The sequence below is a fragment of the Marinobacter sp. L-13 genome (assembly GCF_056857715.1).
Genome location: NZ_JBSXNQ010000062.1, coordinates 1 through 57,671, shown reverse-complemented (window position 1 = coordinate 57,671; position 57,671 = coordinate 1). Strand labels below are relative to the sequence as shown.

Annotated in this window: 50 protein-coding genes, 2 tRNA genes and 1 pseudogene (1 of these 53 running past the window's edge); 33 read left to right on the top strand and 20 right to left on the bottom strand. The window is 55.4% G+C overall.

Annotated elements, in window-relative coordinates; translation table 11 throughout:
• The 5 genes from rodA to lipB form a co-directional block, all read left to right on the top strand.
• Positions 1 to 1,096: the 3' portion of a rod shape-determining protein RodA gene (gene rodA / locus AC13DD_RS15455; RefSeq protein ID WP_008176427.1), read on the top strand. It extends 47 nt beyond the left edge of the window; 1,096 of the gene's 1,143 nt are visible here — the last part of the coding sequence; its start codon lies beyond the left edge, outside the window; the stop codon is at positions 1,094 to 1,096.
• Positions 1,097 to 1,219: 123 nt separating this feature from the next.
• The gene (locus AC13DD_RS15450; protein WP_008176425.1) at positions 1,220 to 2,113 is read left to right on the top strand and encodes a septal ring lytic transglycosylase RlpA family protein; all 894 of its coding nucleotides are present in this window, start codon (positions 1,220 to 1,222) and stop codon (positions 2,111 to 2,113) included.
• Between the two features lie 56 nt (positions 2,114 to 2,169).
• Entirely contained in the window at positions 2,170 to 3,336 is a 1,167-nt protein-coding gene (locus AC13DD_RS15445; RefSeq protein WP_482931413.1) for a D-alanyl-D-alanine carboxypeptidase family protein, read from the top strand.
• A gap of 30 nt (positions 3,337 to 3,366) precedes the next feature.
• The gene (locus tag AC13DD_RS15440) at positions 3,367 to 3,636 is read left to right on the top strand and encodes an HP0495 family protein (RefSeq protein ID WP_008176421.1); all 270 of its coding nucleotides are present in this window, start codon (positions 3,367 to 3,369) and stop codon (positions 3,634 to 3,636) included.
• Positions 3,637 to 3,641: 5 nt separating this feature from the next.
• A complete protein-coding gene (lipB, locus tag AC13DD_RS15435) occupies positions 3,642 to 4,280 on the top strand; it encodes a lipoyl(octanoyl) transferase LipB (RefSeq protein ID WP_092030334.1) in 639 nt (212 codons plus the stop codon).
• Position 4,281: 1 nt separating this feature from the next.
• Here the strand turns inward: lipB and AC13DD_RS15430 are convergent, their stop codons facing one another.
• The gene (locus tag AC13DD_RS15430; protein ID WP_482931412.1) at positions 4,282 to 5,373 is read right to left on the bottom strand and encodes a GGDEF domain-containing protein; all 1,092 of its coding nucleotides are present in this window, start codon (positions 5,371 to 5,373) and stop codon (positions 4,282 to 4,284) included.
• Between the two features lie 252 nt (positions 5,374 to 5,625).
• Here AC13DD_RS15430 and AC13DD_RS15425 point away from each other — a divergent pair, with 252 nt between their 5' ends.
• A complete protein-coding gene (locus AC13DD_RS15425) occupies positions 5,626 to 7,071 on the top strand; it encodes an ABC1 kinase family protein (protein WP_482931411.1) in 1,446 nt (481 codons plus the stop codon).
• On the opposite strand, the gene AC13DD_RS15420 is transcribed toward AC13DD_RS15425, so the two are convergent.
• Positions 7,011 to 7,454: a YqaA family protein gene (locus AC13DD_RS15420; RefSeq protein ID WP_482931410.1), complete on the bottom strand. Its 444-nt coding sequence runs from the start codon at positions 7,452 to 7,454 to the stop codon at positions 7,011 to 7,013. The two genes, AC13DD_RS15425 and AC13DD_RS15420, sit on opposite strands and share 61 nt — an antisense overlap.
• Before the next feature lie 60 nt (positions 7,455 to 7,514).
• Here AC13DD_RS15420 and AC13DD_RS15415 point away from each other — a divergent pair, with 60 nt between their 5' ends.
• Positions 7,515 to 9,641, top strand: coding sequence for a methyl-accepting chemotaxis protein (locus tag AC13DD_RS15415; RefSeq protein WP_482931409.1), 2,127 nt, complete (start codon positions 7,515 to 7,517; stop codon positions 9,639 to 9,641).
• A 120-nt stretch (positions 9,642 to 9,761) separates the two neighbouring features.
• On the top strand, positions 9,762 to 10,016 hold the full coding sequence (locus tag AC13DD_RS15410) for a GrxA family glutaredoxin (RefSeq protein WP_008176407.1): 255 nt from the start codon (positions 9,762 to 9,764) through the stop codon (positions 10,014 to 10,016).
• A gap of 87 nt (positions 10,017 to 10,103) precedes the next feature.
• Here AC13DD_RS15410 and AC13DD_RS15405 read toward each other — a convergent pair whose 3' ends face one another.
• The gene (locus AC13DD_RS15405) at positions 10,104 to 11,366 is read right to left on the bottom strand and encodes a 6-phosphofructokinase (RefSeq protein ID WP_482931408.1); all 1,263 of its coding nucleotides are present in this window, start codon (positions 11,364 to 11,366) and stop codon (positions 10,104 to 10,106) included.
• A 155-nt stretch (positions 11,367 to 11,521) separates the two neighbouring features.
• Here AC13DD_RS15405 and mpl point away from each other — a divergent pair, with 155 nt between their 5' ends.
• From mpl to AC13DD_RS15380, 5 genes are all read left to right on the top strand, one after another.
• Positions 11,522 to 12,916, top strand: coding sequence for a UDP-N-acetylmuramate:L-alanyl-gamma-D-glutamyl-meso-diaminopimelate ligase (gene mpl / locus AC13DD_RS15400; RefSeq protein WP_069183952.1), 1,395 nt, complete (start codon positions 11,522 to 11,524; stop codon positions 12,914 to 12,916).
• Positions 12,917 to 12,962: 46 nt separating this feature from the next.
• Entirely contained in the window at positions 12,963 to 13,610 is a 648-nt protein-coding gene (locus AC13DD_RS15395) for a flavin prenyltransferase UbiX (protein WP_136629767.1), read from the top strand.
• A gap of 122 nt (positions 13,611 to 13,732) precedes the next feature.
• Entirely contained in the window at positions 13,733 to 14,872 is a 1,140-nt protein-coding gene (locus AC13DD_RS15390; RefSeq protein WP_069183950.1) for an acyl-CoA dehydrogenase family protein, read from the top strand.
• Positions 14,873 to 14,954: 82 nt separating this feature from the next.
• A complete protein-coding gene (locus AC13DD_RS15385) occupies positions 14,955 to 16,697 on the top strand; it encodes a protein adenylyltransferase SelO (RefSeq protein WP_482931407.1) in 1,743 nt (580 codons plus the stop codon).
• 137 nt (positions 16,698 to 16,834) lie between these two features.
• The gene (locus tag AC13DD_RS15380; RefSeq protein ID WP_482931406.1) at positions 16,835 to 18,721 is read left to right on the top strand and encodes a hypothetical protein; all 1,887 of its coding nucleotides are present in this window, start codon (positions 16,835 to 16,837) and stop codon (positions 18,719 to 18,721) included.
• A 113-nt stretch (positions 18,722 to 18,834) separates the two neighbouring features.
• Here AC13DD_RS15380 and AC13DD_RS15375 read toward each other — a convergent pair.
• Positions 18,835 to 18,921: transfer RNA gene (locus tag AC13DD_RS15375), tRNA-Leu, on the bottom strand.
• Between the two features lie 252 nt (positions 18,922 to 19,173).
• Here AC13DD_RS15375 and rnr point away from each other — a divergent pair.
• From rnr to alr, 8 genes are all read left to right on the top strand, one after another.
• A complete protein-coding gene (gene rnr, locus AC13DD_RS15370) occupies positions 19,174 to 21,750 on the top strand; it encodes a ribonuclease R (RefSeq protein WP_482931405.1) in 2,577 nt (858 codons plus the stop codon).
• Positions 21,751 to 21,765: 15 nt separating this feature from the next.
• Positions 21,766 to 22,503, top strand: a complete 738-nt coding sequence (gene rlmB, locus AC13DD_RS15365) for a 23S rRNA (guanosine(2251)-2'-O)-methyltransferase RlmB (protein ID WP_069184036.1) — start codon at positions 21,766 to 21,768, stop codon at positions 22,501 to 22,503.
• Positions 22,504 to 22,748: 245 nt separating this feature from the next.
• Complete coding sequence (gene rpsF, locus AC13DD_RS15360) at positions 22,749 to 23,165, top strand: 30S ribosomal protein S6 (RefSeq protein WP_008176389.1); 417 nt, start codon at positions 22,749 to 22,751, stop codon at positions 23,163 to 23,165.
• A 25-nt stretch (positions 23,166 to 23,190) separates the two neighbouring features.
• Positions 23,191 to 23,421 carry a 30S ribosomal protein S18 gene (rpsR, locus tag AC13DD_RS15355; protein WP_007154918.1) on the top strand — a complete coding sequence of 77 codons (231 nt, stop codon included), beginning with the start codon at positions 23,191 to 23,193 and terminating at the stop codon, positions 23,419 to 23,421.
• A gap of 26 nt (positions 23,422 to 23,447) precedes the next feature.
• Positions 23,448 to 24,314 (top strand): hypothetical protein, encoded by an 867-nt coding sequence (locus AC13DD_RS15350; RefSeq protein ID WP_008176381.1) that lies wholly within the window; start codon positions 23,448 to 23,450, stop codon positions 24,312 to 24,314.
• Positions 24,315 to 24,334: 20 nt separating this feature from the next.
• Positions 24,335 to 24,781, top strand: a complete 447-nt coding sequence (gene rplI / locus AC13DD_RS15345; RefSeq protein ID WP_008176379.1) for a 50S ribosomal protein L9 — start codon at positions 24,335 to 24,337, stop codon at positions 24,779 to 24,781.
• Positions 24,782 to 25,012: 231 nt separating this feature from the next.
• The gene (gene dnaB, locus AC13DD_RS15340) at positions 25,013 to 26,419 is read left to right on the top strand and encodes a replicative DNA helicase (RefSeq protein ID WP_041644976.1); all 1,407 of its coding nucleotides are present in this window, start codon (positions 25,013 to 25,015) and stop codon (positions 26,417 to 26,419) included.
• Positions 26,419 to 27,495 (top strand): alanine racemase, encoded by a 1,077-nt coding sequence (alr, locus tag AC13DD_RS15335; protein WP_476157835.1) that lies wholly within the window; start codon positions 26,419 to 26,421, stop codon positions 27,493 to 27,495. Before dnaB ends, alr begins: the two co-directional genes overlap by 1 nt.
• A 17-nt stretch (positions 27,496 to 27,512) precedes the next feature.
• On the opposite strand, the gene AC13DD_RS15330 is transcribed toward alr, so the two are convergent.
• On the bottom strand, positions 27,513 to 27,869 hold the full coding sequence (locus tag AC13DD_RS15330; RefSeq protein ID WP_482931404.1) for a hypothetical protein: 357 nt from the start codon (positions 27,867 to 27,869) through the stop codon (positions 27,513 to 27,515).
• A gap of 149 nt (positions 27,870 to 28,018) precedes the next feature.
• On the opposite strand from AC13DD_RS15330, the gene AC13DD_RS15325 reads away from it, so the two are divergent.
• The gene (locus AC13DD_RS15325) at positions 28,019 to 28,897 is read left to right on the top strand and encodes a sugar nucleotide-binding protein (protein ID WP_273045500.1); all 879 of its coding nucleotides are present in this window, start codon (positions 28,019 to 28,021) and stop codon (positions 28,895 to 28,897) included.
• 27 nt (positions 28,898 to 28,924) lie between these two features.
• Here AC13DD_RS15325 and fnr read toward each other — a convergent pair whose 3' ends face one another.
• The 3 genes from fnr to ylqF form a co-directional block, all read right to left on the bottom strand.
• On the bottom strand, positions 28,925 to 29,674 hold the full coding sequence (gene fnr / locus AC13DD_RS15320) for a fumarate/nitrate reduction transcriptional regulator Fnr (RefSeq protein ID WP_273017260.1): 750 nt from the start codon (positions 29,672 to 29,674) through the stop codon (positions 28,925 to 28,927).
• 139 nt (positions 29,675 to 29,813) lie between these two features.
• Positions 29,814 to 31,022, bottom strand: a complete 1,209-nt coding sequence (fabB, locus tag AC13DD_RS15315; protein WP_482931403.1) for a beta-ketoacyl-ACP synthase I — start codon at positions 31,020 to 31,022, stop codon at positions 29,814 to 29,816.
• A 110-nt stretch (positions 31,023 to 31,132) separates the two neighbouring features.
• Complete coding sequence (gene ylqF, locus AC13DD_RS15310; protein ID WP_273070735.1) at positions 31,133 to 32,002, bottom strand: ribosome biogenesis GTPase YlqF; 870 nt, start codon at positions 32,000 to 32,002, stop codon at positions 31,133 to 31,135.
• Between the two features lie 242 nt (positions 32,003 to 32,244).
• Here ylqF and AC13DD_RS15305 point away from each other — a divergent pair, with 242 nt between their 5' ends.
• Positions 32,245 to 32,709: a Spy/CpxP family protein refolding chaperone gene (locus AC13DD_RS15305; RefSeq protein ID WP_227497878.1), complete on the top strand. Its 465-nt coding sequence runs from the start codon at positions 32,245 to 32,247 to the stop codon at positions 32,707 to 32,709.
• Between the two features lie 416 nt (positions 32,710 to 33,125).
• Here the strand turns inward: AC13DD_RS15305 and AC13DD_RS15300 are convergent, their stop codons facing one another.
• The 6 genes from AC13DD_RS15300 to AC13DD_RS15275 form a co-directional block, all read right to left on the bottom strand.
• Positions 33,126 to 35,630, bottom strand: a complete 2,505-nt coding sequence (locus AC13DD_RS15300) for an efflux RND transporter permease subunit (RefSeq protein WP_482931402.1) — start codon at positions 35,628 to 35,630, stop codon at positions 33,126 to 33,128.
• A gap of 48 nt (positions 35,631 to 35,678) precedes the next feature.
• Complete coding sequence (locus AC13DD_RS15295) at positions 35,679 to 36,899, bottom strand: methyl-accepting chemotaxis protein (protein ID WP_482931401.1); 1,221 nt, start codon at positions 36,897 to 36,899, stop codon at positions 35,679 to 35,681.
• A gap of 9 nt (positions 36,900 to 36,908) precedes the next feature.
• Positions 36,909 to 37,961, bottom strand: coding sequence for a lipoyl synthase (lipA, locus tag AC13DD_RS15290; RefSeq protein ID WP_482931400.1), 1,053 nt, complete (start codon positions 37,959 to 37,961; stop codon positions 36,909 to 36,911).
• A gap of 129 nt (positions 37,962 to 38,090) precedes the next feature.
• Positions 38,091 to 39,368 (bottom strand): O-acetylhomoserine aminocarboxypropyltransferase/cysteine synthase family protein, encoded by a 1,278-nt coding sequence (locus AC13DD_RS15285; RefSeq protein WP_136629779.1) that lies wholly within the window; start codon positions 39,366 to 39,368, stop codon positions 38,091 to 38,093.
• Positions 39,369 to 39,498: 130 nt separating this feature from the next.
• Positions 39,499 to 39,687, bottom strand: coding sequence for a hypothetical protein (locus tag AC13DD_RS15280; protein WP_227514550.1), 189 nt, complete (start codon positions 39,685 to 39,687; stop codon positions 39,499 to 39,501).
• Between the two features lie 80 nt (positions 39,688 to 39,767).
• A complete protein-coding gene (locus AC13DD_RS15275) occupies positions 39,768 to 39,896 on the bottom strand; it encodes a chlorhexidine efflux transporter (RefSeq protein WP_482931399.1) in 129 nt (42 codons plus the stop codon).
• A 189-nt stretch (positions 39,897 to 40,085) separates the two neighbouring features.
• Here AC13DD_RS15275 and AC13DD_RS15270 point away from each other — a divergent pair, with 189 nt between their 5' ends.
• On the top strand, positions 40,086 to 40,829 hold the full coding sequence (locus AC13DD_RS15270) for a substrate-binding periplasmic protein (RefSeq protein WP_069184049.1): 744 nt from the start codon (positions 40,086 to 40,088) through the stop codon (positions 40,827 to 40,829).
• 148 nt (positions 40,830 to 40,977) lie between these two features.
• Positions 40,978 to 41,721, top strand: a complete 744-nt coding sequence (locus tag AC13DD_RS15265; RefSeq protein ID WP_482931398.1) for a substrate-binding periplasmic protein — start codon at positions 40,978 to 40,980, stop codon at positions 41,719 to 41,721.
• A 78-nt stretch (positions 41,722 to 41,799) separates the two neighbouring features.
• Here the strand turns inward: AC13DD_RS15265 and AC13DD_RS15260 are convergent.
• Positions 41,800 to 41,876 (bottom strand) — tRNA-Met (locus AC13DD_RS15260).
• A gap of 360 nt (positions 41,877 to 42,236) precedes the next feature.
• Between AC13DD_RS15260 and AC13DD_RS15255 the strand changes: the two genes are divergently transcribed.
• From AC13DD_RS15255 to AC13DD_RS15240, 4 genes are all read left to right on the top strand, one after another.
• Positions 42,237 to 43,490, top strand: a complete 1,254-nt coding sequence (locus tag AC13DD_RS15255) for a phage integrase (protein WP_482931397.1) — start codon at positions 42,237 to 42,239, stop codon at positions 43,488 to 43,490.
• Between the two features lie 180 nt (positions 43,491 to 43,670).
• Positions 43,671 to 44,207 (top strand): hypothetical protein, encoded by a 537-nt coding sequence (locus tag AC13DD_RS15250; RefSeq protein WP_482931396.1) that lies wholly within the window; start codon positions 43,671 to 43,673, stop codon positions 44,205 to 44,207.
• 322 nt (positions 44,208 to 44,529) lie between these two features.
• The gene (locus AC13DD_RS15245; RefSeq protein ID WP_482931395.1) at positions 44,530 to 45,315 is read left to right on the top strand and encodes a hypothetical protein; all 786 of its coding nucleotides are present in this window, start codon (positions 44,530 to 44,532) and stop codon (positions 45,313 to 45,315) included.
• Positions 45,315 to 45,701 carry a hypothetical protein gene (locus tag AC13DD_RS15240; RefSeq protein WP_482931394.1) on the top strand — a complete coding sequence of 129 codons (387 nt, stop codon included), beginning with the start codon at positions 45,315 to 45,317 and terminating at the stop codon, positions 45,699 to 45,701. The genes AC13DD_RS15245 and AC13DD_RS15240 overlap by 1 nt, the downstream gene beginning before the upstream one ends.
• 427 nt (positions 45,702 to 46,128) lie before the next feature.
• On the opposite strand, the gene AC13DD_RS15235 is transcribed toward AC13DD_RS15240, so the two are convergent.
• Together AC13DD_RS15235 and AC13DD_RS15230 are read right to left on the bottom strand one after the other, a co-directional pair.
• Positions 46,129 to 46,680: a hypothetical protein gene (locus AC13DD_RS15235; protein ID WP_482931393.1), complete on the bottom strand. Its 552-nt coding sequence runs from the start codon at positions 46,678 to 46,680 to the stop codon at positions 46,129 to 46,131.
• Positions 46,681 to 46,877: 197 nt separating this feature from the next.
• Positions 46,878 to 48,701: a MobA/MobL family protein gene (locus tag AC13DD_RS15230; protein WP_482931392.1), complete on the bottom strand. Its 1,824-nt coding sequence runs from the start codon at positions 48,699 to 48,701 to the stop codon at positions 46,878 to 46,880.
• A gap of 200 nt (positions 48,702 to 48,901) precedes the next feature.
• Here AC13DD_RS15230 and AC13DD_RS15225 point away from each other — a divergent pair, with 200 nt between their 5' ends.
• The 3 genes from AC13DD_RS15225 to AC13DD_RS15215 all read left to right on the top strand — a co-directional run bounded on the left by AC13DD_RS15225 (position 48,902) and on the right by AC13DD_RS15215 (position 53,380).
• The gene (locus AC13DD_RS15225; protein ID WP_482931391.1) at positions 48,902 to 49,246 is read left to right on the top strand and encodes a hypothetical protein; all 345 of its coding nucleotides are present in this window, start codon (positions 48,902 to 48,904) and stop codon (positions 49,244 to 49,246) included.
• Positions 49,247 to 49,533: 287 nt separating this feature from the next.
• Positions 49,534 to 51,156, top strand: a complete 1,623-nt coding sequence (locus AC13DD_RS15220; RefSeq protein ID WP_482931390.1) for a KAP family P-loop NTPase fold protein — start codon at positions 49,534 to 49,536, stop codon at positions 51,154 to 51,156.
• A 448-nt stretch (positions 51,157 to 51,604) separates the two neighbouring features.
• Positions 51,605 to 53,380, top strand: a complete 1,776-nt coding sequence (locus AC13DD_RS15215; protein WP_482931389.1) for a hypothetical protein — start codon at positions 51,605 to 51,607, stop codon at positions 53,378 to 53,380.
• A gap of 460 nt (positions 53,381 to 53,840) precedes the next feature.
• Here AC13DD_RS15215 and AC13DD_RS15210 read toward each other — a convergent pair whose 3' ends face one another.
• Complete coding sequence (locus tag AC13DD_RS15210) at positions 53,841 to 54,287, bottom strand: NIF family HAD-type phosphatase (protein WP_482931388.1); 447 nt, start codon at positions 54,285 to 54,287, stop codon at positions 53,841 to 53,843.
• Between the two features lie 310 nt (positions 54,288 to 54,597).
• Here AC13DD_RS15210 and AC13DD_RS15205 point away from each other — a divergent pair, with 310 nt between their 5' ends.
• Positions 54,598 to 55,035: a hypothetical protein gene (locus AC13DD_RS15205; RefSeq protein ID WP_482931387.1), complete on the top strand. Its 438-nt coding sequence runs from the start codon at positions 54,598 to 54,600 to the stop codon at positions 55,033 to 55,035.
• A gap of 883 nt (positions 55,036 to 55,918) precedes the next feature.
• Here the strand turns inward: AC13DD_RS15205 and istB are convergent.
• Positions 55,919 to 56,674 carry an IS21-like element ISSpu5 family helper ATPase IstB gene (gene istB / locus AC13DD_RS15200; protein WP_008170042.1) on the bottom strand — a complete coding sequence of 252 codons (756 nt, stop codon included), beginning with the start codon at positions 56,672 to 56,674 and terminating at the stop codon, positions 55,919 to 55,921.
• 11 nt (positions 56,675 to 56,685) lie between these two features.
• Positions 56,686 to 57,552, bottom strand: a pseudogene (locus AC13DD_RS15195) (Mu transposase domain-containing protein); the annotation flags it as partial.
• Positions 57,553 to 57,671: the final 119 nt, after the last annotated feature.

Here is a 57,671-nt window from a genome sequence, read left to right as displayed (position 1 = left end):
CCGGCACCGGAGCATCTGGACAGCGCTGCATCTGGATCCAATCCTGTTGCTGCTGTTACTCCTGCTGGTTTCCGGCGGGCTGTTCGTACTCTACAGCGGTGCCGACCGGAACCTTGAGGTCGTCAAGGCCCAGGGCATCCGGCTGGGCGTGGCGTTTGTCGTGATGCTGGTATTTGCCCAGCTGGATCCCTCGGTGTTTCGCCGTTGGGCGCCGTGGCTCTACGGCGCCGGTATTGTGGCCCTGATTGCGGTTCTGCTGGTGGGCGTTGGTGCCAAGGGTGCGCAACGATGGCTGGCTATTCCGGGACTTCCGCGTTTCCAGCCATCGGAATTGATGAAGCTGGTGGTTCCCATGATGGCGGCCTGGTATCTGTCCAGGCATTTCCTGCCGCCCAGATTCCGGCATGTAACCGTCGGGCTGGCGATCGTTCTGGTGCCCATGGTCATGATCATGCAGCAGCCGGACCTGGGGACCTCGCTGCTGGTCGGCATGGCCGGTATCTTCGTGGTGTTTTTTGCGGGCATCAGCTGGAAACTGATCACGGCGTTCGTGGCCATGGTGTCCGTTTCGGCCCCGCTGATGTGGTTCTTCGTCATGAGGGAATACCAGAAACAGCGTGTGTTGACGCTTCTGGACCCTCAGAGTGACCCCCTTGGCGCCGGCTGGAACATCATCCAGTCCAAGACCGCCATCGGTTCCGGTGGCGTGGATGGCAAGGGCTGGCTTCAGGGAACCCAGTCGCACCTGGAGTTTCTGCCAGAGAGTCATACCGACTTCATCGTCGCAGTGCTGGCTGAAGAGTTCGGGTTCGTGGGCATGCTGATCCTGATGACGGTGTATTTCCTGATCATACTGCGGTGCCTGTATATTGCCGCGACAGCCCAGGATTCATTCAGCCGCCTTCTCGCGGGTGCGCTCACCATGACGTTCTTCATCTACATCTTCGTAAATGTCGGGATGGTAAGTGGACTTTTGCCAATCGTTGGTGTGCCATTGCCCCTGATCAGCTACGGTGGTACGTCGGGGGTCACCCTGATGGCAGCCTTTGGTGTTTTGATGTCGATTCATACCCATCGGCGAATGATTGGCGCCTGATTCGGTCAATCAAACCATGGCCACAGGGTAATGGTGATTCCTTCGGAGAACCCGTTACAATGAAGGCTGGACCACCGGGAACCTGATACCGGTGGCCAGTGTAGTCAAGAGGAATTCCGGACAGTGAACTGCAAGCCCTCATTCTCCCTCCTGCTGTCGGTGGTTGTGTCGCTGATACTCGGCGGCTGCGCGTCGGCCCCGGAAACGGACCATTCGTCCCGCTATACCCTGGCAACCGACAGGGCCCCTTCGGGTAACTTCGATGTGTCCGGTCTTGACGATGCGGTACCGGTTTACGAGGCTCCCAGGAGGGCGGGCAATAAATCGCCCTACCAGGTCTGGGGCAAGCAGTACCACGTGCTCGACAGCAACGATGGCTATGTGGAGCGGGGTACGGCGAGCTGGTACGGCGAGAAATTTCATGGCCACAAGACCTCCAACGGCGAAACCTTTAACATGTACACCATGTCCGCCGCGCACAAATCCCTGCGGATCCCCGGCTATGCACGTGTAACGAACCTTGATAACGGTCGCTCGGTGATTGTCCGTGTCAACGACCGCGGTCCCTTTCACAGCGACAGGATCATCGACCTGTCATACGCCGCTGCCAAGAAGCTGGGGTACCAGGCCAGGGGCACGGCCCGTGTGGAGGTGGCTGCCATCACCGTCAGGCCGGATGGCGCCATGTTCATTGCCGGCGAGCCTTATTCCCCGGGAGATCCGGCCGGATACGCTGAAAGCCGGGTGGAGGCAAGCGGCGACATGGCCATGACCAACCGGTCATTGTTTGTGCAGCTGGGGTCCTTCAGCAGCCGGGATCCGGCTGAAAAACTGCTCAGCCAGGTGAGGGCGGTGCTGGAGAATCCGATGCGCGTTCGGGCAGTGGATACCTCCGCGGGGCGCTTCCATCGGGTCCAGGTGGGCCCCTTCAATGACGAAGACAGCGCCAGGCGTACCCAAAGCCTGCTGGAAGCCCGTGGTTTCGATCAGTCCATCCTACTGACCGATACGCACTGAATAAGCCGAACACGACATATTTAAAAAAATACACTTAACGACGAATGAATGGACCCATGGCCTTAAACTCTGCTTTTCGAACTCTCTCCGTTGTCCTTGTGCTGATGCTTGCCCTGACAGGCAAGGCAATGTCCCAGTCGGTGCTGATTCCGTCGCCGCCGCAGATTGCCGGCAGCTCCTACGTGTTGATGGATCCCAAGAGCGGACGGATCATCATGGAGGAGAATAGCCACGAGCGTTTGCCTCCGGCCAGTCTGACCAAAATGATGACGGCCTATATTGTCGAGCGTGAGCTTGATGAGGGCCGCATTGCCATGTCCGACATGGTTCCCATCAGCGTTAATGCCTGGAAGACCGAAGGTTCGCGCACCTTCGTTCGGGAAGGCACCCAGGTTTCGGTCGAAGATCTGCTCAGGGGGGTCATCATTCAGTCGGGCAACGACGCGTCTGTTGCCCTGGCGGAATTCGTTGCAGGCAGTGAAGGAGCCTTCGTTGACATCATGAACCAGCAGGCCCAACTGCTGGGAATGAAAGGCACCAATTTCGTGAACGCGACCGGCCTGCCCTCGCCGGAGCATTTCTCAACAGCCTATGACCTGGCGATGCTGGCCCGCGCGATCATCAACGATTACCCGGAGAACTATCCGCTCTACGCTGAAAAACATTTCACCTACAACAACATTCGCCAGCCGAACCGGAACAGTCTGCTCTGGCGCGATGATAGCGTCGACGGCCTGAAAACAGGCCATACCGAGGAGGCGGGTTATTGCCTTGTTGCCTCTGCCAAACGCAACGACACCCGTTTTATTGCCGTGGTTATGGGCACCAACAGTTCAGAAGCACGGGCCCAGGAAATCCAGAAAATGCTGAACTACGGCTTCCGCTACTATGAGAGCGAACGCCTGTTCCGGTCAGGCCAGGAGCTCATCGAAGCCCGTGTCTGGGGCGGTCAGGCTGATCAGCTCTCCGTTGGCATGACTGAGGATGTCTACGTGACCATTCCACGGGGTTCACGAAACGATCTGGAATCGACGGTCGACCTTGATTCTGTGATTAAGGCACCCATTAAAGTTGGGGACGAGCTGGGACGGGTGAAGGTCTCCTATAACGGCGAGGTACTGGTTGATCAGCCGGTGTTGGCCCTGACCGAGGTTCCCGAAGGTGGCTTTTTCAAACGCATCTGGGACGCCATCAAGCTCTTTTTCATTCAGTTATTTCAGTAAGGTGATGTTGATCCCGGGGAGTAAAACGGCATGAGTGAGCCGAAAGCACCAAAAATTGAGTTTCCTTGCGACTATGTGATCAAGGTGATTGGCAATGCGGCCCCGGATTTCACCGAGTTCGTGGTCGAGGTTGTGGAGCAGCATGCCCCCGGAATCAGCGAGACCGATATCACCGTTAACGACAGCAGCAAAGGCCGTTTTTCCTCGGTTCAACTGAAGATTGTGGCCACGGGTGAAGCGCAACTGAAGGCCCTGTTCGAGGATCTCAAGGCCAGTGGCCGCGTACACATGGTGCTCTGAGCCCGATGCCTGACCTGATTGTCCGATCCCTGGGTGAGCAGCCCTATCTGGAAACCTGGGAGGCCATGAAAGCCTTCACCGCTGACCGCGATGACAGTGTGGCGGATGAACTCTGGTGTTTGCAGCATCCGCGGGTTTATACCCAGGGCCAGGCGGGGAAGGCCGAACATATTCTTGCCCCGGGCGACATCCCGGTGATCCCGGTGGATCGGGGCGGGCAGGTGACCTACCACGGTCCCGGCCAGCTCGTGATTTACCTGATGATCAATCTGACTCGCAAAAAACTTGGTGTACGTTCTCTGGTGGACGAGATCGAACAGGCCATCGTCCGCACGCTTGGAGAATTGGGCGTTGAGGCCGCTCCGAGACCGGACGCCCCGGGCGTTTACGTGGGCGACGCCAAGATTGCCTCGCTCGGACTGAGGGTTCGCCGGGGTTGTTCCTTTCATGGCCTGGCGCTGAATGTGGATATGGACATGGAGCCTTTTCAGCGCATAAACCCCTGCGGCTACGCCGGAATGGCCATGTGTCAGGTTCGCGACTTTGTTCCCGGTGTGACACTGGCTGACGTGCAGCGGAGGTTGTCGCAGCAGCTGGTCAGTGGCCTGGCTCACCACGATGTCGATTTCCGCGAGGGCTGGTAGCTCAGGCCGCGGCTTCATTCTCGTAACCGCATGCGCGGTTACGTCCCTCGGATTTCGCCCGATACAGGGCTTCGTCTGACCGCTGCAGCAGGCGATCGATGGATTCCGAGCCACGGATCGACGCCACCCCCACACTGATGGTTGCCTGAATCGGGCCCTTCTCCGTGCTTACGGATCTGGCGGCAAAAGCTTCACGGATCCGGTTTGCGGATGCCAGCGCCTCCCCGGTATTGGTTTCGGGCAGCAGAACCAGGTACTCCTCACCGCCCCATCGGGCCAGCGTATCAACTTTGCGGCATTGTTCCCGAAGGGTCCTGGCCACCAGAATGATCAATTCGTCACCCACATGGTGCCCATAGTTGTCGTTAACGCTCTTGAACAGGTCAATGTCCATCAGCAGCACCGAAAAGGGCCGGGCGTTGCGAAGATAGCGCTGATACTCGATGTCCAGTTGCTCAAGCGCTTCGCGGCGATTGGCCAGGCCGGTCAGGGCATCGTGCTTGGCGGCATACTCGAATTCCGCGGCCAGCTTCAGCAACCCCAGCTTGCTGCGTCGACGGCTCTGGTCAAGGATGTAACAGGTGACCATTTCAAAACCCAGCACCGCTATCATGGTGATTCTGAAACTGGTGCTGTGCGGCGGATCGAACAGGAAATCCCCCAGTGGGCTGAAAAGGAAGATGACGGCGGCGAAGCCGCCACTGCAGGCGAGCACTCCAACCCGGGATTCGCTGATGTAGAAAATAATGGGGGGGTAGGCGAACAGCCAGATAATGGCGGACCCGTCCTCAACCGCATGGATCGCCAGGTAGGTGAACAGCACCGTGATAAGGGTAATAAAAGCCCGGCGTTGCAACGTTCTGTTGCCGGACAGTAAATAGGTGACAGAGTTGGCCGTCAGAAGCACGGCAAAGCCAATCAGCAATGGCGGTGTAATCGGGTCATTCTGCAGGCTTGAGCGCCAGGCGAAGAAGAACAGCAGGGGAACGGCAACGGCAGTCAGCCAGTTGATCAGAATCGGGACAGGAATCTCGCCCTTGACCCGGAACTGGGACAGTTCCGTATCCGGCGTTTTTCTGGCGGATTGCGGCATGTTCGGATCTTGTTCTTGTGATAATCGTTGCTGGACCTTACGTATGTAGAAATAGTAGACCGGTTTCCTGCCAGAAACTGTGTCGAAACGTAAACGATCCGGTTGCCCAGATGTAAACCGGGGGCGGTGTTGGCACATTGGCCCCGTGGCCGCAGATAGCCGGTCGACTCGGTTAGGTCAGCTCCCCTGACTATCCGTATAATGGTGTTAGACGCCAAACGTGGTGAAATTCTCTGATCCGAACAGGTCATTATGTCTTCCAGACGTTCAGGAAATTCGGTTTCCCGCATCAAGACAGGCAGTTTCGAGCGCAGGTTGAGCCTGACCCGCGCCGGGTTGTTTGCGGGTACCCGTATGGCTTCTCATATGGCAACCAACTGGTTCAGCAGCCGGGAAAACCGGGAGAAGCGCCACCGCGCCATGCTCTCTAACCAGGCGCGGTTCCTGGTGGATGAGCTGGGGCAACTGAAGGGTAGCGTGGTCAAGATCGGCCAGGTCATGGCCCTGTATGGCGAGCATTTCCTGCCCGAGGAAGTCACTGAAGCCCTGCATACCCTGGAGGACCAGACCACGTCACTGGAATGGCCGGCCATTGAGCGCGTTCTGAAAGACGAGCTGGGAGCCGATCGCCTGGCCCAACTGGATGTGGAACCCGAACCCATTGGGGCGGCCTCGCTGGGGCAGGTACACCGGGCCTGGCGCAAAAGTGACGGCCTGGAATTGGTGCTGAAGGTTCAGTACCCCGGCGTTGCCGATGCGGTTGATAGCGATTTGAATGCGGTTGCCCAGTTGTTGCGGGTGGCAAGGCTGGTCAGTTTTGGCCCGGAGTTTAATGACTGGCTGGAAGAAGTCCGGCAGATGATGCACCGGGAAGTGGACTATCGTCTGGAGGCGAAAACCACCGAGAAATTCCGCACCATGCTGGCGTCTGATCCCAGGTTCATCGTACCCGGGGTCCTGCCGGAATTCTCAACGGCGCACGTGATTTGTTCGACCTACGAACATGGCCATTCTGTCAGTTCCCAGGCGGTAAAAGACCTTCCTCTGGAGCGTCGGAGCGCCCTGGGCAAGGCTGCCCTGGAGCTGTTCTTCCGCGAGCTGTTCGTCTGGGGCGAAATACAGACCGATCCCAACTTCGGCAACTACCGCATCCGGATTGCTGGCGAAGAAGGTGATGACCCTGGTTACGACCGCATTGTCCTGCTTGATTTCGGGGCTGTTCAGGCTTACTCAGATGACTTCCTAAAGCCGGTTATCCAGATGATCAGGGCGTCCTATGAGAACGATCTGCAGGCGGTGATTGATGGTGGCGTCAAGTTGCGCTTCATGAGCACCGAGTGGCCCGACGAAGTGCTGGAGAAATTCGGCCAGGTGTGTATGTCGGTGCTCGAGCCGCTATCCAGTGACAAGGACGCCTGGCCGGATTATGCGGTGAACAGTCACGGCGAATACCGCTGGAAGCAGAGTGAGTTGCCGTCCCGAGTGGCAAGACAGGCCGCTCGATCGGCTATCAGTCGCTATTTCCGTGTTCCTCCGAAGGAATTTGTTTTCCTTAACCGGAAACTGATCGGGGTCTACACCTTCGTTGCGGTGCTGAATTCCGAGTTCAACGGCGAGCCACTGCTCAGGAAATACCTCTACGGTGAGGGTGATGACGCGCCGGATGCCTCGGCCACAAGCCAGAGCACGAAGGCGTAGCGGGCGCCCTTGCCAATCCCCACCAGAATGACAAAGTTGAGCCAGGGCACGCGCATGATCCCGCCGACGAGGGTCAGCGCGTCACCCCCCAGGGGCAGCCAGCCCATCAACAGTGACCACTGACCATAACGGTTAAATCGGTTCCGCGCCTTGTGCAGCTGTATTTCGCTGACCGGAAACCAGCGCTTATGCTTAAAGCGATCCACCTGCCGGCCGATAACTCCATTAACGACCGAGCCCAGCGTGTTGCCCAGCGTTGCCCAGAACCAGAGCCACCACCAGGAGTAGCCCTGGGTTATCAGGGTGCCAAGCAGGACTTCCGAGTAGGCAGGCAGCAGCGTGGCGGCAGCGAACGCGGTCAGAAATAGCGTCAGGTAGGCCACCGTGCCCTCCGTGCTTTAAGATGAAACGAACCTCCAACATTCCGCAGGTCCGGCCTTACCATGAAACAGTTATCGCTGCGCTTCAAGCTCTATGCCCTCGTCGTGTCACTGCTCCTGATTATGGGCATTAGCATTGTAGTCACGGCCCAGTTATCCCTCGGCGACATGGAAGAAAGACTGACGGCAGAAACCCGGGATACGGTGCAGGGTATTGTGATGGATCAGCTAGGCGCAACCGCCGGCAAATATGGTGAGCTGGTCAGTGGCCAGTTTGCGACCGCTTTTCGCACGCCGGAAGTCGTTCGCAACGTCATCATCCGTAATATTCAGGCCGACAGCTCCGGGCGTATCAGCCGGTCAGCCCTTCAGGAGACCGTTGGCGCGGTTCTGGAGGAGCAGAAAAGCCTGAGCTCGATCTACGCCCAGTTCGAACCGGATGGCTACGATGGCCAGGATCGCTATTTCACCGGTGGTGTTGAAGAGCACAGCAGCGACGAGGGCACCCTGGAGATATACTACTACCGGGAGCCGGACGGGCAGGTCCAGTTCAGCCGCACAGAGGACCCCTCCACCAAGTATCTGGATAACCTCAACGAATTCGGGATCAGGGAAGCCGAGTGGTATCTCTGTTCGCGGGACACCAAAGCGCCCTGCATTATGGAGCCCTACGAATATGAAATCAGTGAGGGCTATTCCGAGCTGATGACCAGTCTGGTGGTTCCGATTCTGGATGACGGAACATTCGCCGGTGTGGTGGGTGTCGATATCAATCTTTCGACCCTGCAGAAAACCATTGCCGGTGTCAGCCAGGAGCTGTTTGGAGGCCAGTCCAGGGTCACGCTGATCAGTGAGCAGGGTCTTATCGCGGCCTCCAGCCATTATGAGTCGCACCTTGGCCGGCCTCTGCAGGAAGCCGTGCCCGATCACGGCAGCACCTTCGCAGGGCTGCACCAGGGTGAGGGCACCTTTGATGACGGTCAGACCCTGGCCGTGGCCTATCCCGTTGAGATCCGGTTGCCGGATGCCGAGTGGTCGCTGCTGATTGAGTTGCCCCGGGATGCCGCGCTGGCAAGCGTTTCGGAAATTACTGGCCTGTTGTCGGACGAAGTTGCCGCCACCGCCACTCGCCAGAGCCTTGTGGGTATCGGTGTGGTTGTCCTGGCCATTGTGGCCCTGGTGCTGCTGGTGCGCTCGGTGACCCGCCCGCTGGATGAAATTCGGGATCGTATGAAGAACCTGGCCAGCGCCGAAGGAGACCTGACCCGTGAACTGGAAATCGACACCCACGCCGAACTGATCGAGCTGGCCGGCGGGTTCAATGCCTTCCTGGCGCGTCTGAGAGAGATGATCAATGATCTGAAGGACGTGAATGTAAAGGTCCGCGAACAGGCCAGGGATGTAGGCAGCATTGCGGTCGAGACCGATGAACAGACAGGTCGACAGCACCAGGACATCGACAGCGTGGTCACCGCCATGAACGAAATGTCCGCCGCTGCAGGAGAGGTGGCAGGGTTTGCCGGCGAAGCGGCCGATAACGCCCGGATGGCCCAGGACGGCATCCGGTTTACCCAGGATACGCTGTCATCGGCGGTGAATGGAGTAAGCGCGGTGGCCAACGATATGGGCGAGGCCAGTACAGCGATCGGGCAGGTGGCCAATCGCAGCGAGGATATCAATCGCATCCTGGATGTCATCCGAGGCATCGCCGAGCAAACCAACCTTCTTGCCCTCAACGCTGCCATCGAGGCCGCCAGGGCTGGCGAACAGGGACGCGGATTCGCCGTGGTTGCCGATGAGGTCCGCACGCTGGCCTCCCGCACTCGGGAATCCACCGATGAAATCAGCACCATGATCGACGGCCTCAAGCAGGATGTGAACGGTGCCGTTTCGGTGATACAGAGCGGCGTTGATCGCGCCACCTCGGCGGTTGATGGCACCCAGGAAGCGGCCCATTCGCTGGCCACGGTAGTCGACCGGATCGGGACCATCGTGGAGCATGTAACCCAGGTGGCCACTGCGGCGGAAGAGCAGAGCTCGGTGAGCGAGGAAATCAACCGCAACCTCACTCATATCGGTGACGCCGCCAACGATCTCCGGGAACTTGCTGGTCGCGTCAAAGGCAGTGGTCAGGCCCTGGACAATGAAGTGCAGGTTCTGGAGCGGGAGCTCGGTCGCCTGAGGACATGATGGGCGGCTACTATGGTGGCGATTCAAAGCATCAATTTTAAATTAGCTTATGCCGTGCCATCATTCAGCCATAGGATTTCAGTCCCGAAACATACAGTCAGAGACTTTAGGGAGGTGTTTATGGAGCAGGTCACGATTTATGGCCGCTCGAGTTGTGGTTTCTGCGTTCAGGCAAAGCGTCTGTGTGAGGCCAGGAACATTCCCTACGTCTGGGTCGATATGATCGAGAAGGGCATGAGCAAGCAGGATATCGCGGACAAGATTGGCCGGCCGGTTTATACCGTGCCGCAGATTCTGGTGGGCAACCAGTACGTGGGTGGGTTTGATCAGTTCTACGCCTACATGCGCGACCAGCAATCGGAGCTGGCCCGCTAACCATCTGCGTGTAGTGCCTGAACAATGAAAAAGCCTGACAGAGCTACTCTGTCAGGCTTTTTGCTTTCCGGTACGCTGTTCGTTCGGTTACAGCTGGAACTCGGTCTTCAGTTTCTTCTCGGTCAGCGTGTTCTGGAGTTTGGCAACACGCGGCAGGCCGTTATCGAATGGCGGGAAACTCTCACCGGCAATCAGAGGTTCCAGGTAGTCCCGGCAGTCCTGGGTGATACCAAAGCCATCGTCGGTGATGAAGTGGATCGGCATCTTTTTCTCCTGGTTTGCCACTTCGCTCAGCGGGGCCTCACCGATCTTCCAGACGTAAGGTTTGCCCTGTTCGCGGACGATCGTGGGCATCAGAGCCTGCTTGCCGTCAAGTGCCATTTCCACGGCGGCCTTGCCAACCGCATAGGCCTGCTCCACGTCGGTGGCGGAGGCAATGTGGCGGGCACTGCGCTGAAGGTAGTCGGCAACGGCCCAGTGGTATTTATGGCCCAGGGCCTGCTTGACCATATTGGCCAGGGCCGGAGCAACACCGCCCAGCTGGGTGTGGCCAAACGCGTCCTTGGCTCCGGCGTCCGCCAGGAAGCGACCATCTTCGTACTGGGCACCTTCGGAGGCCACCACTACACAGTAGCCATATTCCTTCACACAATGATCCACGCGCTCAAGGAAGGCGTCGCGATTAAACGGGATTTCCGGGAACAGGATGACGTGGGGCGGTTCGCCCTCGCCCTGTCCGGCGAGGCCGCCGGATGCGGCAATCCAGCCGGCGTGGCGACCCATGACTTCCAGGATGAACACCTTGGTGGACGTTTCGCACATTGACTTGATGTCCAGGCTGGCTTCCAGGGTGGACGTGGCAATGTATTTGGCAACCGAACCGAAGCCCGGGCAGCAGTCGGTGAACGGCAGATCGTTGTCCACGGTCTTGGGCACGCCGATGCAGGTAATGGGATATCCCATTTTGTCCGCGATCTGGGAGACCTTGTAGGCGGTATCCTGTGAATCCCCGCCGCCGTTATAGAAGAAATAGCCAATGTCGTGAGCCCGGAATACCTCAATCAGACGCTCATACTCGCGGCGGTTTTCGGAAATGTTCTTGAGCTTGTGGCGACAGGAGCCGAAAGCGCCGCCCGGGGTATGAATCAGTGCCTGGATGTCATCGTCGCTCTCGAGGCTGGTATCAATCAGTTCTTCCTTCAGCGCCCCGATAATGCCGTTGCGTCCGGCAAACACTTTGCCGATTTTGTCCGGATGCTTGCGGGCGGTCTGGATGACGCCACAGGCACTGGCATTGATGACGGCGGTGACACCGCCGGACTGAGCGTAGAATGCGTTCTTGATGGCCATCTCGGGCTGGAGCCTCCTGCTGGTTCGATAATGGCGCAGATGATACGCCAATCGCCGGCAATTTTCATGAGCAGGATTGCGGATAGCATGGCTCTTGACGGGGTGGGGCGGATACGGGAGGCTTGTCGGGTTTCAACTCAGAGGGCAGTTGCCGAATGCACATTCATATACTCGGAATCTGTGGCACCTTCATGGGCAGCCTGGCGGTTCTTGCCCGGGAGCTTGGCCACACCGTGACCGGCTCTGATCAGGGTGTTTATCCGCCCATGAGCACGCAGCTGGAGGCTCAGGGTATCAGCCTGATGGAAGGCTACAGCGCGGATCACCTTGAGCCCAAACCGGATCTGGTTCTGATCGGCAACGCCATGTCCCGGGGCAATCCGGAAGTCGAAGCGGTGCTTAACCGGAACATTGACTACATGTCCGGGCCCGAGTGGCTGAGCCGCGAGGTGCTTCGGCATCGTTGGGTGATGGCGGTGGCCGGTACCCATGGCAAGACCACAACCACGTCCATGCTGCTCTGGATCCTGGACCAGGCCGGGTTCGAACCGGGTTACCTGGTGGGCGGTGTTCCCCGGGATTTTCCCGTCTCGGCACGGCTGGGCAACAGCGACTTTTTTGTGATCGAGGCGGATGAATACGACAGCGCCTTCTTCGACAAGCGCTCCAAGTTCGTTCATTACCGTCCCCACACCCTGATCCTGAATAATCTGGAGTTTGATCACGCGGATATTTTCGACAACGTCGAGGCGATTGAGCGACAGTTCCATCATCTGGTTCGGACTGTCCCCTCCCAGGGCCTGATCATTCGTCCCGCAGTAGATCGCCACCTGGATAATGCCCTGGAATTGGGCTGTTGGAGCCCGGTCCAGGATACCGCCATTGGCAGCGAGACCCCGCGCATGTCGGATTGGCGGGCCGAGCTGCTCTCGGAGGATGGCAGCCGGTTTCTGGTCATTCACCACGAACAGCCGGTGGCGACCCTGAAATGGGATCAGACCGGTCTGCACAATGTCCGAAATGCCCTGTCTGCCATTGCTGCTGCCCGCCATGTGGGTGTCACTCCCGATCATGCCGTGGCGGCGCTTTGCAGGTTCTCTGGCGTCAAGCGGCGCATGGAGTTGCTGGCAGACATCGACGGCGTGCGGGTCTACGATGACTTCGCCCACCACCCGACCGCCATTGCCACCACCCTTGAGGGCTTGCGTAATCAGGTGGGTGAGGAGCCTATCCTGGCGTTGATTGAACCGCGCTCGAACACCATGAAGCAGGGCGTTCACCAGCAGACGTTGCTGCCAAGTGCAGAAACCGCCGACCGGGTTCTGTGGGCCAACCTGAACAACATGGACTGGCTGCCGGAACTGATTTCCGGATGGCAGGCGCTGAACGCTGGTTCCGAGAGGCACAGGGTAGAGGCCTCGGTGGAAGACTTGCTGGCACGTACCCTGGAAGATCTGCCCAGCCCCTGCCACATTGTGATCATGAGCAACGGTGGCTTTGGCGGTATCCACAGTAAACTCATTGCCGAGCTTGAGCGTATTCGTGGCTGATCCGGCTTGGCCGGTGACTTTTCCTGACTGATAAGTGGCGACATCCATGAGCAACGACCAGAACCGGCCTTCTACCGTTAACCTGGCCATGACCGGCGCCTCGGGCGCCCAGTATGGACTGCGCCTGCTGCAGTGCCTGGTATCGGCCGGCTGCCGGGTGAATGTGATGGTCAGCCGGGCCGCGCAGGTAGTGATCGCCACGGAAACCGACCTCAAGCTGCCGGGAACCCCACCGGCCATGCAGGAAACCCTGTCTGCCTATTCAGGCGCGGAGCCGGGCCAGGTTCTGGTGTTTGGCCGGGAAGACTGGTTTGCACCGCCGGCCTCCGGTTCCGGGGAGAAAGCGCCGCTGGTGGTATGTCCCTGCAGTACGGGAACGCTCTCGGCCCTGGCGACCGGCGCCAGCAATAACCTGATCGAGCGGGCCGGCGATGTGGCCCTGAAGGAACGTCGCCCGCTGATTCTTGTGCCCAGGGAAGCGCCTTTCTCCGAGGTGCATCTGGAGAACATGCTGAAACTGACCCGGATGGGGGCTGTCATCATGCCGGCGAGCCCTGGCTTCTACCACAAACCCCAGGCAGTCGAGGACCTGGTGGACTTTATTGTTGCCCGCATCCTTGATCATCTGAATCTGCCCCAGGATCTCATGCCCCGCTGGGGCGAAGCCCGCGCCGAGGATAAGCGCAAGGTCTGAGGCTGCCCGAGACGATGGTTTTGGCCAGCCCGATTGATGCTTTTCATCATTGAGCAAACCGGGCTCCGGGCCGAGACTTGGTGAACGACAATCACAACACAGGTCATTCACCGAGGTTCACCATGATTCCACGTACTCTCTTCGACGCCGACCTTGAAGGCTTCCGCGATTCTGTCCGCAAGTTTCTGGAGCAGGAGGCTGCGCCTTACCATGATCAGTGGGAGAAAGACGGCCAGGTCAGCCGCGAACTCTGGCAGAAGGCTGGCGAGTTGGGTTTTCTGTGTCCCTGCCTGCCAGAGGAGTTTGGCGGTGTAGGCGCGGACTTCCGGTACAGCGCGGTGTTGATCGAAGAGGTCGCCAGGGCCGGCTTGACGGGGATAGGCTGGGGCCTGCACTCTGACATCGTGGCGCCTTACGTGCTCAACTACGGCTCGGACGAGCTGAAAAATCATTATCTGCCCAAACTGGCCAGCGGTGAAATGATTGGCGCCATCGCCATGACCGAGCCGGGGGCCGGCTCGGATCTGCAGGGTGTGAAAACCACGGCGGTCAAGAACGGCGATCATTACGTTCTGAACGGTTCGAAAACCTTTATTACCAATGGTCAGCTTGCCGATGTGGTTATCGTGGTCGCCAAGACCGACCCGAAGGAAGGTGCCAAGGGTATCAGCCTGTTCATGGTGGAGACCGCCTGGGAAGGATTCGAGAAAGGCCAGAACCTGAACAAGGTGGGTATGAAGGCCCAGGACACCTCCGAGCTGTTCTTCCAGGACGTAAAGGTACCTGAAAAGAATCTGATCGGTCCGGGCGAAGGTCAGGGCTTTTTCCAGCTGATGCAGGAGCTGGCGGCCGAGCGCCTGCAGGTGGCTCTGGGCGCTGTTGCCGCTGCCGAAGCTGCCTGGCAGTGGACCCTGGATTACGTCAAGGAGCGCAACGCCTTTGGCAAGCCGGTGATTGCGTTCCAGAATACACGCTTCAAGATGGCGGAGATGAAGGCGGAAATCACCGCTGCCCGGGTGTTCACCGATCGGTGCCTGGAGCTGCATCTGGACAAAAAGCTCGACATCCCCACCGCGGCGATGCTCAAGCAGCTCACCACAGACCTGCAGTGCAAGGTAATGGATGAATGCGTGCAGCTTCACGGGGGCTACGGGTACATGTGGGAATATCCGATCGCACGGGCCTGGGCAGACTCACGAGTGCAGCGGATCTACGCCGGCACTAATGAAATCATGAAGGAAATCGTTGCCCGTTCATTCTGAACCCTCGCCACATGGGCTGGTCATAAGGGCAATTGAGGGCAGTGCTGGCACTGCCCGTTTCCTTTGATCACGAGAGGTACAGATGAACAAGCCGTTGTCGCGAGAAACCTGTTTCGAAGTGACCAACCTCGAAGAACTTGCACCGATGGCTGACTATTCGCTGATGGATTGCCTGAACGGTGATCCGGATGCCACGCCCGATGGCGTTGACCATCGACCAAGACAGGTCTATTCGGGGCATTATGTTCCCGTCCGGCCAACGCCCATCGCGAATCCTGACTACGTGGCGCACAGCCCCGGCTTGTTCCGCGAATTGGGTTTTGCAGACAGCCTGGCTCAATCCGATGACTTTGTCCGAATGTTCTCCGGAGACCTCTCACAGGTGCCGGCGCCCATGAGCAAAGTCGGCTGGGCCTGTGGCTATGCACTTTCCATCTACGGCACCGAATACACCCAACAGTGCCCGTTCCAGACCGGTAACGGCTATGGCGACGGTCGCGCCATTTCGGTTTTGGAAGCTGTTCTGAACGGTCAGCGCTGGGAAATGCAGCTCAAGGGTGGCGGACAGACGCCGTATTGCCGTGGTGGTGATGGCCGTGCGGTCCTGCGTTCCAGCGTTCGTGAATTCCTGGCCCAGGAGCACATGCACGCACTGGGTGTGCCGACCTCCCGGTCGCTGAGCCTCTATGTTTCGAAAACAGAGAGAGTACGGCGCCCCTGGTACTCTCCGGGCTCCCATTCCCTGGATCCCGACCAGCTCATTTCGGAGCCGGTTGCCATCTCCACCCGTGTCGCCCCGTCCTTCATTCGGGTAGGCCAGCTGGAACTTTTCGGGCGCAGGGCTCGAAAGCAGGAGCACCCCCGCGCCCATGAAGAACTCGAACAACTGGTACTGCACCTGATTGATCGGGAGTACCACGGCGTTATTGACCAGTCCCTCGATACGCCCACAAAAATCGTGATGCTCGCGCGGGAGTTTCGCGGCCGCCTTGCCTCGCTGGTGGCGAACTGGATCCGGGTTGGTTACTGCCAGGGCAATTTCAACAGCGACAATTGCGCCGCTGGCGGTTTCACGCTGGATTATGGGCCTTTTGGCTTCTGTGAAGTGTTCGAGCCGTTCTACCAACCCTGGACCGGTGGCGGGCAGCACTTCTCTTTCCTGAACCAACCTGCAGCGGCGGAACGGAACTTCAAGAGTTTCTGTTCGGCCCTCCAGCCGCTGCTGGAAGCTCACGACGATGAGCTGGCACAACTTCACGAGATTCACCGTGGATTCGCCGAGGTAATGCAGGCTGAGCTGGAAAAAATGTGGGCAGCGAAGCTGGGTCTTGGCGCTTTTGATGATGAACTCGTCAGGGAGCTGATTACCCTCATGGCCCGGACTCCGGTGGACTACACGATGTTCTTCCGGGAGCTCTCTTCCGTCCCCGAAGACATCGAACCCCTGAAAAACAGCTTCTACAGATCACTGGATGTGGCCGGAGGGGCCGAGTCGAAAGGTCTGCTCGACCGCTGGTCAGAATGGTTTGCCAAATGGCAATCTCAGGTTGGAATCGACGGATCTACTGGCAGCTCCCAATCCCGTGAGGAGCTATCCCGCAACATGAAGCTGGTGAACCCCAAATACACCATGCGTGAGTGGTTCGTGGTGCCTGCCTATCAGCGGGCAGCCGAGGGTGATTACCAGCCGTTAAGGGCGCTGCAGGATGTATTGACTCAACCCTACGCGGAGCAGTCGACTGCCGTTGAGTCGCAATACTACCGGCTGAAGCCATTGGAGCTGTTCGATCTGGGCGGGGTTTCCCACTACAGCTGTTCATCGTGATTGGCGCCCGTCTGGTTATTCATCAGACGGGGCGATAGTTACCAAACTTTACAAATTGCCAAACCTATCAAGGTCTCCGATCACCACATCCCCTAAAGTAGCGGCACAACCTCTAACAAGGATAAATGGTTGCCGCGATGAAACGCCTGATAGGTCTCTCTGTATCTGTTCTCTCTCTTGCCCTGGCCGGTTGCGGTGAGGAATCCGATGAGCTGCCCGTAGACGGGCGGGATTTTGATGGCGTTGAATACAGCGAGCCTGCGCCTTATACGGGTAAGGTCATCGACGGCTACCTGAAGAATGCCCGCGTTTGGCTGGATATGGATGGTGACAGCCAGTACACCCCGGGGCCTCTGGTTATCGAGCTGGATAACGGAAGCGAAGTCACCCTTGCCGCGGGTGAGCCGACCGGCATGAGTGGTGCTGGCGGTCGTTTCGCGATGGATATTTCGGAACTGGTTCTGGATCCTGGCGTGGGTCCGGATCTTGATCCACGGGACTATCCGCTTCATGCGGTCGCCCTGCCGGGGAAAACCCTTGAAGAGACGCGCAGCGGAGACGTCCCGGTGGCGAGCGCCTATCTGATGTCGGCGCCTCCGGGTGTTCGCAATATCACGCCCTTGACCACGCTGGCCCGTTACCGGGGCATCGTCGGCCTGGGTACCTTCCTGGAAACGCCTTCTGGCGCCGCAGCGAGTCTGGCCGACCTGAATCTGGTGCGGGACTATATCCTCGCCGGGGACGAGCGCTCACATGCCTACGCCCGGGCATTGGCGAGGTTTATGGCCAGTCAGCTGCCTGCAGCTGACAACGAGCTGTTGGGGCAAGAAGCAAGTGATGGAAGAGAGCACTTTCTTAACAAGAAAGAGGTATTCTTGCTGGGCGTATCTCTGGTTCAGAGTGCCGGCGACGTCATTGCGGTAGTTGATGCAGCCGCGCCTCAGGGACAATACGCCAATGTTGATGTCGATGCTCTTGATTTGCCTGAGGTGGAGCTGGAGCTTAGTGACCCGGTGTTGCTGACCAGCCAAAAGGTATACGCCGAGCCCTCCAACCAGGACACATTGCCCGCCAGTCGCTCCGGCCTTCAGATCTCCGCCGAGTTGGCGTTCGATTACAGTGAGAGCGGGCGCCTCGCGTCTGTCTCGGCAAACGGCTGTCTGGCACCCTCCATGCCGGAGTTGGCAAGACTGATTGCTGTGAATGGCTATATGGCGGACCTGGAAACCCAGTGGTTGCCCTCCGCCGCGCTTTCGGAGCAGAGTCGTCTGAATTTCGACGAAGAGGGCACGGATGAGCGGCTGGTTTTTGATTGGGGCAATCGCCGTATTCACTTCGAGACCAGCACCACCTGCCATGAACACAGGGGGATTGCAGCGGATTCAACGGAGTTGGGCGGCCCTCCAGAGGTCACTTACAGCTGGACGAGGGACAGTGGCGATCTGGTGGAGTTGGTTGCAGAGACCAGCAGTGGCGCAACGCGTACGCTGGTTCCGGAAACTGAAAATGCCTCGTCTGTTTTTCCCGGTTACCGGATTTCAGAGCAGGGCAGTGAGGTGGAGGCCTTAACGATTGCGGCCGACATCACCGGCTGCACTCCACAGCAGGATGCCGTGGACGCGAGTCAGGTTGTGACAGGCGTTCTGCCATACCAGTTTTCTGGCTACGATCCCCAGCCTGCCGGCTTTACCGGCCCGGTTCTCGAATTTGATCTAAGGGAATTTTCCGGGCCCGAGCAACCGAATCTTCGGCTGTTGCGCTATGGATTTCTGGATCCGTATCTTCTCCAGCTGCCCCGTGTGACTGGCGATGGCAGTTTCGAGTGGGCGATAAACTATCCGGCAGCAGATGGGCCAGGCTTTGTTGCAGAGCAACCGAACCTTATCCGCGATGCCTATCTGAAAAATTACAATTCGTCCGGAGAATGCGGCCGCGAGTTTGAGGGTGTGCCTAATTCTGCTTATGCGAAGGTAGAGTTTGGTTACCAGAGGTTGTCTGAGTATCTGGTGGGGCTGCTGGAATAACCACGATCAGGGGCAATCTGGCTTCTGGCAAAAAGACTGCGTCGATTGGATGCTATTTGTGGGAACTAATGGCTTCGCCGGTTGGCTGTCTTGCCATTTCCTGAGGGAGGAAATGGTGCCGAGGAGAGGACTTGAACCTCCACGGGGTTGCCCCCACTAGCACCTGAAGCTAGCGTGTCTACCAATTTCACCACCTCGGCAGGTGATTTGCAGAACCTTAGCTTGTTGAAAACTAAACGTTTCTGCCAGCGTTGAGGTGTGTCCCTCAACCGATGGCGCGTACTTTAATAATTCCCGCCGAGGCTGTCAAACATTTTTTCGCAAAAAGAATGGCAGGTATTTGTGCCTATTCCTTGCAGGTTGATAGGCAGGAGCTCCATCCCAACGTTATACTCCATTGCAAACGAATATGAACTGTGCCGCGTTGGTACAGCCTCTTAACAAGGATCCGAATGGTTTCCAGGAAGAAAAACGACCGGGATCCTCACGCCAGCCGTGAGGCCCAGAAATACGAAAATCCTATTCAAAGCCGGGAATTTATCCTCGCGCATCTCAAAGAGCGTGGCGCTCCCGCAACCCACGAAACACTGTGTTCAGAACTTGGTCAGTCGTCAGAGGAGGGCATTGAAGCCCTTCGTCGGCGATTGATTGCCATGTGTCGGGACGGGCAGTTGATTTGTAACCGGCGTGGCGCCTACCTTCCCATTGAGGAAGCCGACCTGGTGACGGGGCGGGTGATTGGGCACAAAGATGGCTTCGGCTTTCTGGTGCCGGATGACGGGGGCTCTGATCTGTTTCTCACTGCCCGACAGATGCGTCAGGTGTTTCATGGTGATCGGGTGGCCGCTCGGGTTGATCGAGTTGATGATCGAGGCCGGCGCGAAGGTGTGATCGTTGAAGTTCTGGAATACCGGACCAGCCAGACGGTGGGACGCTTTTTCCAGGAAAGTGGTATCAACTTCGTTGTTCCTGAAAACGCGCGGATCAATCACGAAGTACTGATTCCCCAGGAGAATTGCGGCAATGCCCGCCACGGCCAGTATGTTGTGGTGGACATAGTTCGCCAGCCCACCGTGCGCACCCAGCCATTGGGCAAGGTTGTCGAGGTGCTTGGCGAACACATGGCACCAGGGATGGAAATTGACGTTGCCATCCGTTCCTATGACATTCCCCACAGCTGGCCGCCCGCGGTCGGTGAGCAAACGGCACAGATTCCGGAAGAGGTCACTGAGAAAGACAAGGCCAATCGGAAGGATATCCGCAATCTCAGGCTGGTAACCATCGATGACGAAACGGCCCGGGACTTCGACGATGCTGTCTATTGCGAGCCAAGGCCTCGTGGTGGCTATCGCCTGATCGTTGCGATTGCCGACGTGTCCCACTACGTCCGGCCCGGTTCCCCACTGGATGAAGAGGCGTTAAACCGCAGTACGTCGGTTTATTTCCCCGACCACGTTGTGCCAATGCTGCCAGAAAAGCTGTCCAATGGCCTTTGCTCGTTGAATCCTGGCGTCGATCGCCTCTGCATGGTGGCCGATATGACCATTAGCGCCGCCGGTAACATCAGCAGCTACAACTTTTATCAGGCGGTCATGTTCAGTCATGCGCGGCTTACCTACAACAAGGTAAGTACCATGCTGGAGCATCCGGACACCGAGCAGGGCTATAAGCTGTGCGAGCAATACGCCAACGTGCTCCCGCAGTTGCACAATCTTTATGGTCTTTACCAGTTGTTGCGCAAGGCGCGTACCGAGCGTGGTGCAATTGATTTCGAAACCACCGAAACCAAGATCGTGTTTGACGCCGACCGGAAGATAGAAGAAATCGTTCCAGTACAGCGCAACGCTGCCCACAAGATCATTGAGGAGTGCATGCTGTGTGCGAACGTTGCCACAGCGCGGTTCCTGAAAAAACACAAGCTCCCGGCACTCTACCGGGTGCATGACGGTCCTTCCGAGGAGCGCCTTAATGCGGTTCGTCTGTTCCTGGGTGAGCTGGGTCTGCAACTGGGCGGCGGTGATAACCCCACGTCTGCGGATTATCAGGAGCTGCTGAACAGTATCAAAGATCGCTCGGATGCCAATGTTATCCAGACGGTGATGCTGCGTTCACTCAGCCAGGCCGTCTACAGCCCTGAAGAGGGCGGCCATTTTGGTCTTGGTTATGCGGGTTATGCTCACTTTACGTCGCCGATCCGGCGTTACCCGGACTTGATCAATCACCGGGCCATAAAGTCGGTTATTCACGGAGGGAAGCCCTCCAAGGATGTGGTTCCGCCTCCCAAACCGGACCCCGAGCTCGCCGAGTACCCCTATGATATGGCCCGGATGGAGCAGCTGGGTGAGCATACCTCAATGGCAGAACGCCGTGCCGATGATGCTACCCGGGATGTCATGGCGTGGTTGAAGTGTGAGTACCTTAGTGATCATGTAGGTGAGGAATACGATGGCGTCATTGCCTCCGTCGTGCCCTTCGGTTTCTTTGTGGAGCTTTCTGGCGTCTACATAGAAGGGCTGGTGCACGTGTCGACGCTAAGCGGTGACTTCTTCCATCACGATTCAGCCAAGCATCGCCTCATCGGTGAGCGCACAGCAATGAGTTTCCGGCTCGGGGATGAGGTCCGTGTGAAGGTCGTTCGGGTTGGAATGGAGGACCGCAAGATCGACCTGGAGCTGATCAGCGAACCGGTCCACCGACAGGCTGATCGCGACGCGCTTGCGGTTCCTGATACAGGCGAGCGTGGAAAGGCCAGGCGTAACGCCGGCAAAGGCGGCAAGCCGCCGGGCAAATCCAAGCCTGCACGAAAGAGTGCATCACCCGGCGAACCTGGCCTGAAGCGCCCGAGGAAACGCCCGGCGTCGACGTCATCGAAGAAAAAGGGGCCTGAGGCCTTCGATGATAATGAAACGCCTTCTGCCAGGGATGAGCTGGTTGCGAAGGCCGCGAAACTCGCCCTGAAAAAAGGCAAGAAGGGCAGTGGCGCTGGCAAAGGCGACAAGAAAGGCAAGCCGCGCAAATCAGGCAAGTAACAGGAAGCAGAATCAGTGTCCGGAGAATTTGTGTTTGGCTGGCACGCGGTTGAGGCTGTCCTCAAACGCGAGCCTGAGCGTCTGCAGCAGGTCTGGATCCAGACCGGCCGGCAGGATAAGCGGGTCAAGAGTATTACCGATACCCTCGATAGCCTCGGCGTGCGCTGGAAAGTTGTGCACCGTAAAGAACTGGACGAGCGGGTGTCCGGTGTTCATCAGGGGATTGTCGCTGCTGTCAGCGAAAGTCGCGAGTGGACCGAAGACGATTTGCTGGCGCAGCTGGCAGGCAGTGACAAGCCGCCGTTTTTACTTGTCCTTGATGGCGTGACCGATCCCCATAATCTCGGCGCCTGTATGCGCACGGCCGATGCCGTGGGTGTTCAGGCGGTCATTGTTCCCAAGGACAAGTCCGCTTCGCTGACTCCGGTTGCCCGCAAGGTTGCCTGTGGTGCTGCCGAGACGGTGCCCTTTGTACGGGTCACCAATCTCGCACGTTTTCTGCGCAGTTTGCAGGATCAGGGTGTTTGGCTGATCGGTACTGCCGGTGAGGCAAAGGCAACGCTATACCAGGCCGATTTCAAGGGCCCGGTGGCGCTGGTGATGGGGGCCGAAGGCAAAGGGATGCGCCGACTGACACGGGAGCACTGCGACCAGCTGATCAATATCCCCATGCTTGGTCATGTCGACAGCCTCAACGTCTCTGTGGCTACGGGTGTTTGCCTATACGAAGCACTGCGCCAGCGGCTTGGTTAACCCTTGCACACAGGGCCTTCCCCGCCTAGAATACGTGACCCCTTTTTTAAGGGGTGGTTTTGTATTGCCTGATTGCAGGCAATACCGGGCCAAGCTTTTGATCAAGCCTTTCTTGTAAAGCCTTATTGATAAAGCAAAAAGAAACCGGCAGCAGCAGCTGTCAACTCCTTGCTTTCATGTTTGTCGGTCGCGGGTTCAACGCCGTGCCGGTAAAAAGGAAGCTGTTTAAACCGTAGGGAGAACTCATGCGTCACTACGAAATCGTTTTTATGGTACATCCGGATCAGAGCGAGCAGGTGCCCGCGATGATCGAGCGTTATACCGGCGTCATCACTGAAGATGGCGGCAAGGTACATCGCCTGGAAGATTGGGGCCGTCGTCACCTGGCATACCCGATCAACAAGATTCACAAGGCTCACTACGTACTGATGAACGTTGAATGTTCACAGGCCGCGATGGACGAGCTGACTCACAACTTCCGTTTCAACGATGCAATCATCCGCGACATGATCCTGCGCCGTGATGGTGCGGATACAGACCTGTCCCCGATGAAAGCTTCCGAGTCCCGTGAAGACCGTCGTGGCGGCGATGATCGCCCGCGTCGTTCAGCCGAATCTGACGAGCCACGTCAGCGTGCTGAAACCCAGGACGAAGAAGAGTAATTAACCGGAGTTGAGGAGTTAAGTTATGGCTCGTTTTTTCAGACGTCGTAAGTTCTGCCGCTTCACGGCAGAGGGTGTTAAGGAGATCGATTACAAAGATCTGGACACCCTGAAAGGCTACATCACTGAAACCGGCAAAATCGTGCCCAGCCGCATCACCGGCACCAAAGCACGTTATCAGCGTCAGCTGGCAACCGCTATCAAGCGTGCCCGCTACCTGGCACTGCTGCCGTACTCGGACAGCCACGATAACTAAGTAACAGAAACACAGGACTTGGGACCATGCGTGCACTTGCACAGTATGTAATGCGCGGTCCCTTCCAGGCCGGCGGGGTAGCAGCAGTCACGACTGCAGTGCCCTTGTTGTTCTGGATTGGCGCAGCCGTTGTCGGCCTGGTTATTCTCAGGCTTGGCATCAGCCAGGGGCTCAATATCGGGCTCTGGGCATTACTTCCGGCGCTTGGCTGGAGCATTTTCGGGCAGGACCCGACCGCTCTGGCTGTATTGCTCCAGGTGATGCTCATGGCGTCGCTGATCAGAACCACGCAGTCCTGGGAAAAAGCCCTGCTTGCGGGAAGTTTTCTCGCAATCGTCACAGGCCTGATGTTGCCTGTGGTCTACCCGGGCTTGCTGGATGATCTGGTCCAGGCCGGGGTGAGCTTTTACCAACAGTACAATGCCGAAATCGCGCAGAGTCTCGGCGATGACCTCGACAGGGTTATCCGCGACACGATGAACGCGAGTATGGCCGGTACCTACCTGGCAACGGGTGTGGGCATGACCATGCTGGCGCGGTCCTGGCAGGCGGGGCTTTATAACCCCGGTGGGTTCCGCAAGGAATTCCATAGCCTGCGGCTGTCGGCGCCGATTGCGGTGTTGTGTGCAGTGACCATGGTGGTTGGTCCGATCCTCGGGCTGAATTCCATGTTGCTTGCCTGGGCTGCGGGAACACCGTTGTTCCTGGCCAGCCTGGCACTGGTGCACGGCGTTGTTGGTTTGAAAAAGCTCAGTGGGAACTGGTTGGCGATGTTTTATGTAGCGCTGATCCTTTTGGGCCCAAGCCTGATGATTCTGTTAGTGGTTCTGGCTTTTGTGGATAGCTGGCTGGATATTCGGAGGCGTATAAGCCCTGCCGGGCCGGCTGAATAAAGCACGAAGAGGTTAACGAGATGGAAGTTATTCTGCTCGAGAAAGTTGCAAACCTTGGCTCCCTGGGTGACAAGGTAAAGGTTAAGGCCGGTTACGGTCGTAATTTCCTGCTTCCTTATGGCAAGGCTGTACCTGCCACTGAAGCAAACCTGAAGGCGTTCGAAGAGCGTCGTGCCGAGCTTGAGAAAGCAGCTGCTGAGAAGCTGTCTGCTGCCCAGGCCCGCGCCGAGGCCCTCGAGGGTGCCGCTTTCACCATCAGCTCCAAGGCCGGTGAAGAAGGCAAGCTGTTCGGTTCTATCGGTGTGCGCGACATCGCTGACGCGATCACTGCCGGTGGTACCGAAGTAGAGAAGAGCGAAGTTCGTCTGCCGGAAGGCCCGATCCGGGTGACTGGCGAGTACGAGATTGAGCTTCAGCTGCACTCCGACGTTGAAGTAAGCGTCAAGCTGGCGGTTGTTGCCGAGTAAGCCGTTTTCTCTGGAAACGGTGCTGGGGTTGCCCCGGCTCTGGTAATACGCTGGTGGCCCCACTGCCTCTTTAGAGGCTGGTGCCGGCCAACCTGACAGGCCCGAACCGCATCTCGCGGCTTTCGGGCCTGTTGCTTTCTGGTATGCTGTTAAGACCCTGTAACCCCCTCCCATTGCTTCGGCAGGTCGCTTAAACTGTCGTGGTTATGATGTGCAACTGAAGATGTGTTCATGGCCAAGCCCAATCTGAAGCCCGCGAGTACCGATCTCGAAACCAGCCGGATCAAGGTTCCCCCTCATTCTGTCGAAGCAGAGCAGGCAGTCCTGGGCGGCCTGATGCTGGACAATCGCCGGTTTGACGAGATCTCCGAGGTGATTTCGGCCGCCGATTTTTACCGACAGGACCACCGGCTGATCTTTGGCGCTGTGGAGCGCCTTGCCAGTGAGAGTGAGCCGCTGGATGTGGTCACCCTCGCCGAATTCCTGGAGCGGGCCGGTGATATCGAAGATGCCGGTGGTTTGTCCTATCTGGCGGAATTGGCCGAGAAAACCCCGGGTGCAGCCAACATCCGTGCCTACGCCGATATCGTCCGGGAACGCTCCATTCTGCGCCAACTGGTGGAGGTGTCCGGCAAGATTTCCGATTCGGCCTTTAATCCGCTCGGGCGAAACAGCAATGAGATTCTGGATGAGGCTGAGCGCAGCGTTTTCCAGATTGCCGAAGCGCGGGTCAAGGAGGGTTCCGGGCCGCAGGCCATCAACCCCATTCTGGCCAAGACCCTGAGCCGGATTGAGGAACTGTTTGAGTCAGGTGAGCAGACCACCGGCCTGACCACCGGTTTCAAGGATCTGGATGAGCAGACCTCGGGCATGCAGCCTTCGGACCTGATCATCGTGGCGGGTCGCCCCTCCATGGGTAAGACGACCTTTGCGATGAATATTGTCGAGAATGCCCTGATCAGCACCGGCACGCCGGTTCTGGTGTTCAGTATGGAGATGCCGGCGGATGCCCTTGCCATGCGTATGCTCTCGTCGCTCGGGCGCATTGACCAGACCAAGGTTCGCGGCGGCAAGCTGGAAGAAGACGACTGGCCCCGGCTGACCTCGGCGGTGAGCCTTCTGAAAGACAAGCCGCTTTATATCGACGATACGCCGGGCCTGAGCCCTACCGAGATGCGTTCCCGGGCGCGCCGTATTGCCCGGGAAAACGACGGCAAGATTGGCCTGATCATGGTCGACTACCTGCAGCTTATGCGGGTGCCCGGCAACACCGAGGGTCGGACCGCTGAGATCTCGGAAATTTCCCGGTCACTGAAGGGTATCGCCAAAGAGTTGAGTTGCCCGGTGGTGGCCCTGTCCCAGCTTAACCGGAGCCTTGAGCAGCGGCCCAACAAGCGCCCGGTGAACTCGGATTTGCGGGAATCCGGCGCCATCGAGCAGGACGCCGACGTCATCATGTTTGTGTACCGGGATGAAGTCTACAACGAGGACACCCCGGACAAGGGCATTGCCGAGATCATTATTGGTAAGCAGCGGAACGGCCCCATTGGCACCATCCGACTTGCGTTTATCGGCAAGTACACGAAATTCGAAGATCTGGCCCACGGCGATTACAGCGACTACGGCGGGGAGTATTGATGCCCCGCAGTACGATTGCCCGGATTGATCTGGACGCCTTGCGCCGGAACTTCCAGACTGCCCAGCGGCGGGCAGGCGGGGCCAGTGTGATGGCCGTGGTGAAAGCCGATGGCTATGGCCACGGTATCGGGCCGGTGGCTTCGGCGCTGGATAGCCTGGCGCCGAAATACGCAGTGGCTTGCCTGGAAGAAGCGCGTGCCATTCGGGAAACAGGTCTGACACAGCCGGTCGTCCTGCTTCAGGGCGTCCATGCTGAAGCGGATATCGCTGAATGCGCCCGGAGTGGCTTTGAGCCGGTGTTCCATAGTTTCCAGCAACTGGCGTGGCTGGAGCGTCTGGATACATGGCCCGCTTTCTGGCTGAAAGTGAACAGCGGTATGAACCGTCTCGGCTTTCATCCGGACGAGCTGGCCGGGGTGATGAGCCGGTTACAGGCCATGAGCGCTGATACAGAGCTCCTGGGGTTCGTCACGCATTTTGCGTGCGCCGACGATCCAGACAGCGCAATGACGGCGCAGCAGACTGCGGTGTTCGAAAAGGCTACGTCTTCGTTCCCGGATTTAATGAAGAGCGTTGCCAATTCGGCCGCCCATTTTCGACCGGGCCAGCCGATGTTTGACTGGAGCCGCCCCGGAATCATGTTGTATGGCGGCTCACCAATGGTGGGCACGACCGGTCCCGAGCTTGGCCTCGAGCCGGTTATGTCGCTTGAGGCCCCCTTGATCAGCACCCGCTTGGTGCCGGCGGGCGAGTCTGTTGGCTATGGGGCCAGCTGGGTTGCCGATCGGGACACCCGGATGGGTATGGTCGCGATCGGTTACGGTGATGGCTACCCCCGGCATGCCGGCACCAATACGCCTGCGGCGATCAACGGCCAGCGGATCAGACTGATTGGCCGGGTATCCATGGACATGCTGGCGGTGGACCTCACCAATGCACCCGATGCGAAGGAGGGTGACAGCGTTGAACTCTGGGGTCGCACCGTGGGGGTCGATGAGGTAGCCGCCTGTGCCGGCACTATCTCCTACGAGTTGATGACCGGCATCACCGGGCGGGTACCGCGGCAATACCGGTAGCGCTGTGGCGCGCTTTTTCAACCTGGTTCCGGTTCGTGAATGATTTCCTCGATAAAGTCGAGAATGGCAGCGAGGCTGCGGTCGTCCAGCTTTTTGAGCACCTTGTGCACGACCATCTTGCTGCCCTTGAGCATGCTGCTGATGCCCATTTTGGCCATGCCCATCATCATGCTGCTGGCATGCAGGCGGCGAAGCGGCTCCAGGAAAAAGAAGTCCAGACCTTCTTCGGTCATGTCCACAATCAGGTTGAAGAGCTTGTCGATGGCTTCCTTGTCGGCCTTGCCGCGTTCGCGCAGTTCGCCGACGGTATACAGGGCCCGGGTTCGCAACTCATCAGGGATCGGCGCCGCAATGTGGCTCTGTTGTTTCAGCATGACAGTTCCTGTTGTTGTATGCTCTTGAAAGAAATAGCAAAGCATTAAATTCAGACTGCATCAGTGTAGGCGCCGGAATCCAGAAGCCATTGGCCAAACCGGTTCCGAAATAACGTCACATCAGTGATATCGGGAGGCATTGAATCCTCGTGCATGTACTTGTTGTTCACGATTACGGCCCTTTGGGGAAGGTTTTGCTGGAGCGCTTGCGGGCAACGCACCTGCACGTCAGCCCTTTGCTTGTCAGCGATCCCTCCAACGCCGATCTTGATGCACTGGAGAACTGGATTCCCGAAGATACCGACCTGATCGTAAATGCACTCTGGATGGCCGATCCGGAGGTCGCCGAGAATGATCCTGAGGGCGTCCATATGGCGGCATTCTCGCTACCCGTGGCCATGGCCGAGTTTGCACGTGATCGTGGTATGGCGCTGCTCCAGCTGTCCTCCTGCTACGTGTTCGATGGCCGGAAGCAAAGCGGCTACATCACTTCCAATCCGGGGCAGCCGGTGAATGAACTGGGCAACTGGCAATGGGAGTGCGAGCAGGCCCTGCGCACTCTGCTGCCCAGACACATTATCCTGCGGACCGGATGGAGCCTGGCGCGGTTTATCCGCAAGGTGCAGGTCAGCACAGCGGCCGACGAGGTCCTGTCACTGCCGGGACGTTGCCGGGGGCAGCCGGTGGCGGTCCGGGATCTGGCCCGGGTGATTGAAGCAGTGGTGCTTCAGCTCGATTGTGGTGCCGAAGTCTGGGGGACGTATCAGTACGCCGGTGCCGAGGAAATCAATCTGTACGAGTTGGGCCTGGCAATTGCCGGCCTTCCCGGGATTCCTGAAGGTATCCGGGTGGTAGATGAGGTGCCGGAGTGGGGGCATCTCGAGCCGGTCAATACCACTCTGATCTGCACCAAGATCCGCAATACGTTCGGTATCAAACAGATGCCATGGCGCTCTGGCCTGGTGGATGAACTGACCATGCTGAAAAAGAATAACGGCAGGGAAGTGGAGAGTGAGCCCGCCGGTTGATGACATCGGCGGGCAAAAAGTGGTTTCTCAGTTATTGCACTGGCGGGAGAATTCCCGGCTGACCATCTGCAGGGCTTCGATGTCCAGAAGTTCGACTTCCCGGCCCCGGGCCTTGATAATCCCCTGATTCTGGAAGCGTGTGAATACCCGGCTTACGGTTTCAACCGCTAGCCCGAGAAAGTTGGCGATGTCGTTACGTGCCATGGGCAGGCTGAAGTTGGTCGGGGACATCCGGCGGCGCTGGAAGCGGCTGGAAAGCGACAGCAGCAGTGCGGCAATGCGCTCTTCGGCGGTATTCTTGCTCAGCAGCATGGCCAGCTGATGGCTGTTCTGGATCTCCTGGCTCATCAGGTGATACATGTGATGCTGCAGTTCCGGCAGCTTGCCGGTCAGCTCCTCCAGTTTGTCGATCGGAAACTCGCAGACGCTGGTCCTCTCCAGAGCCTTGGCGGTGCAGGCATAATGCTCGCTGCCAATGCTGTCCAGACCCACCAGTTCACCGGGCATGAAAAAGCCGGTCACCTGCTCTTCGCCGCTCTCGGTAATAATCGACGTCTTGATGGAGCCACTTTTCACCGCAAAGCAGGAGCGGTAGGGCGTGCTCTGGTCAAAGATGTGTTCGCCGCGGTTGAAGATCCGCCCCTGCTGGACAATGTCTTCCAGCCGGTCAAGATCGTTCTCTTCAACTGCCAGGGGAAGGCAAAGGTTGCTCAGGCTGCACTGGTGGCAGGAGGCCTTGAGGGGAGAAGCCTGACGAAACGGAATTGCTTGAGCCATACGTGATGATCCGTCCGATTTGATCCATATCAAAACTGTACCTTAATACGGATAACTGTCTTTGCCAAGGATCAAGCTTAATGATCTTAGAATATAATTCCAAAAGATAAGGGCCCGAAGGCCCCTATGCGAGTCAGGCTTACAGTTTTTCAAACACCAGGGACGCGTTAGTGCCACCAAACCCGAAACTGTTGGACATCACGGTGTTCAGTGCGCCTTCGCGACTTTGCGGGCCGACTAGTGGAATATCGCTGATTTTCTCGTCCGGATTGTTGAGATTTTTGGTGCCTGCAATGAAATCGTTCTGCAGCATCAGGAGCGAGTAGATCGCCTCCTGCACACCTGCGGCACCCAGGGAGTGGCCGGTCAGGGATTTGGTCGAGGAAATAGGGGGAATGTCGGAACCAAAGGTTGCGCGCACGGCGCCCAGTTCGGCGACATCGCCCACCGGTGTGCTGGTACCGTGGGCATTAATGTAGTCAATCTTGCCCCGGATGGTCGCCATGGCCTGCTTCATACAGCGCTGGGCGCCTTCACCGGAGGGTGCGACCATGTCGTAGCCGTCGGAAGTGGCACCGTAGCCGGTGAGTTCGGCAATGATGTTGGCGCCCCGTTTCTTCGCATGCTCCAGTTCCTCGAGCACCATCATGCCGCCACCACCGGCAATTATGAAACCGTCCCGGCCGGCATCGAAGGGCCGTGAAGCCGTTTCAGGGGCATCGTTGTACTTGGTGGAGAGCGCGCCCATGGCGTCAAACATCATGGTCAGGCTCCAGCCCTCTTCTTCACCACCTCCGGCGAACACAATGTCCTGCTTGCCGGCCTGGATCTGCTCCATGGCGTGGCCAATACAGTGAGCGCTGGTGGCACAGGCCGAGGACATGGAATAGTTCACACCCCGGATCTTGTAGGCGGTGGCCAGGCAGGCGGAAACCGTGCTGGTCATGATGCGTGGCACCATGTAGGGCCCGATGCGTTTCACGCCTTTTTCCCGCATGATGTCGGTGGCTTCCACCTGGCTGGAACAGGAGGCGCCGCCGGAGCCGGCGATCAGACCGGTGCGGTCGTTGGAGATCAGGTCTTCGGTCAGCCCTGCCTGGGCAATGGCCTGTTCCATGGACAGAAAACTGTACATGGCAGCCGGGCCCATGAAGCGGCGGATCTTCCGGTCGATAACAGATGTGTCCACATCCACAGAACCGGCAATCTGGCTGCGGAAGCCCATTTCCTTGTAGGTTTCATTAAATCGGATGCCGGACTTTCCGTTTTTCAGGCTATCCCTGACCTCATCCAGTGAATTGCCAATGCAGGACACAATGCCCATACCGGTGACGACGACGCGTCTCATAAGTTCCTCCTTACCGACCGGCCGATATGGCCGATCTTGCGATCAATAACGTTATTTAACAGTCTAGGCGCTTTGGCCCGGATACGATATTTGACCTTGGTAAGGGGAGGTTAGTTCGTCGCCGTTTCGGCTTCCCGGGTCTCACGCTCGACAATTTCCGGGGTTTCCAGGGAAATGCGCCCCAGCTTGCCGGATCGGAACTCGTTAAGAAGCACTTCGGAAACCTTGTGCAGGTCCGGAATACCGCCGCGACCGAAAAACCGGCGTTTCGCGGCAATGCCGTCCATCAATTCCAGACCGTCCCTGGGAAGTTCATCGAATCCGTAACGGGCCTTTACCAGCTCCGGGTAGGCCTCCAGCAGAAACTCGGCCTCGAACAAGGCCACATCCTCGAAATCCAGGACCGCGCTGCGAATCGCGCCGGTAATCGCCAGCCTGTAACCGCAGGCTTCTGGAGAGAGTTTTGGCCACAGAAAACCAGGGGTGTCGTACAACAGGATATTGTGAGGCAGCTTGATGGCCTGCTGCGCCCTGGTCACGGCGGGTTCATTACCGGTTTTGGCCGCCGGCCGTCCGGCGAGCGTATTGATCAGAGTAGATTTGCCGACGTTCGGAATGCCCAGAATCATTACCCGCAGTGCACTCTTCTGCCGATCGTGATCCGGCGTCATCTCCTCAGCCAGTTTCAGGATATCCAGTGCTTCATTGCGCTGATTGTGGGTCAGGGTAATGGCTCTTACCCCACGCTCCTTCTCCAGCCACGCCTGCCAGCGGGCGGTAATGTCCGGGTCGGCCAGATCGCGCTTGTTGAGGACCCTGATCAACGGGGTGTCACCGCGCAGGGCAGGCACCAGCGGATTTTCGCTGCTGAAAGGAATCCGCGCGTCGAGAACCTCAATGATGAGATCCATCTGCGGCATGACTTTTTTGATCTCCTTGCGGGCCTTATGCATATGCCCTGGAAACCAGTTGATGGCCATCGTATCTGCTCCGGATTGGGTTAACCGGCGCCATTATGAAGGGGAATGACCAAACTTTCACATTTGTTTGAATCCCCGTGTGTGGCGGCTTTTGGCGGGGGATACTGAGAAGTATGTACAAAAAGAGGGCTGATCGGGGTGAAAAACCGTATCCGTATGTTTTAGGGTGTAGTCCCTGAACGATGAAACCAATGTATGTCGGTGGTATTCAGATTGTGGCCACCCTGTTAACGGAGACATTTATGAAGCTTGTAAAACTGTTTGGTACTGCCCTGGTCGCCCTGAGCCTTTCGGTTCCGGCCGTGGCCCAGCAATCCGGCGGCCAGCCCGATCAGGTTGACCAGCTGGCACAGATGGTAGGGCTGACCGATGACCAGCAAACTGAAATCCGTGCCATCATCGACGAGATGCAGGGCGAAATCGGCGAACTCCGCCAGGAAGCCCGTGCACTGCAGCAGCAGATGCAGGGTGAGATCAAATCAGACTTTGATGAATCCGCTATCCGCGAGCAGGCCAAAGAACTGGGTGATGTGACCGGCGAGATCGCTGCTCTGTCCACTCTGATGCAGGCGAAGGTCGACAGCGTTTTTACCCAGGAGCAGCGCGACGAGCTGGATAAGCGTATGCAGCAGATGCAACAGCAAATGCAGCAGCGTCGTCAGATGCAACAACAGATGCAGCAGGGGCAAGGTCAGGGCATGCAGTAATCCTGACTTCCCTCTGACTTTGTTGGAGAAGGGCCACGCTTTCGGGTGTGGCCCTTTTTTTGTGGGCCTAGCCTGCTGATTTTGTGGGAGGAACAGCGGTGTTGGCCCCTCCCAAAAAACGCTACGAGCACATCCATGTGCGCTTGGCTGTGACCATCCTTGGCCACAGACATTTTTGGGAGGGGCCAACACCGCTGTTCTATAAAATTCACAGTGATATCAGACGAACAGCCGGCAGACCTGAAAGTTGGTGGCGTTGTTTGTTTCCAATATCTCTTGATTCCGAAGCTTGGCGGGTGTGGGCCTTTGACAGAATGTCGGCGGCCAAGGATGGCCGACGTCAAGCGCACATGGATGTGCTCGTAGCGGTTCTGGCAAAGGCCTACACCCGCCGAGCCACCCCCGAAACCAGAAGGCTAGGAGCCCAAGCCCGAAGCCCCGCTAGAGCCAAAGGGTTTAACCAGAACAATAAGCCGGGGAAGCAGGGTAAGCGCCCCCACCAGAGCCATGAACATGGCAAACCCGGTGAACAACCCGAAGTAGATGGTCGGGATGAAGTTGGACAGCACCAGTATCGAGAAGCCGGAGATGATGGTCAGCGAGGTGAAGAACATGGCCTGGCCGATGCTTCGGTGGCAGCGGTGCATGGTGGCGATGTAGTCGCCGTCTTTCTGGAACTCGGTTTTGAACCGATGAATATAGTGGATGGTGTCATCCACTGCGATGCCCACGGTGATGGCGGCCACGGTGATGGTCATCATATCCAGGGGGATGCCCATCCAGCCCATCAGGCCGAGTACGGAGCCTGCGGCGATCAGGTTGGGGGCGATGCCGATCAGGGCCAGCTTCAGCGAGCGGAACAGGATCAGGAACATTGCCATGATGGCGGCGAAGACCACGCCGATGGTTTTGATCTGGGAATCGAACAGGCTTTGCAGCATGTTGTTGTACATCACGGTCATGCCGGCAAAGAGCACCTGGTCTTTCGAGTAGCCTAGTTCCGTGGTCAGGTGTTCGTGGATGCGGTTCAACAGCTCCTGTCGACGCAGTTCCGGCATGGTCTCCAGGATCCGGATGCTGAATCTCGCCTGGTCGTGCTCCTCGGAGATGTAGGGCGTCAGCAGGGTGTCCTGCAGGTCGTCCGGCACGGCCGCCGGTACAAACGCCAGCTCCAGGGCGTCCAGAGGCTCGCCCTGGTTGATTCTGGCGAGGATCTCCAGGGTGGTGTTGATGGACAGTACCTTGCCGGTTTCGGGTAATCCGTCCAGATACTCGTGAACGGCTTCCAGTTCCTCCATTTTCTGGTAGGTATACCAGGTATCCCGGTATTCCTCTCCGGCGCCGCAGTCCTCCACGAACGGATCACAGTCGCTGGCAAACGGGTCGCCGCCGTTCGCGCCTTCCGGTGGCGGGTCATCGGTAATCACTACGTCCAGGGGGGTAGTACCGCCCAGGCGGTTGTCGATGGTGATCATGCCCTGATGGATTTCGGTGGACGATTTGAAATAGTCGATGAAGCTGTTTTCCACCGTCAGCTTGCTCAGGCCGACCACGCAGAGCACCGCAATCACGCCGGAGCCGACCAGTACCGTTTTGCCGAGGTGCTCCGTGAAGCGGGCAAAGGCATCGGTGAAGGGAACCCGATCAGAGGTTACCCGGCTATCCAGTGGTGGCGGCACCAGGATCAGCAGGGCCGGGAATATGACGAAGGTAATAAGGAAGGCCACCGTCAGCCCCAGGGTCATCATCCAGCCAAAGTCGATGACCGGGCGAATGCCGCTGAAGGTAAGGGACCCGAAGGCGACAATGGTAGTGATGGCCATGTAGAAGCAGGGTTTGATCATCGCCATCACGGTGTTGCGCAGAGTGTCTCTGGGGCTGGCGTCGGGTTCGTCGTGCTGGAATTCCCGATAGCGCACGATCAGGTGAATGGTGAGCGACAGGGTCATGATCAGCAGCAGGGAAATAAAGTTGGAGGAGATAACCGTCACCGGCCACTGGGCCCACCCCAGAAAGCCAATCATCAGCCAGACCGTAAAGCCGCAGCACAGCAGTGGCACCAGCACCCAGCGCCATTGCCGGAAGATAATGGCCAGGGTGAGTAGCAGAAATGCGAGCACGCCTAGCCCGAAGGTCGAGAGGTCGTTTTCGATAAACCGGATCATGTCCGCCACAATCATGGGCACGCCGCCCAGGTGGATCTCTGCGCCATCCCGGTACTTGTCCAGTATGGAGCGAACGGTGCGGATGGTGGCATCGCGCTCCACACCGAGGGTTTCGGTAAAGTCGATGAACTCCTGTTTTACCTGCTCCAGTTCTGCCAGTTCGGCTTCGGAGGCTTCGCCAGCGTCGGCCTTGTCTCGCAGATCGTTCCGTTTTCTCAACAACTCGAAATATCGATCCGGCGTGGGCAGGTTGACCTGTATCGCCGTGGTTCGGCCATCTTCACTGATCAGCAGGTTGGGGTAGAGCGGGTTGTTCAGCAGCGCCTCGCGGGCCGTCTCTGGGGCCACACCGTGTTCGTCGAGGGTCTTGATTTCGCTGTCCACGGTGTCCAGCGTCAGATCCGGGCTATGCAGGAGCGGCACATTCAGGATGCTGTTGGTGGAGCCTACCGCGTCCAAACTCTGCAGCTCATCTCGCAACGCGCCCAGCCGGGCGAGGCCCTCTTCCGAGAACAGTTCACCCTCGGGGGTATAGGTGACGATCAGGAAATCATCCGAGGTGGTGAAGCGGCGGTTTACCTGACGGTATTGCTCCAGGGAGCGGTCGTTTTCGAGTACCAGGGATTCGGCAGAGGCATCCAGCCGGAACTCGCCGAATTTGATAGCGGCGAGCGCCAGCAAAACAGCAAAGGCCGAGAGGATGATAAACGGGTGTGGAAAAATTAGGCGGTCATACAGGGCGCGAAGACGATTCATGAACAACTACTCTGCCAGTTCAAACGAGTGCAGAGTGTGCCACAAACCTCAGTGAACCGTGACCTTTGACGAGGCTTCTTCCAGGGAATCGATCAGCATTTTCAGGCGTCGGCTCATTTCCGCGCTCTCGGCGAGCTGGGTCACCATGCTCTGGGTGGTTTCGCGAATGCCCTGCACGTTGGCTAGCACGTCGTCGGTGCCAGCGGTCTGTTCCGCGGAAACATTGGCGATTTCCTGGTTGGTATGATCGATCCGGCTGACTACCTCGTTGATGGCTTCCAGGGCACGGCGGCCTTCTTCGGATTCCTCGACGCAGCGGGTGGCGTCCTCGGAGCTGCCCGTCATCTGGTTTACAGCCGTGTTAATGGCATTGAGAAGTCGGTCGATGGTGCCCTGAATCTGATCAGTGGAGTCCTGAACCCGTTGAGCCAGTTTGCGTACTTCATCAGCCACCACAGCAAACCCTCGGCCCTGTTCGCCGGCCCGGGCGGCCTCGATGGCTGCGTTCAGGGCCAGCAAATTGGTCTGTTCGGCAATACCCCGGATCTCGGTGATGGCGTGGCTGATTTCATGGCTGTTCTCGGCCAGGGCTTCGACGCTGCTGGCGGAGTTGCGCACCACATCCGCAAGCTTGCGGATGCTGTCGGCGCTCTGGCCGACTCGGGTGCTGCCGTCACGGGCCGCATCGCTGGCTTCGTGGGAGAGGGTCTTGGCAATGCCGGCCTGTTCGGCAATGCCGGTGAAGCTCTGCAGCATGGTTTCGATGACTTCCGCAGACCGGTCGGCGCCCTGTTGTTGACGGCTTAGGTCGTCCCGGCGGGCTTCGGCAGCCGAAGTGAGTTCTTCAACTTCGCGATGCAGCCGATCGATGGCTTCCTTCATGCTGCGTACCACGGCCACGGTGCGGTCCTGCATGGCGTTGAAGGCGCTCGCCATTTCGCCGATTTCGTCGGTGGAGTCCACCACTGCCCGCTGGCTCAGATTGCCCGAGGACTGAACGTCGACCATGGTGTTTTTCAGGCGATTCACGTGGCGCTCGATAAACGAGATCAGCAGCTGGGAGCCGGCCATCTCCAGCACCATGAGCACCGCAACCACCAGCGCAAAGCCGGGCGCTGTATCAGCGAAGACCTGGTCGAAACTTTTGCCGGTCTGCCCCGCCATGGTCTGCATGGCGTAAAGAACCAGCAAACAGAGAACTGCAAAAACGACAATGTTCAGCAACCAGAATTTGTACTTCAGCCGGGCATTTCGCAGCAGTGTCAGCATGAATTGTTCTCAGTCGATGGCCTTCACCGGAATCTGCATGGCATTGGAGGCCTGGGGAACCTCAGGCACGGCGAGGCCAAGATTGTTTTTATCGAATACCTTGTCGGCCCGGTAGCTGGAGCGGACCATAGGGCCGGAGGGTACTTCCATGAAGCCCTTCTCCAGGCCGATTTCCCGGTAACGGTTGAATTCTTCCGGAGTGACGTAGCGTTCCACCGGCAGGTGATTCGGGGTGGGGCGCAGGTACTGGCCCAGGGTCAGGATATCCACACCGATGGCGCGCAGGTCGTCCATGGTTTCCAGGATTTCCTCCTCGGTTTCACCCAGGCCCAGCATCAGGCTGGTCTTGGTGAGCACATCCGGGCGGTGCTTTTTGGCATGTTCGAGAACCCGCAGGGTTTTTTCATACCCGGCGCGCGGGTCGCGGACCCGGCTGGTCAGCCGTTTGACGGTTTCCACGTTCTGGGCAAAGACATCCAGCCCGGAATCCACCACCTTCTCAACGTCAGACATGACCGCGTCGAAATCCGGCGTTAGCGCCTCAACGGCGACTTCTGGGGTGCGCTGTTTGATGGCCGAAACGCAGGCGGCGTAGTGGGCAGCGCCACCGTCGTCCAGGTCGTCACGGTCTACCGAGGTAAGCACGATGTAGCGAAGACCCATGAGCTCCACGGACTTGGCCGTGTTCTCCGGCTCTTCGTGATCCAGCCAGCCTTTCGGGTTGCCGGTGTCTACCGCGCAGAATTTGCAGGCGCGGGTGCAGACAGACCCCATCACCATGATGGTAGCCGTACCGGCAGTCCAGCACTCACCGATGTTGGGGCAATGGGATTCCTGGCAAACGGTGCTCAACCGGTGCTCAGTGACGTTCTTGCGCACCGCTTCATAGCGTTCACCCCCGGGCATGCGTGCCCTGAGCCATTTTGGCTTCGGCTCTCGCTTTTCCGCGGTTGTGGCTTCCTGCTTCGACGACCGCTTGACGCCATCCTTGATGGCTGAGAAGCCATGTTCGTTGCGGAATTTGGAACCACTGGTAATGCGGGTTTTTGCGCTGTCGCTCATTGCAACCGGACTCTCGATTCGGGCATGGGGAACACTAAAGAGTAATGGGCTGGCGGGGGAGTTACAAGACAGATAGGGGCAATCACGGGGGTGCCGGGCACGACATTGGTCGTACCCGGTTGACCCTTATCAAGCCTGGGCTTTGTCCAGGGCCTGACTGATGTCGGCAATGATGTCGTCGACATGTTCGATGCCGATGGACAGTCGCACCAGATCCTCGCTCACACCGGCGCTCTTCAACTCCTCCGGGTTCAGCTGTCGGTGGGTGGTGGTGGCCGGATGGCAGGCCAGGGACTTGGCGTCACCGATGTTCACCAGACGCAGGATCAGCTCCAGGGCATCAATGAACTTCGCACCAGCTTCCCGGCCACCCTTGATGCCGAAGCTCAGGATGCCAGACGCCTTTCCGCCGCAAATCTTCTCGCAGGTTGCCTTGTAGGGGCTGTTGGCCAGGGTCGCGTAATTCACCCACTCCACAGAGGGATGGTCCTGCAGGAAATTGGCGACTTTCTCCGCGTTCTCGCAGTGACGTTCCATGCGCAGCGCCAGGGTTTCGAGGCCCTGCATGATCAGGAACGCATTGAACGGGGCCAGGGCAGCACCGGTATTACGCAGCGGTACCACGCGGCAGCGGCCGATGAAGGCTGCAGGGCCCAGTGCGTCGGTGTAGACCACGCCGTGGTAGGACGGGTCCGGCTCGTTTAGCATCGGGAATTTGTCGGCGCTGGCTTTCCAGTCAAACTTGCCGGAATCCACTACTACGCCAGCGACGGTAGTGCCGTGACCACCGATGTACTTGGTAAGCGAGTGGATAACGATGTCGGCACCGTGCTCAATCGGGCGGCACAGGAAGGGGGTGGCTACCGTATTGTCCACCATCAGCGGAATACCGTGCTTGTGGGCGATCTCGGCCCAGCGCTGGATGTCGACCACATTGCCCGCCGGGTTACCGATGGACTCGCAGAACAGGGCGCGGGTGTTTTCATCAATGGCCTTTTCCACGGCATCGAAATCGTCGTGGGCGACCATCTTGCACTCAATGCCCTGGTTCGGCAGCGAGTGGGCAAACAGGTTGTAAGTGCCGCCGTACAGCTGGCTGGTGCTGACGATGTTGTTGCCCACCTTGCAGATAGTCTGCAGGGCATAGGTGATGGCCGCCATGCCAGAAGCTACGGCCAGGGCTCCAACGCCGCCTTCCAGCTCCGCCATCCGCTCTTCCAGAACCGCATTGGTGGGGTTCATGATGCGGGTGTAGATATTGCCCTGAACCTTCAGGTCGAACAGATCGGCACCGTGCTGGGTGTCGTCGAAGGTGTAGGACGTGGTCTGGTAAATCGGCGTGGTTGCGGCCCGGGTAGTGGGATCGCTTTTGAAGCCTGCGTGCAGCGCGAGGGTTTCCGGTTTCATGTCAACGGTCCTTGCTGGTGTGTTGTTCTTTATGGGTTTCAGCCCGTGAGTATGCCACAGAGTTTCTTGTGAGAGGATCGTTGGAGCTTGGAAGGAAAAGAATCGGGGTGAGGGGTGGTCCTGAAGCACACTAGTCGTCGCGCTGCCTGCTTTTAGCCTTCAGAAAGTCGCTGATGGATGGATAGAAAAAGATCCCCAGGCAAGCCCAGAAAACGCTGATCGACACGATGGCCGCCTTCACGCTCGCGCCGGCGAAGCCAAGGGCAATGGGAACCAGTATAACGGCCAGGAACACCGTAAGTGCATGGCGAGACTTCATGATGCGATACAGCCTTGAAACGCATTGGGGCGAAGTCTCTATCTTATCCGACTCTCGGCCCCGGGATTGTCAAAGTTTGTTTAAGTGGCGTTGGGTTTCTTGGCGTCCGTGTCAGGAAATATGGTGTCGTAACACCAGGTGAATACGAACGCATACACCAGATAGAACACCACGAATGCAACATCCAGTGTCCGCGCACAAAAGACCATGAATTTCGACAGTCAAAGCCCGTTTAATGACGCAGAACATGAAAAAATGGCCAGAAAATGGGCAATTTGTCTGTTTGATCACTATCCTTGTGCGTAGTGGTGATCTGTCTACCATTGAATGACAGCGTTTTAGCGACTTGATGCAGTCAAAAAGCACGTACCGGAACCGCGTGCTTCGGAGGTGGAAACATGGATCGACTTCTTTCACCCAAACTTATCCAGTTTGTTTGGTTGTCCTTATTTTCCCTATCCCTGTTTGCTGACTCGAAACGCCCCCATGTCATTGGGGTTTTCGAGGGTATCGATAGGGAAATAGCTGTTGAAGATGGCGAGCTCGTGGGACGGTTTGCGCCTTATTATCAGTGTGTTTTTAGCCGAGTGCAGGGCGATTTCCAATTCGTTGAAATGCCATTGGCCCAGATGCTTTACCGCTTGGAGAAAGGTGGTATTTCTGCTGGTTTGCCGATGGTTCAGACGGCCGAGCGGGATGAATACGCTGATTTTGGTGGGCTGCTGTTCCAGACGGAGTACGTCTATCTGTTGCTTCAGGATTTACCTCCCCTCGATAGTCTGAGTGGCCTCAGGTTCGCCTTTGTCCGGCAGTTCGTTGGAGACAAGCTCTTGAGAGGCGCTGATCCCCAGGTGATTCATGTCTCTGACTGGGGGCAGGCCGTGGAGATGCTCAAGCGTGGTCGTGTGGATGTTGTTGTTCTCCCCTGGGTTCTCATCGACACCTATATGAAGGGGTATGACAAGCCATACTTCGATAGGACCGCCGCCTGGGTGGACCTCTCTATGTATATTTCACATCGATTGGACGATAGTGATTTGACGGAAGATCTCCGAAAGGCAATCAGAAAATGCCGGTTTATTGCGGAGCAGAACCAGGGAGGCTGGGATATTCCTGTCAGACGTCAGGATCTGAAAAATTGACCATGATGCAGTCAAATAGATGAGCGCAGTGCCGAAACGGCAGCTACTATGAAAAGAGCGTTTAAAGCTTTGGTTTGGTAACTGTCACCGTTGTTGGCTTGAATGCTTTAGAGAGTGCGCACTGTATTTGCACGATTGGGGGTGAAGCATGCAAAGGCTCGTATGGCCCAAGCTTCTGAATTTCCTATGGCTTCTGCTTTTCTCTCTATCCCTGTTTGCCGATTCAAAACGCCACCATATTGTTGGCGTCTTTGCCGATATAGAACGTGAAATTTCCGTAAAAGATGGAAGGCTCGTGGGTCGTTTTGCACCTTATTACCGGTGCGTTTTTAGCCGCGTAGATGGGGATTTCAAATTCGTTATCATGCCACTGGCCCAGATACTTCGACAGCTGGAAAAGGGTGGTATTTCGGTTGGATTGCCGTTAATTCAAACGGTAGAAAGGGACCAGTATGCGGACTTTGGTGGTCCGTTGTTCCAGTTGGAATACGTGTATCTCATGGTTCAGGATTTGCCGCCTTTGGAAAGCATGACGGGCCTCAGGTTTGGATTTGTCCGAAAATTTGCTGGTCTGGATCTTTTAAAAGGTGATAGCCCCAACGTGATTCATGTCTCTGATTGGGCGCAGGCGGTCGAAATGCTCAGGCTCGGTCGTGTGGATGTCGTGGTTCTACCTTGGATTATGATGGATCTCTATCTCGAAGGTTATGGAAGGCCACATTATGAACGGACCGCCGCCTGGATAGATTTATCCATGTACATTTCCCGCAAAGTAAAGGATAGCCGGCTCAAGGACGACTTCAGGGATGCAATACGAGCCTGTCGCTTGATTGGCGAGAAGAGTCATGATGCCTGGGATATCCCCGGGAGACAGCGAGATCCGGAAGGCTGACTTGGCGTCGATGGGTTGTCTGCCGACCTATCAGGCATTAAAAAAGCCCGACTCTCGCGAGCCGGGCTTTCTAAATACTGGTAGCAAGGGGCGGAGTCGAACCGCCGACCCCAGCATTATGAGTGCTGTGCTCTAACCAACTGAGCTACCTTGCCATTTCGAATTCAAACTCGCAGTCCCTCTCTTTTTCAGTGGTTCACAGCACTCAAATCTCAACTCCGAGTGTGTAGTCTAGCTATTTTTTCTCATTGTAATCAAAGCGCTGCTGTTCTTTGTGCCCAATACCAGCATGACGCAAGGTCACAACCATTGGTTTGATAGTGTGCTCATTGCTGTTGTGGAGAATGGTTGTAACCAAAAAGCTTTTTGATCCCAAATAGCCTTTCTTCGACCCCCGGTGGAGCCCCGATCTTTGGAGCCCCGTTGGAGCCCCGAGAGTTTTGTGAAGTTTTGGTACATCCTACGGACCCCTGTTATCATATTTTTATAAGTATCAAAAAAGGGTTCGAAAGGCTATGAAAGAAAAGATCACGGATCGATTGATTGCTTCACTGAAGATCACTGGCAAGCGATACGACATTCGGGACACGGTAATTCCTGGCTTCATGGTTCGGGTTGGGGTGAGCGGGCAGAAGGCTTACTACCTCGATTATCGTGACAGTGAGGGGAAGCGGAGCAAGTACCGGATCGGACTTGTAGATTCGATGCTGCTGGCTGATGCCAGGGAAGAAGCTCGAAGGAAAGCGGGTGAGGTGGCTGCCGGGCAGAACCTGAACAAGGTGAAGAAGGAGAAGCGGCAGAAAGCTAAATCGGAAAAGTCACAGAAGCTCGGAACATTTATCGAAGAGATCTATAGGTCGTGGAGGATGGCTGAAAGGAAGCGGGCGCAGGAGGATCTGGATCGGATAGAGCTGCATTTCAAAAGCTGGTACTCGATGCCTATGAATGAGATCACTGAGCGAAAAGCGCTGGAGTGGCGGCAGAAGAGGGTGGTTGCCGGCATTTCTGGGAAGACAGTGAATAGAGACATCGCTGCCTTAAAAGCAGCTCTTTCTCATGCGGTGAAAGTGGGTGTTCTGGAAGAGAGCCCACTGAGAAAGTTTAAGCCTCTGAAAGTCGATATGCGGACCAAAGTTCGCTTTCTCTCTAAAGAGGAAGACGAGCGACTGATGACACTCCTGGAAGAGCGTGAAGCCGATAAACGGCAGGGGCGAAAGAACTACAACGATTTCCTCAGAGCGCGGAATAAGCCTCTTAAGCCTGACATCACGGAAGACATGTTCAGTGATCACGTGTACCCGCTTGTGCTGATCGCTATCCACACTGGATGCAGGCCAGAGGAGCTTTTGGAGCTGGACTGGAAGAACGTGGACCTAGAAAGAAAGACTCTGACAGTTGTTGGTGAAGGGGCGAAAAGCGGGCAGACCCGGCACATTCCTCTATCTAAGAAAGCGGCGGAAGCTTTCGAGAGGTGGCAGCGAAGCCCTGGGGCCAAGAAGCGAGGACTGGTTTTTCCTGGTAAGAAAGGGGAGCCGATGGAAAGGATGCCGGGGGCGATCACGTCCGCTATCCAGAGAGCCAAGATCGAGGACTTTCGGCCGTATGACTTCAGGCATACCTTCGCCTCCCGCTTGGCCATGGGCGGGGTTGACCTCAACACGATCCGTGAGCTGCTCGGGCATGAAGACATCAGCACGACTCTGATCTATGCTCACTTGACGCATGATCACAGGAAAGAAGCGGTCAGCAGAGTGTTTGATGAAGATTGAAGTAGTAGAAAGTCCGTCGCGGACTTTTGGTGTTTTTTGTACCGCAAGCAGCTGATTTTATGCGCTTTTGTGAGAAGTTGCAATGGCGCAAATGCGCTATATCCGCTTTTTCTTACTACGCGCCTTACCACCTCGTTCATGCTCGCCGGCGCTAGGATTTTTTGACGATTGAGGGATCGCATGTCGAAAGATGAAGAGTCTGGAAAGCTGATCAAGGCGTTTCTTACTGATGACGAGCTTGCACTGGTTGTACGTTCGCATATCAAAGTAGAAGAGCAGCTCGATAAGTTGCTGGTTCTTTTCATTGCTGAACAAAAGTATCTCGACAAGATCAAGCTGGAGTTCTCTGAAAAAGTGCTTTTAGCAGCAGCTCTTGGCATGGATGAAGATCTCATACAGCCACTTTCAGTGCTAGGCAGAATCAGAAATAAATTCGCCCACAAGACTGACTCAGAGCTGACAAAGAGCGATGTGAACAATCTCTATAAGTCCTTCAGTGCGCTCGGCAAAGAGGTGTTGCAGCAAACGACAAAGAACAATCCGGACAGGCCGCCGCAGCTCTCAACGAAATACAATGACATGACGATCAGAGAGAAATTCGTTCTGATGACTATATATCTGCACAGCTGGATTCGTGGGCTTGTTCACGAAGAGGTTGGGCGCATCATGCAGGAGGTGACTGAAAAGGCAGCAAATACAAAGCCAGAGGCGTCCTGATACACTGTTATTCTGGTGTCTGGTTGCGCTAAGAGAACAGAAGTTCTGCAAAGACATGAAAGATGGTCTGGATCACGGGGATTATTCTCGAATCCAAAAAAAGCTCTTTCTGTAATATTGGTGTGAGTTGCGGTGGCGGCGAAAGGAGCCATAGGCTCAGTAGTATGTATGAAAGATTTGCAATCACCTGGGCTCTTTGCAAAGTGGTGTGGACTAGCCCAAAATTTGGGGGTGGGATCGAGGAAACTTCAGTTAACATCGTTCGTCCAAGATAAGGGAAATTGGATGATGCTCCGAATGCCCTTTGTAGGAGGTGTGTGCCGTGCGTGAATATCAAAAAAGGGATTTTGTTCGTTTGTTTCAGAATCTTGTTAGAACGGTGGTTGACGAGGACACGCCTGATTCTGGTGTACAAGTGAATCTAGAGAAAGTTCTAGAAGTCTACTTCGAACAATTGCAAAGGAATCCAGCGCAGTTACTCGCTTCGTTACGAGATGCGGAAGAACAGCTAAAAGGTGAGCTTGGCAAAGGCTATTACAGGACATTTATTGAGAGAGTTGAGCATTTGCCAAAAGTTGAGATTGCCTTGGACAAAAATTATGAAGTGGAAGACCGCTTGGAGCGGGTTGCTCGGTTAACCTCATTGGCGAGAGGCAAAGTTCGGGGGAAAGTCGATCCCCAATCAACAACAAAAAGAATCGTACGCCCGAGGCATTTTCTGTATTACCTATCCCTGAACCAGAGCACTCTGGACGTTTCGGATGCTGTAACGTTTTTGGTAACGGTGGGTTCGCCCACAATGCCACGGTTACCTCGTAAAGTGCGGTTTTCTAGCAGAGGGCACTGGGTGGAGCTCCCTGTAGACAAACCGACGGAAAAAGATGTCGACGAGCACTTCCTCAAGTTCATTGGCACGCGGGAGTTGATCGAGCGTTCTGCCGAAGCTGGGATGCAAAAGATCTCTTTTTCTGCAAATTGCCTCACCCAGGAAATAAAAGAATTGAATTGCGAAATCGACGATCTAAGCGGGTACGTCGAAAAAACCACTGGCTGGGCCAAACGCTTTTTAGAGGACAATTTTGATGCTCAGCAAAAAGGAATTGCATAATGGCCTGGGGTGATTCAGTCCGAGGATTGGCTAGTGAACTCAAGAAGCTTAACGACGAGTTTGTTGAGACAAAAACGAAGTTCGGAATGCTGAAAGAGCGTGTAGTTGAGAACCTGGACCAGTTTAAGGCTATCGTTGAAAAGACCGCAGAGAAAATGGACCAGATGGAAAAGGAGCACATACGCGAAAGGGCAGACTTGAACGCAAAAATAGACAGCCTCTCCGCTCGTCTTGATTCGTTGAGCGAACAGGCACTGCACGCTGCTGTGCATGAGGCTGCTGACAGAATCGCTAGAGAGCGACTCGAGAATCGAGAACGATCGATCAATGATTCGCCGGGCACTGATCAAATTGATGCGCCCGGTCCACCTGAAGGCCGTCATTGAGCGATTATGCATTCAAGTTGGCTGGGGCCAAAAAAAGCGGCTTTGTGTCGTCTACTGCAAAGCTTGGCTGAATCCTAATATTCGTAAATTTGGCTCGCCTTAAAGTTATTAAATCTGACAAAAACCAACTGCTTACCAAAAAATGTGCAGGTCAGATTTGAACTCGCCATCAGGTTGTTTAAAACAAGCTGATTATTTAGTTCAAATAAGGCGGTTTACGTGGACTTTTGGGGAGGCACGGCTTTTCAGCCCGAGAAGTCTTGACGATCTGTATTGGTATCATTGCGATCCAAATACCTGCGAGACCAGTTCCCTTGATCTAAGTAGCGCGGTAACCGGCGGTGAGTGCCTTTTCCTCTACGACCTCTGCAAACGCATCAGCTAAGCTTTGAAACTCTTCCCCCGAACTTCTATTCACAAAGTGTGCTTATCTTTTGTGTGTGAGTTTTTCTACTTCATCGAGAAAGCCTAAATTGCCAATGACCTCGCGTTTCACCTCATCCTCTATGGCCCTGCGTTGCTGTGGGTCGTGGATGCTCTCGATGGTTTTTTCGACCATTTCGTTCGCCCTCGCTACAGACTGGCGTGCTGAGCGTAGTGCGAAGATTAAGGCATTGAGTGCATGTTCCGTGGTTCTGTCAGTCATAAAGCCACCGCCATCCCATTGAGCTTGCCCCGTCAGGGGCCACATCACTTCCTTCTTTAAGAGTGACATACTAGTGCCCATTTCACGAGCCTGTGCTTCCAGTTCTTGGGTTTTCTCTTGCCCGCGTATCAGAGACTTAAGAGTCTTGCGATAATTTGCGATATCCTCCAATGACATTTCTGAAAGGCTGGCCATGGCTTTGCCATGAGGCTTCGAGTGCTGGTCCTCTGGCGGCCTTTGTTTTATCTTGAGCTGACAACTTAAGATATTCTCAAGGTCAAAAGTTTGCTCTTTCTTGACCGCTTCTTTTGTGTGGCATGCGCCGCAGACCACACTACAGCACTGCACCACAGGCGATGGGAATCTCGATGCGAATGGTGCTGTTTATCCGAGGCCGTTGGGATAGCAGGTTAAGAAATTGAATGTGGCAAACTCCGAGGCTCTCAGTTGCCTCACCAAGGTTGACTTTCAGCTATGGGACTTGAGGGATTGCTCCTTTGAATTTTCGCTTCACCCATTATTATGGTGGGCTAACACCTGAGTGGAAGTGGCGTGCTGTTCATCTCATTGTTTACGCTCCCCGGGGCTATGTGGCTATACTTTAATTGATCGGGCCGTCGCTGGTGCGACGCAGTTCGAGGCTTTGGCTCAGGCAGGTGACTTGTCGTATCCGCTATCGACTTTGCCCACCGCTCGTTCAACTCGATTGCTTTGATCTCACGCTTGCTATATCCAGCAATCATGGCTTGCTCCCTAACAGCCTTGATGAAGACTTCTTTCAATGTCTCTCGATCTTCCATTTTAACTAGACTTTCCCAGTGGTTAACGGCCCACTGTCGAAGACTAGGGGTGTCATCGCGGAATGGGCTTGTCTGTTTAGGTGGCACCAGTCTCAGGGCTCGACGCACATGGTCTCTCAGGCCGTCTAGATCGTGAATTTGTGCAGAGTCATTTAAAGTTTCAGGTATGTCCTCCGAAGGCAGGTCCGGTGACGATTTTGGCGGCTTGGTCGTCATTGTGGCCCCTTTTTGATCAGGCTCTGACAAAAACTGCATGTGTCGTTCTTGCAGTTGGTCGCAAAAATGCTTTCTCGCAATATCACTAGTGAGGAAAGGTTCGATACCCGCGTCGTTGAGAGCTAGAGCTGCCCTTACTTGGAAATCATCCGAGCCGCTGACACGAACCGACTTCCAACCCTTTGCTTGGGCCATGGCAATGGCGACTGAAATGGCATTATCAGAGCCGTAACTTAAACAGACAGAATCACCGTTATCAACGATTTGCTCGCCGGTTTTTAGGGTAAGAGCCCTAGTGTATACATCGACCCACTTGAGCGATTTCAAAATGCGCGGATCAATTTCGGCGTTCCAGGTTTTCCGGAACAGCTTCGATTTATACTGCTCCCCGATAGATTTTGCTATGCCCTGCGCGTAGCGGGCAGATTCGAGGGTGGCTACCGCTGCAATAGACACTGCGTGATCAACTTCCGCAATGGTGCCTTTAACGTTTTTGGTGGATGCGGGTGATGGCTCGTGGCGGATCGCTTCGATCTGGGAATCGATGTCAGCCATCTGCTGCTGAAGGCTTTCGGCTTCGGACTGGTGCTTGCGCAACTCATCCAACTCAAACTGACGCTTCAAATTAATCTGGCCGATCATGCGATTTTGGTCTCCCGCTCGCGTCTGGAGGCCGTCTCGCTCCATGGCGTTCGCGGCAGGGCCAATGTGTGATGTCGGCAGACGATCAATGCACTGATCGGCATATGAGCGGTGATCTATACGAGCCTCGATGCCGGCTTTCTCCAACGCCTGGTTCGACAAGTCAGCCCACACCTTGCGGACTCTTTCAACTTCGGTTTTGCGACCATGTAGACCATGCGCTTTGCGTTTTTTATCTGACCACTCTCTGGGGATTTTGATGTCAGACATCGTGCCTTCGGTATCGATGGATCGGGTTGTCGTTAAAACATGGCCATGAGGATTCTTTCCATCTCCAGAGTGAAGTGCAAAATCAACTACACACCCGTATTGATCATTCAGCCATTGTGAAAATTTACGCAGCAACTCGATCTGGTCAGGTGTATCAAGCTCAAGGGGCAGGGCAACTTCGTACTCACGAGCAACGGTTGCATCATTGCGTTTTTCCATGGCTTCAGCGATGTTCCAAAGGCTCCCGCGATCACCATCGAAACCGACGATTTCAGCATGCACAAGGTCGGTAGCAGCAGTGTACGAAAAAGTCATGCCTTGGCGAACATCGTGCAGTTTGGAACGCGATCGGTACGCAGCCGCAGCCACAGCGGATTTGCCCTTTGATCGCTGCACCAGCTTTATCGAACAGTGGTAGATCGCCACATAGCACCTCTTTGTTTTTCTTTTATCTCAGGGCTTGCCCTGAGATCGCACGACTCCTAGGGGAGTCCTAAGTGCGCCCTTCGCTTTTCTTGCTCCCGGCGAGGCCGCGGCAAGACGGCGGGATCGTCACGCGCAAAATGAGATTTGCTTCTCTTTGATAGAATATCAAAAACAATGAAAAGTCAGGGGGGCTATAGTTTATGACTAAGAGGACGCCGGAGCAGCGCATAGCTGACTTAGAAGAAAGACGTGCGAAAGTTGAAGCAAAACTGAGAGCGGAGAGGGAAATAATCGTTCGAGCAAAACGTCGTGAGCACGCAAAGATTCTGAATAGAAAGCGCAAAGATGATACCCGTAGGAAGATTCTAGTCGGGGCACTCTGGTTTGAGCAGATCGCACAACTAGACGATCAGGACAAAATAGAACGGGCAAAAAGACGACTGATGGAGAAGATGAATCGCTTTCTGACCAGAAATGGGGATCGAAAGTTGTTTGGTTTAGAGCCTATCGAACCGGTGAGTGACAAGAATCCCAAAATAAAGTGATTCCTCGAGAAATATAGTGGCAGTCGGCTTCTGAGTGTGGGGTAACAGTCTCTGTTTCGTAGGACTTATTGGGGGGCGGTATAGTTAAAGCTTCGAACGCTCTCAGGAATGAACAGACGGTCCCTAATGGAATCTCCTGTCGAAAGGGACATGATAGGAAGACGTGATAAAGCAGACTAATCTGTCGTAGATCAGCAAAGAATTTGCGCTCTTCTATAGTGATATGAGTGATGGTTGTGAAACAGACTGAGACTTCCATTGAACAACAGATACACAAGGAGCCTGTGGTGTCCGAAACAGCAGAGAGTGAGACGGATTTGCATTGGCGTGACGATAAACTAGAGCGTCAGCAGCAGGCCAAGTTTTTGACTGAATTCGTGGCTGAGCAATATGAAAGGCTCAAACGGCAGAGCATAGATGAGTGCCCCAGTGCACGGAGACACTTTGTCCTCAACATAGATTCTCCCTGGGGGTATGGCAAAACCTTCTTCTTGGAGCGTTGGAAGAAAGATCTCGAAAAAAACCACCTAGTCCTGGAATTCAATGCATGGTCTAACGACTACTCCAAGGATCCGCTTCTCTCCTTTCTGGCTGAGATTAATCTTCAGCTCATGGAGAAGTTGTCTACTGCGGGCGCCGAAGCTCATGCCAATGACCATCGCTGGGATGACTTAAAGTTAAAAACCAGCCGATTGCTGAAGGCTCTTCGTCCAAAATTAGTCAGGCAAGTGGCAATCGCTGCTTCTACGGCTGCTCTTACTGGTGTTCCCTTTTGGATTCCTGAGAGCGGCGGGGACACTTCAGGTCAGTCGGAGGAATCTGATAGCAGCCCCTCACATGCTGACCAGTCAACCAAACACATTAATAGCGCGATTGAAAAAGTCGTTAACTTCGAAGCTGAAAGCCTATTCTCGAATGAACTGGCCCGAAAGAAGGCGATTTCGGAATTTCAGGGTAGCTTGAGATCAATCATAGATTCGATCGCTGAGCATGAGGGGCAGGATGGTAATGCCGTCTTTTCACTCCCGATTTTTATAATGGTCGATGAGTTGGACAGGTGTCGCCCCGATTTCACAATCGAGCTCTTGGAAATCGTAAAGCACATTTTTAGCGTGGACGATGTGTTCTTTATTTTCGCCACTGACGGAGAGCAGCTCCAAGCCGCACTTGAAGGAACCTACGGCGCTTCATTTAATGCGGAGACCTATTTTCAGCGTATCTTCACACGAGAAGTTCGGCTTAAGACTCCCGACCATAAGCAATTCGCTTTTGCAATGGTAGCGAAGTATCAATTATTGCAGTCCGCTGTTCAGCGGGCTGAGATAATTCCGGTAACGAGCGTGCCGAGCGAGCCTAGAATTATGGTGGCAGAAGAAATTGCTTGGTTTGCCGAGTCGTTCGGGTTGACCCTAAGAGAACACGATCATCTCGTAAGCTCGTTGGACAGCATGCTGATCCTTAGAAACGCCCGGAATGATGCTACTTTAACCTCTCTTGCAATTCTTCTGATCCTGTTTTGGCAAAATAAAAAATCATTATTGGAAGATCTTAAATCTCGGCCGCACGTCTTGTTTCAAGGGAACTCGTCAGAGACTGCTACTGACAGGATGAAGCGCTATTTTCCGAGGTTAAACATGGGACACGAAATAAAGACTGTTAAGTGGTCACGAGACGGTGGTCGTGAAGTTGAAATGAACATGCTTGAATTCATCGGTCTGGTTGCCGACATTTTTAATATGCCACGGGCATCTCTAATCGAACGAGGTCACGATAGGTCGAACACTTTTGGGTTTGAAAGTGCTTTGTATCGATCACTAGGCAACCAAGGAGGGGTAGTTTCACTACGTAGAAACCCATCGGACCAGCCACTGAGACGTTATATTGATGACCTCCTCTTGAGCGGTAACTGAAGGTAAAGCACCGAATTTTATGAGAATGAAAAAAAAGAATTTGCTGAGTTAAATTAGAGTAGAGCTGAGGATGAGAGGTGAAAGCCCCCTCTGCTCTCGGGTAAAAGCCTGGTTAAGCCCAAGCATCGGCTGCAAGTGCGGTCATGCATAGATAGGGCTAATAAAGTCTAAAAATCGGAGATATATTGGATCGTCGATTGCTAATTCGGAAATCTGAACTACAAATCTCAAGCACTTCTAATTCCTGACGTAGGGCCCTTCCTTGGGGCCCTGTTCTGATGCCGCTCAGAATCCGAAGAGTGTCAGCTTTTTTTCCATCTTCTTTGGGGCAGGAATAGTTTGCTCGATTTAAGTCGTTATTTTTTCGCAAAATGCTGCCTTCTCGGCCTGGATTATGCGTTTAAAACACAACCTGTTTTAGGGTGCTATGAGTCCAGGGAGATTTCACGTGAAGGATTATGCGGCGTTTCTATTTATTCTACTGCTACCATTTGTAGCGGCCTCTTGTGGGGGATCATCTAGTGGAGATGATCAAGGCATTGATCAGGAGGACAATCGGGCATCTCCTGGTCCCGAACCGGGCATTCAGATCTACACCTTTGCAGATGATTCAAACTTAACTCCTAATTTAGCGTTTGGCACCGACGATGAGATGGTTATCACACTTGGTCCGAAGGTCGATGGTGACGAAATGCCCATCAGTACCATGATTATTCAAAAAGACGATGTTGGGTCTTTGCTGGCCCAGTTTTCAGCGAGCGGAATGCTCACCGCATTAATAACTAGGGATAGAACAATAAAAATTAATAAATACAGTTATGCTGAGGGGAAGTGGTTTATGCACTTCTCCGAAATTCAGAGCACATCCATTACAAGCCATTCGGTGGAGTTACCGCAGTCATTCGCCGACTACGTCTCAAATCTTGATTCATGGATGAGGAGTCGGAGTCAACTAACTAGCCAAACCTCAGGACTGAACAAGCAAAGCCAATCAGGTAGTCTGAAAGAGGCCATTGCTGTCTATCTTGAGTTGCAGGCTAAAAAAATTGAAGCGGTTGCCTGTGCGCTCTCTACTAGGTCAGGGAGGCCTTCAGTAATTCTTTGGGCTTGCCAATCCGCTATACGAACTACTATCGATCTTGCTAAGGATGGTCGGCTTGATGAGCCTGATGCAATTGATTACGCCGAGTGTCTTTTAGACGTGACTCCGAACGGTGTTCGGGTACTAGATGCCGTTTGCTTGGTTTCGACAGGATTAAAGTCAACTGCTCAACTAATTCGGGGAACCGAAGACATAATTGAAATACAAGAGTTGGCTGATAAGTCGATGGAGGAAGATCGATTTATAGGAGAAGATCCAGTACTTGAAGATTTCCCGACACCACTTCTCACAGCCCCTAGAATTGCCATTGTTTCTCCACAATGGCGTGAGTCATTTACGACCGAACAAGATGTTCAAATCAAGGTAGTTGCGTCAGAAAGCGTTGATGTGGTCGATTATGAAATACGATCTAAGGACAATGCAGCATTCTTGATATCGGGCAATATCGGCAAAGCGCCTTCTGGAAATTTCGAGATCGATATTGCCGCCGAAAATCTAGAGGCCGGTGTCTATTTTGTTACCGTTTCAGCAAGCAATAGTGGGTTTAGCAACCAAAGCTATAGCTCCTTCCAAATAACCAACAGTTCTTGGCGCGGACAGCTAAGAATAACTCAAGAGGCTCATGTATCTGGCGAGGACCCTGATCTTGGGAAATTCGCTTGCCAAGTGGCATTTTCAATAATAGGAAGGGCAGAAATAACACCAGTTGTATACGACTTGAGCATGCCCCAAATATCCGGGAGAACCCCAATAAGAGTTGACTCCACTTTTGGCGGGGCAGGAAACTCGCGATATTGCACGCAGGCCCAAGTTGATATAACGAATGAGAGCTTCACGTTTATCGCTATCAGACCATTTTACGATAGGGGCGATATGACATTCCCAAGGCTGGAAAATTCGTTCAACTTCAATATCGAAAATCTATCTGAAAGTGCTGTCAGCGGAACCATGGAGGCAACAGCGAGCTTTTACGACAACAACAAAGGGTGGCACACAGGGTCTTGCTCCGCAGAATTTGCGCTTACTAAGTTTGAGAGCCGAGCATTCAGTGCATGTGATACCAGCGATACCTTTAATATCTGTCAGCCAGGCAGTGATCGTTGCGAGTGGAGAGATCCATGAACTGAAGGGCATCGGATCTTAGCACGCCATTTACTTTAAGTGCGACTAGGAGAACTTAAGGTGAAAAAAGTGAGAGAATCGGTGCATTATCCAGTCGCCGATTTTTGTTCGGAAATTCTGGATAACACGCTGCTTTCTTATCTCATTTCTTCTGGCGCAGAACCTCGTTGGGTAGCTCTTCGTCACGAATCGCCCACTAAGGCTTGGTGGATATTTTAGCCCGAATCATCTTTCTAAACTCCAAACTCGAATTCGATCTGTTGCAACACTTACCTGCTGGTGGCTGTGTAATCTGAAGCTTTCCGCTTTCAAGGGAATTCTTGGGTCAAAGAGATGGCAGGGTTTACAAAAAGAATGGTTTCGTATCAATGAGCTTTGGCGGCTGGACTAGGCATCTAGGCTGGAATTCTGTCTGATGGTCACTTTCCCGGGTATTCTCCAGTGCCCATCGATTCTGTAGCTAGTCACCACGCTGGCATTCGTGTCTCAGAGTACAGAGCACATGGAGTAACTCGTCATCATTCTCATAAGGCGGAATAAACTCACTAACTTTTATCCACCAGGCACGGTGCTCATCCTCAATGCATCGGGGTTGATCGTCTACCAGTAAGTAACGCTTTGCCAGTGGAGCATACTCGACAGCTTGGCTCATCGGCTTTACTGTTTGAGCAGGGTGCAAAGCCTCTAGTTCGCCAAACCAGTCAGGAACTTTGCCTTCGTGTACCAGAAGGTGCTGGATATCTATTGTCCGCTTTGGCGACACGCTGGTAAACAGAACGAGTCTCGCAAGCTTGTGAATTTCGGTCAGGAAGTGAAAAAGGTGTGATCTTGGAATCTGACTAACCGCATTGCTTATTAGAGTTCCTTCCAGATCAAGACAAATCAGCGTTGAATTTTTATCGTCCATTGCATCTATCCGTATAGGCAATTGAGCGTGCTACCGAGGACCAAGTTTAGTGGAAAACTCAATTCTTAACCTACCCTATGCATCTCAAGTGTTCTGTTTTCGAAGTTTGTTTCCACAGGCCTCTGCCAAGTATGAGACTGAGGTTTGTAGAGCGCTCTGTAGTCATATCAGCCACTCTAGCAAGGCCCTTAGTATAATGTTTTAGGTAATCTGGACTCGAATTACAGCTGTTTTCTTATGACGATGAGGGGGGCTATCTGGATTAGGGTTATGTCTGATGGATAGCGTTGAATAACAAGGAGAAAGGTGAATGCAAATCCTAGTTTTGACAATCTGCTTCACCTTGAGCGCTTGCGCGGGAACAATGAGCGGCATGGTCCGTGGCTCTGGCGAGCCGATTTCGATTAGCTACACACAGGGTATGCAACACGACAATCTCAAAGTAACAATGCCCGACGGAGAGACTTTCAACGGCAAGGCCGTAATGATTGTACATTCGGCAAAATTCGTTACGGGCTTTGGTACTGCCACTACCGCTTCGTCAAAAGGACCTTATGCGACTGCCAGTGGGACGGGCTTTGGAGTAGTTGAAAGCTACACAGGAAGCGTGCAGGCAGTTCTGTTCGGCGACAAAGGCCATACTATGCGTTGCAAGTTGCAGTATGCTGACTCCTCTGGTTTCACTACAGCGAGTGGGGTTAGTTTATGCGAAACCTCTGACGGCCGAGTTATGGATGTACAGTGGTAGGTTTTTGCCGAAAAAAGCTTCAGCTCAAGACCGTTCTGCCGCAGCATCGGTTCACTAAATCGGAGTTCTTGGTAGGGGGAGGGTTAATCAATCCCTGTTTCAGGTTTGGCGTTAATAGAATGGCCTGCTTCGCAGAGGCTCAATTAGAAAAAGAGGGTCTTCTGTTGAGTTCTAGAGCCATTGCTTAGTGTCTTGAGTGTGAGACGACCAGAATAGAAGGTGCTTCATTTATAGCTTGGATAAATCAAATGTCAAGTTTTGATAGATTAGTTGCATAAATGGTGAATTTATGCTAAACTAATAACTTCAGTGATCGGTAATCTATTTTTCCTAGTTTTAGGTTTTGGGAGTTTTTTTAAAACATACTGAGCAAAAAGATAAAACCTCCCCAACCATCGAATTGCGCGGTAACGCGCACCATTATTTGAATACAATAAAGACGGCGGAAGCGATTTTTTTTGACTTAGGCATGTCTTAAATTGCCCATCTGTCTACGTTTCTTATATCCACTCTCACCATCCCGACCATTCATTTCTCATGCGAACTGGCTTAGTTCCATAACGGCCTGTAGCGGCACGTTCGTATGTCGGTGACGTCCACTTAAGCGGGTCGGCAAGAAAAGCTTGGAATGACCACTTTGGATGATGTTTGACGCGCGTATGGGCCTGGTCTGACGATGCGTTACCCACTTTGTGCTTTATATGCAGTCGAGACCTCATCGGCCCAGAGGTGGATACAGCGGTGAAATGGGTCCTTACGACCCACATCCCTATGGCGCTTGCGTAAACCGCTGAAGGTTGCCACCCATTCCACGTGAAGCCTGCCACCCGGACCGGAGCAAGGCTGCCACCCATCGGAGCGTAGCGACGCGGGGTTTCTCTTCTTACTCCGAAGTCTCAGTGCCCGTCAACTTTGCCTGCTGTTTTCGCATGGATTCGCCCCGCAGATTGATCTTGTAGGCGTTGTGTACGAGCCGGTCCAGGATGGCATCTGCCAGAGTGGCGTCACCGATGATGCCGTGCCATTCCTCAATGGGTAGTTGGCTGGTGGCAATGGTGGAGCGCCGGCCATGTCGGTCTTCCAGCACCTCCAGCAAGTCCCGCCGGTTCTCCGCGCTCAGCTTCATCAGCCCCCAGTCATCCAGGATCAGCACGTCGACCTTGGCCAGGCTGGTCAGGAGCTTTGAGTATTGGCCATCGCCCTTGGCGATGGTCAGCTCTCGTAGCAGCCGGGTCAGGCGGACGTACTGGGCGGTGTAACCCTCCCGGCAGGCCTTGTGTGCCAGAGCACAGGCCAACCAGGTTTTCCCGACGCCAGTCGGGCCGGTGATGAGCACGTTCAGGTGTTCCTTCACCCACTGGCAGCTGGCCAGACTCTGGACAAGCCCTTTATCCAGGCCCCGTGAGTTCCGGTAATCAATGTCTTCGAGGATGGCGGCGTGTCGCAGCTTGGCCCGGCGCAGGCGGCTGCTCATGCGTCGGTTGTCCCGTTCCGTCATTTCCCGGTCGACCAGCAGGCCAAGGCGCTCCTCGAAGCTCAGGTCGGTAATGTCGGGGGTGGCCGATTGATCCGCCAGGGCGGCGGCCATGCCGGTCAGTTTGAGGGCGTGGAGCTTATCCAGCGTGGGATGTTTCAGCATGTCAGGTTCCTTCAGTGGTAGTAGGCGGGGCCACGGATGTTGTCGTGTGTGTCGGGTAAGGCCAGTTCTTGTTGCTCTTCCAGGGGCTGCTCATCCAGGCGATGCTTGAGGATGGATTCGATGCTCTTGTATCGGCAGCTGCCCAGCATCAGGGCGCGTTGGCAGGCACGTTCTAATCGTGCCTCGCCGTAGCTCTGGCCCAGCCGGAGAATGCCCAGACAGGACCGATAGGCCTGTTGCGGATGCTTTCTTGCCCCCAGCGCGGTACGGATAAGCTTTTCAGTTGCCGGTCCAGTCTTGGCTGCCCAGGCGGTCAGTCGCTCTGGGGTCCACTCGCCGGCTTGGCGATGGGACTCCGGCATGTGAGCGGCGATGGTGCTATGCCGACCCTTCTGATCCGAACGCCGGTGGCTGGCGATCCGGTTGCCCCGGTGGAAGCATTCGATGGTGTTCTGGGTGATCCGGACCTCCACCTCTTTCTTGATCAGGGTGTAGGGCACCGAGTAGTAGTGCCCATCGATGGCCACGTGGTAGTCGATGTGTACCCGGGCTTTTTTCCACTCGGCGTAGACATACGGCTCGGCGGGTAGCGGTTGTAGAACCGGCTGGTCCAGCTGTTTGAAGTGATCAAGCCGGCACCCGGGCAACTTGCGGAAGGGGCGGCTATTGAGCTTCTCCAACAGCTCACGGATGGTGGCGTTGAGCTGCCCCAGGGAGAAGTGCTGACGATGGCGCAGGGCCGCCAGGATCCAGCGCTCAACGATCAATACGCCACCTTCCACCTTGGCCTTGTCACGGGGCTTGCGAACCCGTGTAGGGACAACGGCCACGCCATAATGGCCAGCCATATCCTGATAGGTCGATGAGATGGTCTCCTCCCCTCCTAATCGGCGTCGCAATGCGCCAGGATAGGGAAGGAGAATTTTCCTATCAGAAACGAGTGGGAGGAGACCATGAGTAAGGTTACAACGGTTGGCATTGATCTCGCAAAGAACAC

Bases quoted from the DNA above. Each gene is read 5' to 3' on its own strand.
- AC13DD_RS15445 (WP_482931413.1), top strand. From the start codon at position 2,170: ATGGCCTTAAACTCTGCTTTTCGAACTCTCTCCGTTGTCCTTGTGCTG.
- AC13DD_RS15440 (WP_008176421.1), top strand. From the start codon at position 3,367: ATGAGTGAGCCGAAAGCACCAAAAATTGAGTTTCCTTGCGACTATGTG.
- lipB (WP_092030334.1), top strand. From the start codon at position 3,642: ATGCCTGACCTGATTGTCCGATCCCTGGGTGAGCAGCCCTATCTGGAA.
- AC13DD_RS15430 (WP_482931412.1), bottom strand. From the start codon at position 5,373: ATGCCGCAATCCGCCAGAAAAACGCCGGATACGGAACTGTCCCAGTTC.
- AC13DD_RS15425 (WP_482931411.1), top strand. From the start codon at position 5,626: ATGTCTTCCAGACGTTCAGGAAATTCGGTTTCCCGCATCAAGACAGGC.
- AC13DD_RS15415 (WP_482931409.1), top strand. From the start codon at position 7,515: ATGAAACAGTTATCGCTGCGCTTCAAGCTCTATGCCCTCGTCGTGTCA.
- AC13DD_RS15410 (WP_008176407.1), top strand. From the start codon at position 9,762: ATGGAGCAGGTCACGATTTATGGCCGCTCGAGTTGTGGTTTCTGCGTT.
- AC13DD_RS15405 (WP_482931408.1), bottom strand. From the start codon at position 11,366: ATGGCCATCAAGAACGCATTCTACGCTCAGTCCGGCGGTGTCACCGCC.
- mpl (WP_069183952.1), top strand. From the start codon at position 11,522: ATGCACATTCATATACTCGGAATCTGTGGCACCTTCATGGGCAGCCTG.
- AC13DD_RS15395 (WP_136629767.1), top strand. From the start codon at position 12,963: ATGAGCAACGACCAGAACCGGCCTTCTACCGTTAACCTGGCCATGACC.
- AC13DD_RS15390 (WP_069183950.1), top strand. From the start codon at position 13,733: ATGATTCCACGTACTCTCTTCGACGCCGACCTTGAAGGCTTCCGCGAT.
- AC13DD_RS15385 (WP_482931407.1), top strand. From the start codon at position 14,955: ATGAACAAGCCGTTGTCGCGAGAAACCTGTTTCGAAGTGACCAACCTC.
- AC13DD_RS15380 (WP_482931406.1), top strand. From the start codon at position 16,835: ATGAAACGCCTGATAGGTCTCTCTGTATCTGTTCTCTCTCTTGCCCTG.
- rnr (WP_482931405.1), top strand. From the start codon at position 19,174: ATGGTTTCCAGGAAGAAAAACGACCGGGATCCTCACGCCAGCCGTGAG.
- rpsF (WP_008176389.1), top strand. From the start codon at position 22,749: ATGCGTCACTACGAAATCGTTTTTATGGTACATCCGGATCAGAGCGAG.
- rpsR (WP_007154918.1), top strand. From the start codon at position 23,191: ATGGCTCGTTTTTTCAGACGTCGTAAGTTCTGCCGCTTCACGGCAGAG.
- AC13DD_RS15350 (WP_008176381.1), top strand. From the start codon at position 23,448: ATGCGTGCACTTGCACAGTATGTAATGCGCGGTCCCTTCCAGGCCGGC.
- rplI (WP_008176379.1), top strand. From the start codon at position 24,335: ATGGAAGTTATTCTGCTCGAGAAAGTTGCAAACCTTGGCTCCCTGGGT.
- dnaB (WP_041644976.1), top strand. From the start codon at position 25,013: ATGGCCAAGCCCAATCTGAAGCCCGCGAGTACCGATCTCGAAACCAGC.
- alr (WP_476157835.1), top strand. From the start codon at position 26,419: ATGCCCCGCAGTACGATTGCCCGGATTGATCTGGACGCCTTGCGCCGG.
- AC13DD_RS15330 (WP_482931404.1), bottom strand. From the start codon at position 27,869: ATGCTGAAACAACAGAGCCACATTGCGGCGCCGATCCCTGATGAGTTG.
- fnr (WP_273017260.1), bottom strand. From the start codon at position 29,674: ATGGCTCAAGCAATTCCGTTTCGTCAGGCTTCTCCCCTCAAGGCCTCC.
- fabB (WP_482931403.1), bottom strand. From the start codon at position 31,022: ATGAGACGCGTCGTCGTCACCGGTATGGGCATTGTGTCCTGCATTGGC.
- ylqF (WP_273070735.1), bottom strand. From the start codon at position 32,002: ATGGCCATCAACTGGTTTCCAGGGCATATGCATAAGGCCCGCAAGGAG.
- AC13DD_RS15305 (WP_227497878.1), top strand. From the start codon at position 32,245: ATGAAGCTTGTAAAACTGTTTGGTACTGCCCTGGTCGCCCTGAGCCTT.
- AC13DD_RS15300 (WP_482931402.1), bottom strand. From the start codon at position 35,630: ATGAATCGTCTTCGCGCCCTGTATGACCGCCTAATTTTTCCACACCCG.
- AC13DD_RS15295 (WP_482931401.1), bottom strand. From the start codon at position 36,899: ATGCTGACACTGCTGCGAAATGCCCGGCTGAAGTACAAATTCTGGTTG.
- lipA (WP_482931400.1), bottom strand. From the start codon at position 37,961: ATGAGCGACAGCGCAAAAACCCGCATTACCAGTGGTTCCAAATTCCGC.
- AC13DD_RS15285 (WP_136629779.1), bottom strand. From the start codon at position 39,368: ATGAAACCGGAAACCCTCGCGCTGCACGCAGGCTTCAAAAGCGATCCC.
- AC13DD_RS15280 (WP_227514550.1), bottom strand. From the start codon at position 39,687: ATGAAGTCTCGCCATGCACTTACGGTGTTCCTGGCCGTTATACTGGTT.
- AC13DD_RS15275 (WP_482931399.1), bottom strand. From the start codon at position 39,896: ATGGTCTTTTGTGCGCGGACACTGGATGTTGCATTCGTGGTGTTCTAT.
- AC13DD_RS15270 (WP_069184049.1), top strand. From the start codon at position 40,086: ATGGATCGACTTCTTTCACCCAAACTTATCCAGTTTGTTTGGTTGTCC.
- AC13DD_RS15265 (WP_482931398.1), top strand. From the start codon at position 40,978: ATGCAAAGGCTCGTATGGCCCAAGCTTCTGAATTTCCTATGGCTTCTG.
- AC13DD_RS15255 (WP_482931397.1), top strand. From the start codon at position 42,237: ATGAAAGAAAAGATCACGGATCGATTGATTGCTTCACTGAAGATCACT.
- AC13DD_RS15250 (WP_482931396.1), top strand. From the start codon at position 43,671: ATGTCGAAAGATGAAGAGTCTGGAAAGCTGATCAAGGCGTTTCTTACT.
- AC13DD_RS15240 (WP_482931394.1), top strand. From the start codon at position 45,315: ATGGCCTGGGGTGATTCAGTCCGAGGATTGGCTAGTGAACTCAAGAAG.
- AC13DD_RS15225 (WP_482931391.1), top strand. From the start codon at position 48,902: ATGACTAAGAGGACGCCGGAGCAGCGCATAGCTGACTTAGAAGAAAGA.
- AC13DD_RS15210 (WP_482931388.1), bottom strand. From the start codon at position 54,287: ATGGACGATAAAAATTCAACGCTGATTTGTCTTGATCTGGAAGGAACT.
- AC13DD_RS15205 (WP_482931387.1), top strand. From the start codon at position 54,598: ATGCAAATCCTAGTTTTGACAATCTGCTTCACCTTGAGCGCTTGCGCG.
- istB (WP_008170042.1), bottom strand. From the start codon at position 56,674: ATGCTGAAACATCCCACGCTGGATAAGCTCCACGCCCTCAAACTGACC.